Source organism: Streptomyces sp. NPDC056628, assembly GCF_042792555.1.
Classification (GTDB): domain Bacteria; phylum Actinomycetota; class Actinomycetes; order Streptomycetales; family Streptomycetaceae; genus Streptomyces.
The window spans coordinates 229437-286173 of sequence record NZ_JBHTWG010000006.1 but is presented as its reverse complement, the minus strand read 5'-3'; the positions used below and the strand labels follow the sequence as shown (position 1 = coordinate 286173).

General features: G+C 72.1%; 48 protein-coding genes (1 of these 48 running past the window's edge). 20 read left to right on the top strand and 28 right to left on the bottom strand.

Annotation, left to right across the window (positions count from 1 at the left end; all coding sequences use genetic code 11):
* Positions 1-46: 46 nt before the first annotated feature.
* Positions 47-1315, top strand: coding sequence for an amino acid deaminase (locus ACFRAC_RS11895; RefSeq protein ID WP_382923699.1), 1269 nt, complete (start codon positions 47-49; stop codon positions 1313-1315).
* Positions 1316-1328: 13 nt separating this feature from the next.
* The gene (locus ACFRAC_RS11890) at positions 1329-2936 is read left to right on the top strand and encodes an amidohydrolase family protein (RefSeq protein WP_382923697.1); all 1608 of its coding nucleotides are present in this window, start codon (positions 1329-1331) and stop codon (positions 2934-2936) included.
* Positions 2937-2955: 19 nt separating this feature from the next.
* On the opposite strand, the gene ACFRAC_RS11885 is transcribed toward ACFRAC_RS11890, so the two are convergent.
* Positions 2956-3885 (bottom strand): serine protease, encoded by a 930-nt coding sequence (locus ACFRAC_RS11885; protein WP_382923695.1) that lies wholly within the window; start codon positions 3883-3885, stop codon positions 2956-2958.
* A 323-nt stretch (positions 3886-4208) separates the two neighbouring features.
* On the opposite strand from ACFRAC_RS11885, the gene ACFRAC_RS11880 reads away from it, so the two are divergent.
* Both ACFRAC_RS11880 and ACFRAC_RS11875 read left to right on the top strand, forming a co-directional pair.
* Entirely contained in the window at positions 4209-5420 is a 1212-nt protein-coding gene (locus ACFRAC_RS11880) for a pyridoxal phosphate-dependent aminotransferase (protein ID WP_382923692.1), read from the top strand.
* Between the two features lie 99 nt (positions 5421-5519).
* The gene (locus tag ACFRAC_RS11875; protein ID WP_382923690.1) at positions 5520-5936 is read left to right on the top strand and encodes a hypothetical protein; all 417 of its coding nucleotides are present in this window, start codon (positions 5520-5522) and stop codon (positions 5934-5936) included.
* A gap of 225 nt (positions 5937-6161) precedes the next feature.
* On the opposite strand, the gene ACFRAC_RS11870 is transcribed toward ACFRAC_RS11875, so the two are convergent.
* On the bottom strand, positions 6162-7985 hold the full coding sequence (locus ACFRAC_RS11870) for a phosphoenolpyruvate carboxykinase (GTP) (RefSeq protein ID WP_382923688.1): 1824 nt from the start codon (positions 7983-7985) through the stop codon (positions 6162-6164).
* A gap of 324 nt (positions 7986-8309) precedes the next feature.
* On the opposite strand from ACFRAC_RS11870, the gene ACFRAC_RS11865 reads away from it, so the two are divergent.
* Positions 8310-9056, top strand: a complete 747-nt coding sequence (locus ACFRAC_RS11865) for a hemolysin III family protein (protein ID WP_382923686.1) — start codon at positions 8310-8312, stop codon at positions 9054-9056.
* A 302-nt stretch (positions 9057-9358) separates the two neighbouring features.
* The gene (locus ACFRAC_RS11860) at positions 9359-10090 is read left to right on the top strand and encodes a Mut7-C RNAse domain-containing protein (RefSeq protein ID WP_382923684.1); all 732 of its coding nucleotides are present in this window, start codon (positions 9359-9361) and stop codon (positions 10088-10090) included.
* Here the strand turns inward: ACFRAC_RS11860 and ACFRAC_RS11855 are convergent.
* The 5 genes from ACFRAC_RS11855 to ACFRAC_RS11835 form a co-directional block, all read right to left on the bottom strand.
* Entirely contained in the window at positions 10087-12492 is a 2406-nt protein-coding gene (locus ACFRAC_RS11855; protein WP_382923682.1) for a galactose oxidase-like domain-containing protein, read from the bottom strand. The genes ACFRAC_RS11860 and ACFRAC_RS11855 overlap by 4 nt on opposite strands.
* Complete coding sequence (locus tag ACFRAC_RS11850) at positions 12489-13676, bottom strand: glycosyltransferase (RefSeq protein ID WP_382923680.1); 1188 nt, start codon at positions 13674-13676, stop codon at positions 12489-12491. The genes ACFRAC_RS11855 and ACFRAC_RS11850 overlap by 4 nt, the downstream gene beginning before the upstream one ends.
* The gene (locus ACFRAC_RS11845) at positions 13673-15319 is read right to left on the bottom strand and encodes an ArnT family glycosyltransferase (protein ID WP_382923678.1); all 1647 of its coding nucleotides are present in this window, start codon (positions 15317-15319) and stop codon (positions 13673-13675) included. The genes ACFRAC_RS11850 and ACFRAC_RS11845 overlap by 4 nt, the downstream gene beginning before the upstream one ends.
* A complete protein-coding gene (locus ACFRAC_RS11840) occupies positions 15316-16593 on the bottom strand; it encodes a glycosyltransferase (protein ID WP_382923676.1) in 1278 nt (425 codons plus the stop codon). The genes ACFRAC_RS11845 and ACFRAC_RS11840 overlap by 4 nt, the downstream gene beginning before the upstream one ends.
* Positions 16594-16784: 191 nt before the next feature.
* On the bottom strand, positions 16785-18818 hold the full coding sequence (locus tag ACFRAC_RS11835; RefSeq protein WP_382923674.1) for a thioredoxin domain-containing protein: 2034 nt from the start codon (positions 18816-18818) through the stop codon (positions 16785-16787).
* 212 nt (positions 18819-19030) lie between these two features.
* On the opposite strand from ACFRAC_RS11835, the gene ACFRAC_RS11830 reads away from it, so the two are divergent.
* Positions 19031-22231 carry a tetratricopeptide repeat protein gene (locus ACFRAC_RS11830; protein ID WP_382923672.1) on the top strand — a complete coding sequence of 1067 codons (3201 nt, stop codon included), beginning with the start codon at positions 19031-19033 and terminating at the stop codon, positions 22229-22231.
* A 22-nt stretch (positions 22232-22253) separates the two neighbouring features.
* On the opposite strand, the gene ACFRAC_RS11825 is transcribed toward ACFRAC_RS11830, so the two are convergent.
* Both ACFRAC_RS11825 and mca read right to left on the bottom strand, forming a co-directional pair.
* Entirely contained in the window at positions 22254-22517 is a 264-nt protein-coding gene (locus tag ACFRAC_RS11825; RefSeq protein WP_382923670.1) for a hypothetical protein, read from the bottom strand.
* The gene (gene mca, locus ACFRAC_RS11820) at positions 22510-23391 is read right to left on the bottom strand and encodes a mycothiol conjugate amidase Mca (protein WP_382923668.1); all 882 of its coding nucleotides are present in this window, start codon (positions 23389-23391) and stop codon (positions 22510-22512) included. The genes ACFRAC_RS11825 and mca overlap by 8 nt, the downstream gene beginning before the upstream one ends.
* A gap of 148 nt (positions 23392-23539) precedes the next feature.
* Here mca and ACFRAC_RS11815 point away from each other — a divergent pair, with 148 nt between their 5' ends.
* Together ACFRAC_RS11815 and greA are read left to right on the top strand one after the other, a co-directional pair.
* Positions 23540-23938 (top strand): DUF4307 domain-containing protein, encoded by a 399-nt coding sequence (locus ACFRAC_RS11815; RefSeq protein WP_382923666.1) that lies wholly within the window; start codon positions 23540-23542, stop codon positions 23936-23938.
* A gap of 211 nt (positions 23939-24149) precedes the next feature.
* Positions 24150-24650 (top strand): transcription elongation factor GreA, encoded by a 501-nt coding sequence (gene greA, locus ACFRAC_RS11810; RefSeq protein WP_382923664.1) that lies wholly within the window; start codon positions 24150-24152, stop codon positions 24648-24650.
* A gap of 86 nt (positions 24651-24736) precedes the next feature.
* On the opposite strand, the gene ACFRAC_RS11805 is transcribed toward greA, so the two are convergent.
* From ACFRAC_RS11805 to ilvA, 3 genes are all read right to left on the bottom strand, one after another.
* Entirely contained in the window at positions 24737-25537 is an 801-nt protein-coding gene (locus ACFRAC_RS11805) for an ABC transporter permease (RefSeq protein WP_382923662.1), read from the bottom strand.
* Positions 25534-26514, bottom strand: coding sequence for an ATP-binding cassette domain-containing protein (locus tag ACFRAC_RS11800; protein ID WP_382923660.1), 981 nt, complete (start codon positions 26512-26514; stop codon positions 25534-25536). The genes ACFRAC_RS11805 and ACFRAC_RS11800 overlap by 4 nt, the downstream gene beginning before the upstream one ends.
* A 183-nt stretch (positions 26515-26697) precedes the next feature.
* The gene (ilvA, locus tag ACFRAC_RS11795) at positions 26698-27927 is read right to left on the bottom strand and encodes a threonine ammonia-lyase (protein ID WP_382923658.1); all 1230 of its coding nucleotides are present in this window, start codon (positions 27925-27927) and stop codon (positions 26698-26700) included.
* 163 nt (positions 27928-28090) lie between these two features.
* On the opposite strand from ilvA, the gene ACFRAC_RS11790 reads away from it, so the two are divergent.
* From ACFRAC_RS11790 to ACFRAC_RS11780, 3 genes are all read left to right on the top strand, one after another.
* Positions 28091-28600 carry a MarR family transcriptional regulator gene (locus ACFRAC_RS11790; RefSeq protein WP_361345246.1) on the top strand — a complete coding sequence of 170 codons (510 nt, stop codon included), beginning with the start codon at positions 28091-28093 and terminating at the stop codon, positions 28598-28600.
* Between the two features lie 201 nt (positions 28601-28801).
* On the top strand, positions 28802-29296 hold the full coding sequence (locus ACFRAC_RS11785) for a sigma factor-like helix-turn-helix DNA-binding protein (RefSeq protein ID WP_382923748.1): 495 nt from the start codon (positions 28802-28804) through the stop codon (positions 29294-29296).
* Entirely contained in the window at positions 29293-29544 is a 252-nt protein-coding gene (locus tag ACFRAC_RS11780) for a hypothetical protein (RefSeq protein ID WP_382923656.1), read from the top strand. Before ACFRAC_RS11785 ends, ACFRAC_RS11780 begins: the two co-directional genes overlap by 4 nt.
* A gap of 8 nt (positions 29545-29552) precedes the next feature.
* Here the strand turns inward: ACFRAC_RS11780 and ACFRAC_RS11775 are convergent, their stop codons facing one another.
* Entirely contained in the window at positions 29553-30710 is a 1158-nt protein-coding gene (locus ACFRAC_RS11775; protein WP_382923654.1) for a cystathionine gamma-synthase, read from the bottom strand.
* Between the two features lie 153 nt (positions 30711-30863).
* Between ACFRAC_RS11775 and ACFRAC_RS11770 the strand changes: the two genes are divergently transcribed.
* Entirely contained in the window at positions 30864-31982 is a 1119-nt protein-coding gene (locus tag ACFRAC_RS11770; protein ID WP_361345179.1) for a hypothetical protein, read from the top strand.
* Positions 31983-32032: 50 nt separating this feature from the next.
* Here the strand turns inward: ACFRAC_RS11770 and msrA are convergent, their stop codons facing one another.
* The 3 genes from msrA to ACFRAC_RS11755 all read right to left on the bottom strand — a co-directional run bounded on the left by msrA (position 32033) and on the right by ACFRAC_RS11755 (position 34305).
* The gene (gene msrA, locus ACFRAC_RS11765; protein WP_382923652.1) at positions 32033-32545 is read right to left on the bottom strand and encodes a peptide-methionine (S)-S-oxide reductase MsrA; all 513 of its coding nucleotides are present in this window, start codon (positions 32543-32545) and stop codon (positions 32033-32035) included.
* A gap of 183 nt (positions 32546-32728) precedes the next feature.
* Positions 32729-33877 (bottom strand): RNA polymerase sigma factor, encoded by a 1149-nt coding sequence (locus ACFRAC_RS11760; protein WP_382923746.1) that lies wholly within the window; start codon positions 33875-33877, stop codon positions 32729-32731.
* A 20-nt stretch (positions 33878-33897) separates the two neighbouring features.
* Complete coding sequence (locus ACFRAC_RS11755) at positions 33898-34305, bottom strand: YciI family protein (protein ID WP_382923650.1); 408 nt, start codon at positions 34303-34305, stop codon at positions 33898-33900.
* A 157-nt stretch (positions 34306-34462) separates the two neighbouring features.
* Between ACFRAC_RS11755 and ACFRAC_RS11750 the strand changes: the two genes are divergently transcribed.
* On the top strand, positions 34463-35413 hold the full coding sequence (locus tag ACFRAC_RS11750) for a DUF5829 family protein (protein ID WP_382923648.1): 951 nt from the start codon (positions 34463-34465) through the stop codon (positions 35411-35413).
* Positions 35414-35460: 47 nt separating this feature from the next.
* Here ACFRAC_RS11750 and ACFRAC_RS11745 read toward each other — a convergent pair whose 3' ends face one another.
* Positions 35461-36375 (bottom strand): helix-turn-helix domain-containing protein, encoded by a 915-nt coding sequence (locus ACFRAC_RS11745; RefSeq protein ID WP_382923646.1) that lies wholly within the window; start codon positions 36373-36375, stop codon positions 35461-35463.
* A 181-nt stretch (positions 36376-36556) separates the two neighbouring features.
* On the opposite strand from ACFRAC_RS11745, the gene ACFRAC_RS11740 reads away from it, so the two are divergent.
* On the top strand, positions 36557-37597 hold the full coding sequence (locus ACFRAC_RS11740; protein ID WP_382923644.1) for an NAD(P)-dependent alcohol dehydrogenase: 1041 nt from the start codon (positions 36557-36559) through the stop codon (positions 37595-37597).
* Positions 37598-37684: 87 nt separating this feature from the next.
* On the opposite strand, the gene ACFRAC_RS11735 is transcribed toward ACFRAC_RS11740, so the two are convergent.
* From ACFRAC_RS11735 to ACFRAC_RS11715, 5 genes are all read right to left on the bottom strand, one after another.
* Complete coding sequence (locus ACFRAC_RS11735) at positions 37685-40990, bottom strand: S8 family serine peptidase (protein WP_382923642.1); 3306 nt, start codon at positions 40988-40990, stop codon at positions 37685-37687.
* A gap of 195 nt (positions 40991-41185) precedes the next feature.
* Positions 41186-41869 (bottom strand): ABC transporter ATP-binding protein, encoded by a 684-nt coding sequence (locus ACFRAC_RS11730; protein ID WP_382923640.1) that lies wholly within the window; start codon positions 41867-41869, stop codon positions 41186-41188.
* A 46-nt stretch (positions 41870-41915) separates the two neighbouring features.
* Complete coding sequence (locus ACFRAC_RS11725) at positions 41916-43385, bottom strand: ABC transporter permease (protein ID WP_382923638.1); 1470 nt, start codon at positions 43383-43385, stop codon at positions 41916-41918.
* A gap of 134 nt (positions 43386-43519) precedes the next feature.
* The gene (locus ACFRAC_RS11720; RefSeq protein ID WP_382923636.1) at positions 43520-44764 is read right to left on the bottom strand and encodes an Ig-like domain-containing protein; all 1245 of its coding nucleotides are present in this window, start codon (positions 44762-44764) and stop codon (positions 43520-43522) included.
* 220 nt (positions 44765-44984) lie between these two features.
* A complete protein-coding gene (locus tag ACFRAC_RS11715) occupies positions 44985-45347 on the bottom strand; it encodes a hypothetical protein (RefSeq protein WP_382923634.1) in 363 nt (120 codons plus the stop codon).
* A gap of 109 nt (positions 45348-45456) precedes the next feature.
* On the opposite strand from ACFRAC_RS11715, the gene ACFRAC_RS11710 reads away from it, so the two are divergent.
* Together ACFRAC_RS11710 and ACFRAC_RS11705 are read left to right on the top strand one after the other, a co-directional pair.
* On the top strand, positions 45457-45801 hold the full coding sequence (locus ACFRAC_RS11710) for a hypothetical protein (RefSeq protein ID WP_382923632.1): 345 nt from the start codon (positions 45457-45459) through the stop codon (positions 45799-45801).
* A 43-nt stretch (positions 45802-45844) separates the two neighbouring features.
* Complete coding sequence (locus ACFRAC_RS11705; protein WP_382923630.1) at positions 45845-46642, top strand: hypothetical protein; 798 nt, start codon at positions 45845-45847, stop codon at positions 46640-46642.
* A 76-nt stretch (positions 46643-46718) separates the two neighbouring features.
* Here ACFRAC_RS11705 and hutH read toward each other — a convergent pair whose 3' ends face one another.
* From hutH to ACFRAC_RS11690, 3 genes are all read right to left on the bottom strand, one after another.
* Complete coding sequence (gene hutH / locus ACFRAC_RS11700; protein ID WP_382923744.1) at positions 46719-48287, bottom strand: histidine ammonia-lyase; 1569 nt, start codon at positions 48285-48287, stop codon at positions 46719-46721.
* A gap of 81 nt (positions 48288-48368) precedes the next feature.
* Entirely contained in the window at positions 48369-49517 is a 1149-nt protein-coding gene (locus tag ACFRAC_RS11695; protein ID WP_382923628.1) for a diguanylate cyclase domain-containing protein, read from the bottom strand.
* An 81-nt stretch (positions 49518-49598) separates the two neighbouring features.
* Positions 49599-50399 carry an enoyl-CoA hydratase/isomerase family protein gene (locus tag ACFRAC_RS11690; RefSeq protein WP_382923625.1) on the bottom strand — a complete coding sequence of 267 codons (801 nt, stop codon included), beginning with the start codon at positions 50397-50399 and terminating at the stop codon, positions 49599-49601.
* 397 nt (positions 50400-50796) lie between these two features.
* Here ACFRAC_RS11690 and ACFRAC_RS11685 point away from each other — a divergent pair, with 397 nt between their 5' ends.
* Complete coding sequence (locus tag ACFRAC_RS11685; protein WP_382923623.1) at positions 50797-51804, top strand: hypothetical protein; 1008 nt, start codon at positions 50797-50799, stop codon at positions 51802-51804.
* A 19-nt stretch (positions 51805-51823) separates the two neighbouring features.
* Here the strand turns inward: ACFRAC_RS11685 and ACFRAC_RS11680 are convergent, their stop codons facing one another.
* Both ACFRAC_RS11680 and ACFRAC_RS11675 read right to left on the bottom strand, forming a co-directional pair.
* Positions 51824-52948, bottom strand: a complete 1125-nt coding sequence (locus ACFRAC_RS11680; protein WP_382923621.1) for an adenylate/guanylate cyclase domain-containing protein — start codon at positions 52946-52948, stop codon at positions 51824-51826.
* 203 nt (positions 52949-53151) lie between these two features.
* On the bottom strand, positions 53152-54012 hold the full coding sequence (locus ACFRAC_RS11675; RefSeq protein WP_382923619.1) for a biotin--[acetyl-CoA-carboxylase] ligase: 861 nt from the start codon (positions 54010-54012) through the stop codon (positions 53152-53154).
* Between the two features lie 111 nt (positions 54013-54123).
* Here ACFRAC_RS11675 and ACFRAC_RS11670 point away from each other — a divergent pair, with 111 nt between their 5' ends.
* Together ACFRAC_RS11670 and ACFRAC_RS11665 are read left to right on the top strand one after the other, a co-directional pair.
* A complete protein-coding gene (locus ACFRAC_RS11670; RefSeq protein ID WP_382923618.1) occupies positions 54124-55710 on the top strand; it encodes an acyl-CoA carboxylase subunit beta in 1587 nt (528 codons plus the stop codon).
* A gap of 17 nt (positions 55711-55727) precedes the next feature.
* On the top strand, positions 55728-55937 hold the full coding sequence (locus ACFRAC_RS11665; protein ID WP_361345212.1) for an acyl-CoA carboxylase epsilon subunit: 210 nt from the start codon (positions 55728-55730) through the stop codon (positions 55935-55937).
* Here the strand turns inward: ACFRAC_RS11665 and ACFRAC_RS11660 are convergent.
* Positions 55934-56737: the 3' portion of an SGNH/GDSL hydrolase family protein gene (locus tag ACFRAC_RS11660; protein WP_382923615.1), read on the bottom strand. The gene runs 330 nt beyond the window's last position; 804 of the gene's 1134 nt are visible here — the last part of the coding sequence; the start codon falls outside the window, past its right edge — the gene reads right to left on this strand; its stop codon occupies positions 55934-55936. The two genes, ACFRAC_RS11665 and ACFRAC_RS11660, sit on opposite strands and share 4 nt — an antisense overlap.

Sequence of the window (56737 nt, the reverse complement as noted above, 5' to 3'; positions counted from 1 at the left end):
CAATGAGTGTTGCACTCACTGCAACGCCACTGATCAGGGAGGTTCCATGGGGAACGAGGCGCTGGCCCGCCTGTCCGAGGAACGCGTCGACCACCGCTTCAAGGGCCTCCCGCCCGACGCCGACGGCCTGACCGTCGGGGAGCTGGCCGCCCAGCGGCGCAACCTCTTCACGGACGGCTTCACCACCCCGGTGCTCACGCTCTCCGCCGAGCGCCTGGAGCACAACCTCGCCCTGATGGAGACATACGCCGACCGCCACGGTCTGGCGTTCGCCCCGCACGGCAAGACCTCGATGGCGCCGCATCTGTTCCAGCGGCAGATCGAGCGCGGCGCCTGGGGCATCACCCTCGCCGTGCCCCACCAGGTGCGGGTGGCCCGGGCGTTCGGCGTCCGGCGGATCTTCCTCGCCAACGAGCTCGTGGACGCGTCCGCCCTGCGCTGGATCGCCGGTGAGCTGACCGACCCGGACTTCCGCCTCGTCTGCTACGTCGACTCCGTGTCCGGCGTACGGCTCATGGACGCCGCGCTGCGGGCCGCCGCGGCCGGCCGGCCCCTGGACGTCGTGGTGGAGCTGGCGGCCGGCGAGGGCGCGCGCACCGGCGTCCGTACGGACGCGGAGTGCGCGGCCGTCGCGGACGCGGTGGCCGCCACGGACACGCTGCGCCTGGTCGGGGTCGCCGGGTACGAGGGCGAGGTCCCGGGGGCGGACCCGGAGCGGGTGCGCGCCTGGCTGCGCCGGCTGGTGGCGCTGGCGGTCTCCTTCGACAAGGCGGGCCGGTTCGCGGGCCTGGACGAGATCGTCGTCAGCGCGGGCGGCAGCGCCTGGTTCGACGCGGTGGCCGACGTGTTCGCCGAGATCCCCGGACTCTCCGTGCCTGTGCTGAAGCTGCTGCGCTCGGGCGCGTACGTCTCGCACGACGACGGCCACTACCGCGAGCTCACCCCGTTCAACCGGGTCCCCCGGGAAGGCGCCCTGGAGCCCGCCTTCCGGCTGTGGGCGCAGGTCGTCTCCCGCCCCTCCCCCGGCCAGGCCTTCGTCAACGCCGGCAAACGCGACGCGGCGTACGACCTCGATCTGCCGGTCGCCCAGGTGGTCCGCCGGGACGGCGCCGAACGCCCCGCCACCGGCGTCACCGTGACCGCGCTGTCCGACCAGCACGGCTGGCTGGAGACGACCGGGGAGGCGGACCTGGAGGTCGGTGACTGGCTCGGGCTGGGGCTGTCCCACCCGTGCACGGCGTTCGACAAGTGGCAGCTGATCCCGCTCGCCGAGGCGGACGGGACGGTCGTCGACTACATCCGCACGTTCTTCTGAGGAGGGGCCGGTCGTGGAAGAGCTCGTCATCCGGGACGCCGACGTCGTCGACGGCAGCGGCGGTCCGTCCTACCGCGCCGACGTGGTCGTGGACCGCGGCAGGATCGTGTCGATCGTCCGGGAGGCCGCCGCGGCCGGCTGCCAGCGGCCGAAGGCGCGCCGCGAGCTGGACGCGGAGGGGCTGGTCCTCTCCCCCGGCTTCGTCGACATGCACGCCCACAGCGACCTGGCGCTGCTGCGGGACCCCGACCACAGCGCCAAGGCCGCCCAGGGCGTCACCCTGGAGGTGCTCGGCCAGGACGGGCTGTCGTACGCGCCCGTCGACGACCGCACCCTGGGCGAGGTGCGGCGCGCGATCGCCGGCTGGAACGGCTCCGGCGAGGACATCGACTTCGACTGGCGGTCCGTCGGCGAGTACCTGGACCGGCTCGACCGGGGCATCGCGGTGAACGCCGCCTACCTCGTCCCGCAGGGCACGGTCCGGGCGCTCGTCGTCGGCTGGGAGGACCGGGAGGCGACGCCCGCCGAGCTCGACCGGATGCGCGCCCTGGTCGCTGAGGGCCTGGAGCAGGGCGCGGTCGGCCTGTCGTCGGGGCTGACGTACACGCCCGGCATGTACGCGCGGGACGCCGAACTGACCGAGCTGTGCCGGGTCGTCGCCCGGTACGGCGGCTACTACTGCCCGCACCACCGCTCCTACGGGGCCGGGGCGCTGCAGGCGTACGAGGAGATGGTGGCGCTGACCCGGGAGGCGGGCTGCGCGCTGCATCTTGCCCACGCCACCATGAACTTCGGCGTGAACCGGGGCCGCGCCCCGGAGCTGCTGTCCCTGCTGGACAAGGCGCTCGACGAGGGCGCCGACATCAGCCTCGACACCTACCCCTACACCCCCGGCTGCACGACCCTGGTCGCCCTGCTGCCGAGCTGGGCGAGCGAGGGCGGGCCCGAGGCGGTCCTCGCGCGGCTCGCGGACGACGCGACGGCCGAGCGGATCCGGCACCATCTGGAGGTCGTCGGGGCGGACGGCTGCCACGGCGTGCCCGTCGAGTGGGAGACCGTCGAGATCTCGGGGGTGGGCGAGCCCGCGCTGGCGGACCACGTCGGCCGCACGGTCCGGGAGACGGCGGACGCGCGCGGCGAGGAACCCTGGACGACCGCGCGCCGGCTGCTCCTGGAGGACCGCCTCGGCACGACGATCCTGCAGCACGTCGGCCATGAGGAGAACGTCCGGGCGATCATGCGGCACCGCGTGCACACGGGCGGTTCCGACGGCATCCTGCAGGGCAGCAAGCCGCATCCGCGCGCGTACGGCACCTTCCCGCACTATCTCGGCCACTACGTACGGGAGTTGGGGGTGCTGTCGCTCGAGGAGTGCGTGGCCCGTCTGACCTCGCGTCCGGCGGCGCGGCTGCGGCTGCCGGACCGGGGCCTGGTCCGCGAGGGGTACCGGGCGGACCTGGTGCTGTTCGACCCGGAGACGGTGGCGGCGGGCTCCACGTTCGCGGAGCCGCGCACGCCACCGACGGGTATCCCGCATGTGCTCGTGGACGGCCGTTTCGTCATCGAGGACGGCCGCCGCACGGACGTACTGGCGGGACGGGCGGTCCGCAGGACCGGCTAGCCGATCCGCGTCGCGCCGGTCACGGCCTGGGCAGGACGCAGCCGCTCGCGTTCAGGTTCAGCTTGTTGCCGGTGCCGAAGCAGGCGGGGATCTGGTACGTCTGCTGGGCGTAGTTGATGCCCTGGCGGACGGTGACCTTGCCGTTCTCGTCGACCTCGCACGGGTTGTTGACCGTGCAGGACTGGCCGTCCTCGTTGCCGGTGTTGTTGACGGCGACGACCCGCTTGGTGGCCTGGTCGATCACCGGGGAGCCGGAGGTGCCGCCGATGGTGTTGCAGGCGGAGGTGTAGCGGACCGAGTCCTTGAAGGTCCAGTCGCCTTCCTTCAGGCGGTACGCGAAGCCGTCGACGTTGCAGTTGTACAGCCGCTTCCAGTAGCCGGAGGCGACGGTGATGGCGGTGCCGGCGGCCGGGCGGGTGTCGGACACGGTCAGCGCGCTGATCCCGTACGCGCTCTTGATCTGCGCGTACGTGGTGGTGAGCTGGTAGATCGACACGTCCGTGTCGGTCATCGTGCCGTAGGCGATCTTGCTGGCCCGCAGGGTGGCGACCCTGGAGCCGGACGCGTTCAGCAGGCTGAAGGTCCTGCTGGACGCCCGGTCGACGACGACCTGGCCGGGTCCCGGCATGCCGGTCTCCAGACAGTGGCCGTTCGACATGACGAGCGCCGGGTCGCTGTCCTGCGACTTCGGGAAGCGCACGACGGAGCCGGAGCAGTTGCTGAGTGCCACGGTGCCGGCGAAGTCGGCGGCCCGGACGGACGGCTTGAGCGCCTGTTCGAGACCGGCCGTGACGGAGGCGACGGTGTCCCGGACCACCGAGGTGACCGAGCCCGTTCCGGCACCCTTGCCGAAGGACGGCGCGGTGTCCGCGGGAGCCGCGGCCACGGGTGCGGCGCCGGCCCCGGCCATCGCCAGGGCGAGGAGGGTGGCGCCGAGAGGTTTTCTCATGTGGGGGTCCCCTCATACGAGGAGGGTGACCGGAGAATCTCCGGCCACCCGCGCTTTTGTCATGCGCATTCTCACTCAAGAGAGAGGCCCCGACAAGGACTTGACGACCGATGGGTCCGGGTCGTAGAGCTTTCCCTACCACCGGGTAGGGGAGGTTTCGGCGCGGTGGCGCAGGACCTCCACGGGAGGGTGGCCGGATCCCCACAGTCGGCCCGGCGGCGCCTCCCGCCGTTCCCCCGTCCGGCCGTACGCGGGCCGCCCCGCGGTCTCACGTGGCGGAAAACACGGGCCTTCGCCCGGGGCGCGGCCGTAAGCTCCCAGGCATGCAGGTGATCCAGTCGACCAAGCTCGCCAACGTCTGTTACGAGATCCGGGGCCCGGTGCTCGAGGAGGCGATGCGGCTCGAGTCGGCAGGGCATCGGATCCTCAAGCTGAACACCGGCAACCCGGCGGCGTTCGGGTTCGAGTGCCCGCCCGAGATCCTGGAGGACGTCCTCCGCAACGTGTCGTCGGCCCATGGCTACGGCGACGCGAAGGGCCTGCTGGCCGCACGCCGGGCCGTCGTCATGCACAACCAGACCCTCGGCATCGAGACCGACGTCGAGCACGTCTTCATCGGCAACGGCGTCTCCGAGCTCATCGTCATGGCGATGCAGGGGCTCCTCGACGACGGGGACGAGGTGCTCGTCCCGGCGCCGGACTATCCCCTGTGGACCGCCGCCGTGTCCCTGTCCGGCGGCACCGCCGTGCACTACCGGTGCGACGAGCAGTCCGACTGGATGCCCGACCTCGCCGACGTCGAGCGCAAGGTCACCGACCGCACCAAGGCCATCGTCATCATCAACCCCAACAACCCGACGGGGGCCGTGTACGACGAGGCCGTCCTGCGCGGGCTGACGGACATCGCGCGACGGCACAACCTCCTCGTCTGCTCCGACGAGATCTACGACAAGATCCTCTACGACGGCGCCACCCACACCCCGACCGCCGCCGTCGCCCCCGACCTGCTGACCCTCACCTTCAACGGCATGTCCAAGGCGTACCGGGTGGCCGGCTACCGGGTGGGCTGGATGGCGATCTCGGGCCCGCGCGCGCACGCCGACTCCTACATCGAGGGCCTGACCATCCTCGCGAACATGCGGCTGTGCGCGAACATGCCCGGCCAGCACGGGGTCGTCGCCGCCCTCAGCGGCCGGCAGACCATCGACGACCTGGTGCTGCCCGGCGGGCGGCTCAAGGAGCAGATGGACGTCGCCTACGAGCTGCTGACCGCCATCCCGGGCGTCAGCTGCGTCCGCCCGAAGGGCGCGCTCTACCTCTTCCCGCGCCTGGACCCCAAGGTCTTCAAGATCAAGGACGACCGGCGGATGGTCCTGGACCTGCTGCGCCGCGAGAAGATCATGGTCGTGCAGGGCACCGGCTTCAACTGGCCGGAGCCGGACCACTTCCGGGTGGTGACCCTGCCGACGACCACGGACCTGCGGGACGCGATGGGCCGGATCGGCCGCTTCCTCGACGGGTACGGCCAGCCGTGACCGTACGTACATGTACGGTCCACTTTTTGCATTCAGCTCAACTTTAGACGAGATCCAAGCTAGGATGGCTTCCTGTCACCGCACAGGAGGCCATCCCCCATGTACGAACCGATCCGCACCAAGTCGATCCACACCACGATGGCCGGCGGCACCGACTTCCCCCACCGCTCGCGCGAGGAGGAGCTGGACATCCAGCTCGCCGGTCACCTCGCCGCGCTGCTCGCCGTCACGGACGAGCTGCGTGCGACGGCACCCTCGCAGGACCTGGACCTCGCGGCCGAGCGGCTCGCCGAGCAGGTGACCCGGCTCCGGGAAGGACGCCCGCCGGCCCGCTCCGCCGTCGCGGCCGACCCGGCGCGGCTGGTGACCCTGCACCGCAGGGCGCACGCCCTGGCGGGCCGCGCCCTGGTCGTCGCCGCGTCCCGCGCGGACACCGCCGCGGCGATCCTCGCCGCCGAACGCATGGACGCGCACGCCGCGGCCCAGGCGTCGCTGGAACTGACCGGGGCCCGCTGAGACCCCTCACCCCTGGCTTCTCGCAGGCCCTCGCCGTCAGGCGAGGGCCTGCCGCCGCTCTCGTCCCGTCGGGGCGGACGGGAACCGGCGGCGGCAGGCCCGGGGCCCCGCACGCCGTTGTACGGAGCCTCGCCGGTCCGGGAGGCGGTCACCGCGGCCGGCCGTGACGATGTAGCTGGTCAGGGCACGATCGGAGCCGGCCGCGGCGTCTTGGGGGGGCTGTCCTCAGCCCAGGCGCTTCACGAGCGCGTCGTACTCGTCCCACAGCTCCTTGGGCGTGTGGTCGCCGAAGGTGTCGAGGTGCTCGGGGACGAGCGCCGCCTCCTCGCGCCAGACGTCCTTGTCGACGGTGAGCAGGAAGTCCAGGTCGGAGTCGGACAGGTCGAGGCCCGCGGTGTCGAGGGCGCCCTTGGCCGGCAGGACGCCGATCGGCGTCTCGACGCCCTCGGCCCTGCCCTCCAGGCGCTCGACGATCCACTTCAGGACGCGGCTGTTCTCGCCGAAGCCGGGCCAGACGAACTTGCCCTCGTCGTTCTTGCGGAACCAGTTGACGTAGTAGATCCTCGGCAGCTTGGACGGGTCCTTGTCCTTGGCCACGTCGACCCAGTGGGCCATGTAGTCGCCCATGTTGTAGCCGCAGAACGGCAGCATGGCGAACGGGTCGCGGCGCAGCTCGCCGACCTTGCCCTCGGCCGCCGCGGTCTTCTCGGAGGCCACGTTGGCGCCGAGGAAGACGCCGTGGTTCCAGTCGAAGGACTCCGTCACCAGCGGTACGGCGCTGGCGCGGCGCCCGCCGAAGAGGATCGCGGAGATCGGCACGCCCTGGGGGTCCTCCCACTCGGGCGCGATGATCGGGCACTGCGCGGCGGGGGTGGTGAAGCGGGCGTTGGGGTGCGCGGCCGGCGTGCCGGACTCCGGCGTCCAGTCGTTGCCCTTCCAGTCGGTGAGGTGGGCGGGAGTCTCCTCCGTCATGCCCTCCCACCAGACGTCGCCGTCGTCGGTCAGCGCGACGTTGGTGAAGACCGAGTTGCCCCACAGCGTCTTCATCGCGTTGGCGTTGGTGTGCTCACCGGTGCCGGGCGCGACGCCGAAGAAGCCGGCCTCGGGGTTGATCGCGTAGAGGCGGCCGTCCTCGCCGATGCGCATCCAGGCGATGTCGTCGCCGATCGTCTCCACCGTCCAGCCGGAGATGGTGGGCTCCAGCATGGCGAGGTTCGTCTTGCCGCAGGCGCTCGGGAAGGCGGCGGCGACGTACTTCGACTCACCCTGCGGCGGGGTCAGCTTGAGGATAAGCATGTGCTCGGCGAGCCAGCCCTCGTCGCGGGCCATGACCGAGGCGATGCGCAGGGCGTAGCACTTCTTGCCGAGCAGGGCGTTGCCGCCGTAGCCGGAACCGTAGGACCATATCTCGCGGTCCTCGGGGAAGTGCGAGATGTACTTGGTGCTGTTGCAGGGCCAGGGGACGTCCTCCTGGCCGGGCTCCAGCGGGGCGCCGAGGGTGTGCACGGCCTTGACGAAGAAGCCGTCGGAGCCGAGCTCGTCCAGGACCGCCTGTCCCATCCGGGTCATCGTGCGCATGGACACGGCGACGTAGGCGGAGTCGGTGATCTCGACGCCTATCGCGGACAGCGGCGAGCCGAGCGGGCCCATGCAGAAGGGCACGACGTACAGGGTGCGGCCGCGCATGGAGCCGCGGAACAGTCCCTGCTCCCCCTGGAAGATCTCCCGCATCTCCGCCGGGGCCTTCCAGTGGTTCGTCGGGCCCGCGTCCTCCTCCTTCTCGGAGCAGATGAAGGTCCGGTCCTCGACACGGGCCACGTCGGTCGGGTCGGAGGCGGCGTAGTACGAGTTGGGGCGTTTGATCGGATCGAGCTTCTGGAAGGTGCCCTTGGCGACGAGCTCCTCGCACAGGCGCTCGTACTCGGCCTCGGATCCGTCACACCAGACCACGTTGTCCGGCTGCGTCAGTTCGGCGATCTCGTTCACCCAGGTGACGAGTGCCTGGTGCTGGGTGGGAACGACGGGGGGAGCCGTGTTGTCACGCGCCACGGTTGCTCCTAAGTGAGGATTTTGTCCTTGATATGCCCTTGTGTACCCCGTGGGGGCCTCGACCCGGACGCCGCGCTGACTGGATCGCGCCGCGCTCATCCGGTGCCGACCGCACTCATTTGATCATCCGATGCGCCCGCGCATATGTCCAGAGGGCGTCACAAGTGAGCGGGGTGAGGATCGCCACTCATTCGGATGTTTTCGATCCGCCATCGTGGATTCATCCGGGCGCGCACACCCGGGCACCGTGAGACGATGGACACTTCGGGCCCTCATCAGGCCACCGCGCGACATAACTTACGGTTCCGTAGGTACGATTTCCTCATGACTACGCCCGTCCCCGACGCGCCCACGGACACGCCGGCCGCCGGCCGGGACTCCGGTGGGCCCTCCCTGCCGCATCAGATCGCCCACCAGGCCCAGCAGCTCGGCGAGGAGATCAAACCGAGGCTCCGCGGCTGGCTGCACCTGGGCATGTTCCCCGCCGTGCTCATCGCCGGACTGATCCTCACCGCCCTCGCGGACTCCCCACGCGGCCGGCTCGCCTGCGGGATCTACACCCTCACGGCCTGCCTGCTGTTCGGCGTGAGCGCGCTGTACCACCGGGGCAACTGGAGCCCGCGCATGGACGGTGTCCTGCGCCGGCTCGACCACGCCAACATCTTCCTGATCATCGCGGGCACCTACACGCCGCTGACGATGCTGCTCCTGCCCGGCGCCAAGGGGCAGTGGCTGCTCTGGGGCATCTGGAGCGCCGCCGCGGCCGGCATCGTCTTCCGGGTCTTCTGGGTCGGCGCGCCCCGCTGGCTCTACACGCCCTGCTACATCGCGATGGGCTGGGCCGCCGTCTTCTTCCTGCCGGACTTCATGCGCACCGGCGGCGTCGCCGTGCTCGTCCTGGTGATCGTCGGCGGCCTCCTCTACAGCGCCGGCGGCGTGGTCTACGGCATCAAGCGCCCGAACCCGTCACCGCGCTGGTTCGGTTTCCACGAGGTCTTCCACTCCTTGACGCTGGCCGCGTTCATCGCGCACTACATCGGCATCTCCCTCGTGGCCTACCAGCACGCCTGACCGGCGTCCGGGCCCGCAACGGGCCCACGGCCACGGCACGGATCCCCGCGACGGCCCGCCCCGCGGACCTGCGGGAGCGCAAGCGGACGAAGACGCGCCTCGCCGTCCGCGGGGCCGCTCACGCCCTGATCGCCGGACAGGGCGTGGGCGGCCACCACGGTCGAGCAGCCTGCACGGGGCGGACCACCGCTTCCAGGACGGCCTCCCCGGCCTCCTCGACCGCGCTCGGGGACGTCGCCGGGCACGGCGTCCCCGCGGAAAATCCCCGGGGCTCCCACCCCCCGCCGTGACATCCTGACGAGGTGAACGGTCCCGAGATCCACGTCGAGTTCGCGCCCGAGCTGCACCTGTTCGTCGCCGGTGCCCGGCGGCGCGGCGCCACCGTGCTCACCACCGACGGCGCCTCCACCCTCGGTCATGTCGTGGAGTCCCTGGGCGTCCCGCTCACCGAGGTCGGCACCCTCCTCGTGGACGGCCGCCCCGTCCCCGTCGGGCACGTGCCCCAGGCCGGCGAGTCCGTGACCGTGCGCCCCGTCGAGCGCCCCCAGCGGGTGCCCGGCGCCCCCCTGCGCTTCCTGCTCGACGTCCACCTCGGCACCCTCGCCCGCCGGCTGCGCCTGCTCGGCGTGGACACCGCGTACGAGTCGACCGACATCGGCGACCCGGCGCTCGCCGCCCGCTCCGCCACCGAGAGACGGATCATGCTCAGCCGCGACCGGGGCCTGCTGCGCCGCCGCGAGCTGTGGGCCGGCGGCTACGTCTACAGCACCCGCCCCGAGGAGCAGCTACGGGACGTCCTCGACCGCTTCCGCCCGGAACTGCGTCCCTGGACCCGCTGCACCGCCTGCAACGGCCTGCTGAAGGACGCCACCAAGGACGAGGTCGCCGACCAGCTGGAGGGCGGCACCCGGCGGACGTACGACGTCTTCGCGCAGTGCACGGAGTGCGGGCGCGCCTACTGGAAGGGCGCGCACCACGAGCAGCTCGAAGCCATCGTGGAGCGCGCCCTCGCCGAGTACGCGAGCAGGCGTTAACGCCTGCTCCTCACATCACCCTTTCCGCAGGCCACGCCGTCCCGGTTCGGGTCGAGGCGGAGCGGGTCGTCCTTGCCGTTGACCTTCAGCCGGCCGTAGTCGTTGTCCTTCAGCCAGTCGCAGCGGGCCTTCGTCGTCGCCTTCACGGCCGGCGGGAAGTCCGTCGGCACACAGACGTTGACGGAGCCGTAGTGCCGGTCGCAGCCGGAGACGGCCGGGCCGACCTTCTGCGCCGTGCGCTTCTTGCCCGGGCCCGTGACCTTGCCCCCGAGGTCGTCGGCGAAGGCGTGGACGTGTGCCGAGGCGTCCTTGGCGCTCAGCGCCCGCGGGCCGTCCAGGTGCACCCACTTCGCCACCGACGGCACCCCGTTGGCGTCCACCGCGAAGAGCATGTACCAGCCGGGCGGCGCCAGATCGGGGTTGCTCGTCACGTTCAGGTCGACGTTGTTCCCGTCCACCGACAGCGGCAGGTCGACGAACCGCTGGTTGGGGTCGGAGGAGTGGGTGACGGCCGCCGGGCGGATCAGCTCGGCCTTGGCGATGGGCCGGTCGACGGTGATCCGCTGGGTGTCGCCGTACGTCCACTCGGTGTCGATCACCGAGGTGATCGTGGGGCGGGCGCCCTTGAGCAGATAGGGCGGGGTGTAGATCGACACGTCGTGGTTCCAGGAGCCGTTGCCCGGGTTGTCGCCGGTCGCCATGACCCGGCCGTCGGGCAGCAGGAACGCCGAGGAGTGGTAGCCGCGCTCCTCCGGGTCGGCCGCCACCGGGTCGAAGGTGCCGGTCGCCGGGTCGTAGATCGACGACTCGTACACCGGGTCGGCCCGGTTGTGCAGGGCGCCACCGGTCTCCAGCACCTTGCCGTCGGGCAGCAGCACCGCGGAGACGTACATCTTGCCCTGGGCGCCGGTCTCGGCGACCTTGCCGGCGCCGAGGTCGACCGTCCCCTGCGGGAGCGGCGGCCCGGCCACGTACGACGGGTTCGGCTGCTTGAGGTCGATGACGTCGGTGAGACGGTTGGCGTCCGGGTTGGAGTCGATGTTGCCGCCGCCGATGGTGAGGACCTTCTGGTCCTGCGCGGGCGGCAGCAGCACGCTCGCCGACTGGTCGCGCTCGTCCTTCTTCCGCAGGCCCGGGACCTGGGTGACGGTGTTGGCGCCGTAGTCGTAGATCGCCGCGCCCGTGCCCGGGATGTTGTTGCCGAAGACATGGCTGCCGGAGTAGAAGAGCCGCCCGTCCTGCATGAGGATCATCGACGGGTACAGACCCCAGTACGACCAGGTCTGGTTGACCTTCCAGAGCTCCAGCCACTTCTGCTCGGCGTCCGACCACAGCTCGGCCGTCACCGAACCGGTCGAGTCCTCCCGCAGCCCGCCGAAGGAGATGACGTCGCCGTTGCCGAGGATCGTCGCCGACGGGTACCAGTGCCCGTCGTTCATGTCGTTGGTCCTGCTGTAGGTCTCCGTGACCGGGTCGAAGATGTACGAGTCCTTGTAGCCCTGGTAGCCGACCCTGCCGTCGGCCGACGGATAGCCCTTGTTGCCGCTCATCACGAGCACCCGGCCGTCCTTCAGCTGGACGTGCCCGGCGCAGAACATGTCCTTGGGCGTGGGGATCTGCTTGTACGTGCCGTTCCGCGGGTCGTAGACCGCGCTGGTGAACGTGCCCGCCTTGAACAGCTCCTCGCTGTTGCCGGACCCGGCGATCAGCAGCACCTTGCCGTTGTTGAGGACGACGGAGTGCATGGAGCGGACCGGGTTCCGCGTGGGCAGCACGTCCCAGCGGCCGTTCGCGCACTCCTCGGCGGTGCCCGTGCACACCGGGTCGGGCACGGGCTCGGCGACCTGGTCCATCGTGTAGTCGTCGGTGGTGGCCGAGCCGGTGCCGTAGACGGAGACGCCCCACGCGATCCGGTCGGTGCCGGCCGGCACCTCGGGGGTGCGGACCGTCGCCTCGGTCCAGCCCGCCGCCATCTCCAGCGTCTTCAGGTCCGTCCAGTACTGCCAGCCGGCGGTCGCGTCGTGCCGGAACAGGGTGACCGAGGTGTCCGGCGTCGTCGACTTGTACCAGAGCCCCAGGTCGTACTGCCTGCCCGCCGAGACGACCGGCGCGCACGCGGCGGACTCGGTGATCAGCGCCTTGCGGTCGCCCTCGGTCCGGCGGGTCAGCGTCACCTTCATCGCCTTCGAACCGGAGTGCGCGTCGGCCACCGTCTCGAAGGAGAAGTCGTTGTCCCCCCACCCGGACTTCTTCCAGCAGTACGGCATGCCGTCGCCGCCCGCGGTCTCGAAGCCGGGATTCTTCACGAGGTTGGCGGCGGACGCGGGCTGGGGCGCGGTGAGCAGCAGCCCTCCGGTGAGGCCCATCACGGCCACCAGGGCCGTTCTCGTCCTGGATCTCATGCAGTACTCCTTGCTGTGCGGCTGCGGCTCCTGCGGGGCAGATAGACCAGCGCCTCGGTACCGACGAAGCGCAGGACGAAGGTGATGACGAGGGCCAGCGCCGTCGCGGGCAGCACGGCGAGCCCGAACTGGCCGACGAGCAGCGCGATCAGCGGGATGCGCAGCACCAGGTCGGCGTTGGCGAGCAGCGCGAACCGGATCGTGCGGTCGGCCCAGTGCCGGTGGACGCGCCGCTCACGGAACAGCAGCTTCTCGATCAGCAGGAAGTTCCAGGCCACCCCGAACTGGTTGGCGATGATCTCGGCCGGCAGATAGTGCAGGCCCGCCTCGGTCATCGCCCACAGCGCGGCCAGGTTCGGCACGAAGCCGGTCAGCCCGATCAGCCCGAACACCACCATCCGGGCCAGCGGTCCGGCCGTGCGCAGCCCGGCGAGGTGCCGCAGGAAGCGGCGTCCTTCCGCGGCGGTGGACTTGGACTCCCCCGCGAACCGCTCCTGGAAGACGAACGGCACCTCGGTGACCGCCCGGGGGCGGCTGCGGACCGCCAGCTCCAGCAGGATCTTGTAGCCGAGCGGCTTGAGGGCCTCGGCGGCGATGTCGCTGCGCCGGATCGCGAAGAAGCCGCTCATCGGGTCGCTGATGCCGTGCAGCCGGCGCGGGAACAGGGCCTTGGTCAGCCAGGTCGCGCCCCGGGACACGGCGATCCGGTAGCTGCCGGCGAGCCCGGCCCGGCTGCCGCCCTTGATGTACCGGGAGGCGACCACCAGCCCGGCGTTCGCGCGCTCGCCGGTGGCCACCAGCTCCGGGACCAGGGACGGCGGGTGCTGGCAGTCGCCGTCCATGACGACGATCCAGTCCGAGCCGGCCGCCTTCATGCCCTCCACGACCGCGCCGCCGAGCCCGCCGACCGGCTCGTCCCGATGCAGGACGGTGACGGGGAACGGGCAGTCCTTGGCGGCCTCCTCGATGACCCGCGGGGTGTCGTCGGTGGAGTCGTCCACGAAGACGACCTCGCAGGGCAGCCGGGACGGCACCGACTCGGTGATCTGATGCAGCAACTGCCGTACGTTCGCCGACTCGTTGAACGTCGGGACGACGATGGTGACGGCTCCCGGCTCGGGAACCTCGGTGGCCTCGACGGCCGGATCGCCCAGCCGGCCGGGGACGGTGTACTCGTGGGTCATCGAACGCCTCCGGCGGAAGTCTGGATCTGGCGGATCTCGATACGGTCCTCGCCGCTGCCGAACACGGCGACCGGCTCGGAGTGCTCGATGGCCGCCCTGACGTTGGGCAGGTCGACGGCGTCACGCCGGACCGTCGGGGACGCCACGACGTAGTCGAGGTCCTTCCAGCCGCGCGGCATCGTCTTGGTGACGGCCGGGTCGAGGTCGGCCTTGTAGAACCAGATGACGCCCCGTCCCGGTTCGTACCCGGCGTGCACCAGGTCGAGCCAGAGCGCGTCGTCGACCAGGACGCGGGTGTCCGCCGGGTCCTCCACCTCGCCGGCGAGCCACTTCGAGGCGGCCTGGTAGGGGGCGTTGGCGTCGGCCGTGACGGCCGTGCGGTCACCGTCGTACCAGCGCGGCACGACATAGGCGCCGGCCGCGATCGTCAGCACCGCCGCCAGGGCGTACCGGCCCCCGGTGACCGCGCGGGGCTCGCCCTCCGAGCGCCGCCGCCGCAGCACGGCGTGCGCCACGGAGGCCGTCCCGCCGGCCAGCACCAGGGCGAGGAACGGCAGCGCCTGGATGACGTACATGGCCGGCAGGTAGCCGCTCGGGCGCAGGGCGACCAGGGCGAGGATCATCACGGCGGCCGACGGCCCGGCCAGCGCGCGGGCGGTGACCGACCAGCGCCAGGTCACGAGCAGCAGCAGAGCACCGGCGAGACCGCCGACGATGAGGACACGGTCGTAGTAGAGCCACGACTGCAGCACTCCCCAGGAACCCGAGCCCTCGTCCAGGATGAAGCCCGAACCGGGCCGGGTCATCTGGTAGGTGACGCCGTCCCACAGCGAGACGTGCCCGCTGCCCGGCAGCAACTCGCCCTTCAGCAGCGCGAACAGCGGATAGGACAGGCCGATCAGAGCGCACGCCGTGATCGCCCCGGTGACGGCGAACTTGCGGGTGTCGCGGTGGCTGTGCCGCCACATGGTGACCAGCACCGCCGGCAGCACGAAGAGCATCGTCTCCTTGGTCAGCACGGCCGTGGCGGCCGCGATGCCCGCGCCGAAGTGGTGCCACAGATGACGGCTCGGCGAGGCCGCCAGCGCGAACGCCAGCAGCGTCCACATCACCGCGAGGTTGTCGAGGAAGATCTCCCGCTGGAGCACCACCGACAGCGGCGACAGGCCGAACAGCACCATGCCGAGCCCGGCCGCCCAGCGCGGCAGGGACAGCCGCCGCCCGAGGACGTAGACCAGCACCGCGCTGATCGCGCTGACCACGAGCATCGCGGCCCGCATGGTGCCCACGGTCATCGACTCGGGGCTCAGCGCGGCCGGGATCCAGGTCAGCACGGCGATCTGTATCCAGCCGAGCGGGGGATGGTCGTACCAGTAGGTGTAGTGGGCCAGGCCGCGGCCCTCCTGGACCGCCCAGGCCTGGGCGAGATAGGTGCCCTCGTCGTCGCTGAGGGTCGGGTAGTCGGCGATGTTCCAGCCCTGGACGACGAGGATCGCCACCAGGAGGACACCGCACAGGAGCAGGTCGGAGCGGGACGAACGCAGCCGCGACGGCGCTGTTCGACCGGTCGGACGTGCCGTGGACGCAGGCCGGCGCTGCGCGGGGACCTTCGGAGTGGTCACCGCGGGAAGGGTGGAGGTCACGCAGGGACGTCCTCTCGGAGGTCACGGGTCACGTCGGGGGCGTCCAGATGCGCGCCGACATGGCTGGTCAGCTCCCAGTCGTTGCGGCCGCGCTGCTCACGCCACACGGCGCGCACGGCGGCCCCGGCGAGGAGCACCTGGTAGAAGGGGCCGCCCACGACGAGCTTCAGATAGTGGACGAAGCGCACCCGCAGCCCGTACTGCCGCCCGAAGTCGTGCAGTCCGACGATCTCGAACACGAACGTGACGAGCGCGGTGACGGCCGGCAGGAAGGTGATGAACGCGATGCTCACCGGCACGTCGAGGAACACCGCGATCGCGATGTTCAGCGGAATGACGAGCCCGGTGAACGCCTGCATGAACGGCGTCATCAGCGTGTAGCGGGCGAGCAGCCGCTGCCCGAACGTGGGCAGCTGCTTCCAGTCCTTCTTCCGGTAGACCTGCAGGAAGCCCTGGTTCCAGCGGGTGCGCTGCTTCAGCAGCGACATCAGACTGCCGGGCGTCTCCTCCCGGGTCACCATGTCGGAGTCGTAGGCGACGACGACCTTCTTGCCGACACTGGAGAGCCGGACCCCCAGGTCGCAGTCCTCGGCCAGGCAGTCCGGGTCCCAGCCGCCGGCCACCCGCAGCACGTCGGTGCGGACGAAGACCGTGTTGCCGCCGAGCGGGATGAACCCCTTCTGCGCGTGCAGATGCAGCCGCGAGCGGAACCAGAAGAAGTACTCCAGGCAGTTGCGCAGGCTGTACCAGCTGGAGTGGAAGTTGATCAGCTGGACGCCGCCCTGGACGACGTCCGCCCCGGTCGTGCGGAACGCGTGGTCCACGTGGGCCAGCAGCTCCGGATGGACCTGGTCCTCGGCGTCGAAGACCCCGACGACGTCACCGCGGCAGTGCGGCAGCGCGGTGTTCATCGCCTTCGGCTTGTTCTTCTTCTCATGCGTGTCGACGACGACACGGACCCGCGGATCGCGGGCCGCGGCCCGCTCGGCCACCTCGGTGGTCTCCGGGTCGTCGTGCCCGACGATGACGATGATCTCGAAATCGGTGTGAGTGGACTCCAGCAGCCGCTGGATCGTGTGGTCCAGCACGGCCTGTTCGTGCCGGGCCGGCAGCAGCAGGGAGAACGACACGTGGTCGTCCCCGTCCGGTCTGCTGAACCGGGTGGAGGCGAGCACTTCGGGCGTACGCCACGCGTGCATCTGCCACCACAGGGTGAAAGCCGCCATCCAGAACAAGGCCAGCGAGACGACGGCTATGAAGACAGACGTCAGCAACAGATCCCCCCAGATCCCCAATGCCCCCTGTCGCGACGGTGAGTCACACCGGTCGCGGCACTGTGCAGACATTAGGGGGGATCTGTGAAGCCCGCAGGCCGTTTCGATGAAGAGCGCGTTTCATCACAACGGAACGCGAGAGTGAACAATTCGAACACGACTCACGTAACCGCCGCGATACGACCCCTGTTTCAGCTGCTCAGCGTCTCCCGCAACCGGTCCGGATCCGTGATCGGGGCGTCGCAGGTGAAGTTACGGCAGACATACGCGGCCGGCACCCCCTGCTGCAGCGGACGCCCGGCGAGCAACGGGAACTCGTCACTCTCCGCAGCCCCCACGGCGACCACCGCGCCCGGCGCCGTCCCCAGAAGCGCCGCCCGGTGCAACGCCTTTGTCGCCTCGTCCGACAGCGCGGGACCGACGACCGCGACCTCACGCGGCCCGTCGAGCAGCGCCTCCGCCACCGCGAGCCCCCACCCGACGAACCGCGGCACCCGCGGACCGAGCGCCTTCACCACGCCCAGCGCCCGCTCGGCGGCCCGGCGATGGGGCTCGGACCCGGTGTGCGCGGCATAGCCGAGCAGCGCCCCGGCCGCCGCGCTCCACCCGGACGGCACCGCGTTGTCGGTCGGGTCCTGCGGCCGCCGGATCAGCCGCTCGGCGTCCGCGGCCGTGTCGTACAGCGCGCCCGACTCCTCGTCCACGAACCGGGTCAGCACGTGGTCCAGCAGGAACCCGGCGAAGTCCAGCCAGACACCCTCCCCCGTGACGGACGCCAGCGCCAGGAAGCCCTCGGCGACATCGCCGTAGTCCTCCAGCACCCCCGCGTTGGCCCCGGCCCTGCCGTCCTTGCTGGTCCGGGTCAGCCGCGCCTGCTCGTCCAGATGCACCCGCACCAGCAGGTCGGCGGCACCGAGCGCGGCGTCCACCAGATCCGGGCGGTCGAAGCAGGCGCCGGTCTCGGCCAGCGCGGCGATCGCCAGGCCGTTCCACGCGGCGACGACCTTGTCGTCCCGGCCCGGTGCGGGCCGCCCGGCCCGCCGCTCCAGCAGGCGGGCGCGCACCGACGCGACCCGCCCGGCGTCGAACACCTCGTCCCGCTGCGGGAGTTGCAGCACCGAGGCGCCCTCCTCGAACGTGCCCTCCTCGGTCACCCCGAAGTACCGCGCGGCCGGCTCGGCGTCGTCGTCCCCGAGCGCCTCGCGCAGCTGCTCCGGCGTCCACACGTAGTACGCGCCCTCGACGTGCCGGCCGCTCCCGTCGTCGCTGTCGGCGTCGAGCGCGGAGGCGAACCCGCCCTGCTCCGTGCGCAGTTCGCGGACCATGAAGTCCGCGGTCTCCAACGCCACCCGCCGCGCGAGATCCGACCCGGTGGCCCGCCACAGGTGCGCGTAGACCCGGCACAGCAGGGCGTTGTCATACAGCATCTTCTCGAAGTGCGGGGTCACCCAGTCCCGGTCCACCGAGTACCGCGCGAAACCGCCGCCGAGCTGGTCGTAGATACCGCCCCGGGCCATCCGCTCGCAGGTGTCCCGCGCCATCTGCAAGGCGCCCTCGGCGCCCGTGCGCGCGTGGTGGCGCAGCAGGAACTCGATCACCATGGACGGCGGGAACTTGGGCGCGCCCCCGAACCCCCCGCGCTGCGGGTCGTACTCCCGGGTGAGGCCGAGCAGCGCCTGCGCCAGTTCCTGCTCGCCGGGGGCCTCGGTGCCACCGTAGGAGATCTCCCGTCCGGCCAGGTCCCGCACGATCTTCCCGGCGACCTCGGCGACCTCGTCCCGCCGGTCGGCCCAGGCGCTGCGGACCCCTTCCAGCACCTGCTGGAAGGACGGCATCCCGTGCCGGGGCGCGGGCGGGAAGTACGTGCCGAAGTAGAAGGGCTCGGCATCGGGTGTGAGGAACACCGTCATGGGCCAGCCGCCCTGGCCGGTGGCCGCCTGCACGGCCTCCATGTAGACGGCGTCCACGTCGGGACGCTCCTCGCGGTCCACCTTGACGCTGACGAAGTGGGTGTTGAGGAAGTCGGCCGTCGCCTCGTCCTCGAAGGACTCGTGCGCCATGACGTGGCACCAGTGGCAGCTGCTGTACCCGACGCTCAGCAGGACCGGCCGGCCGCTTCTGCGGGCCTCCTCGAAGGCCTCTTCCGACCACGGCCACCAGTCCACCGGGTTGTCGGCGTGCTGGAGCAGGTAGGGGGACGTCTCGTGGGCCAGTCGGTTCGGCATGTCCCCATCCTGCCCCACCTCCCCCGGCCGGTTCCGGGACGGTCCGCGCCTCCGCCTGTCGGCGGCCGGGCTCGGGTGTTCGTCCGGGTGTCGTACGGATGCTCGGGCGATCACCGGTCCTGGAGGGGGTCGTGATCGTCGCCCTCTCGCGCTCGCGTCCATGCCGAAGGACACTCGTAGGCGCTGGAGTTGCCGCCGGAGGGGGACATGCCATGCGGGACAGCCACCGGGCAGAGGCGGAGCGGCTGCTGGGCCGGGCCGTGGAGGAGGAGGTCCGGCGTTCGGGCGGGCGGGTGGACGGGCAGGTGCTGTCGGAGCGGGCCCGCGCGTCGCTGGACGCGCTGGCGCGGACGGCGGCCGAGGAGTACGAGGCGTACACACGGGCGCTGGACGAGGCGGAGGCCGGGCGGCTCACGTTCGGCGGGCGGTTCGCGCGGGAGGGCGGGCGGACGCCGCTGATGGTGGCCGGGGTCGCGGCCCTGGCGGCCACGGTCTCCGACCTCGCGCTGGGCACCGGGCCGGGCACCGCGTTCGGTGTGGGCGTGACGGTGGGGGTGGTCGGCGCGGCGGCGGCGGTGGTGAAGGTGGCGGGCGCCCATCTGCCCGCGGCGCACCACCGGGCCGGGGCGGCGGGCCAGCCGGGCGGTCCCGAGCAGTTGCGGTTGCAGTGGCTGACGGCGCTGGAGGTGCGGGGCATCCGTCCGTTCCTGGACCAGCAGCGGGTGCTGGGCGCGGCGACCGGGCTGGTGGCGGCGGCGCCGCGGCTGAAGGGGGCGGACAAGAGCGCGGCGGCGCGGGGCCGCGGTGTGCTGGCGCAGTCGTTCGGGCAGCTGCCGGATCCCGCGGAGCCGTTCGCGGGCCGGCGGCGGGAGCTGGCCCGGGTCCGGCAGTGGGTGCAGGCGGGGCGGGCGAGCACGGAGACCCGGCCGACGGTGGTCGTGCTGCACGGGCCGCCGGGCAGTGGCCGTACGGCGCTGGCGGTCAGGGCGGCGCACGATCTGAAGGACCAGTTCCGGGGCGCGTGCGTGGTGGATCTGCGCGGGGACAGCCCGGAGGAGCCGCCGCTGACGACCAGGGAGGCGCTGCTGCATCTGCTGAACCGGCTGGGCGCTCCGCGCGAGCAGTTGCTGTTCCGGGAGCGCGCGTCGGCCGGTCAGCAGGTCACGCGGCTGAGCGAGCTGTACCACCACCATCTGGCGGGGGTGCCGGTCACGGTGATCCTGGACGACGCGCGCGACGCCGAGCAGGTCGCCGCGCTGGTGCCGGAGCGGTCCGACAGTCTGGTGCTGGTGACGGCCCGGGAGCCGCTGGACCTGCCGGCGGGGTCGGCGGCGCGGGTGCACCGGCTGCCGGTGGGGCCGCTGGACGCGGCGGGGTCGGAGGAACTGCTGACGGCGGTCGCGCGGGACGCCTCGGGGCCGTACGACGCGCGGGCGGCGGACCGCATCCGTGAGCTGTGCGGCGGGCTGCCGCTGGCCCTGCGGATCGCGGGGTCGTCCCTGGGTCCGAGATCGCCGCGCGCGCTGGCGACCGACCTGGGGGCGTACGGGCCGGTGGAGCCGGGTGAGCGGGTGCTGTGGCTGCGCTACACCGACCAGGGCGAGACGGGCCGGCGGCTGCTGCGCAGGCTGGCGCTGGCGGGCCGTGCGTCGCTGGGGGCGGCCGCCGCGGCGGCGCTGCTGGCCACGGACCGGGCGGAGGCGGGCCGGCTGCTGGCGGGTCTGGCGGACGCCGGTCTGATCGACCATGTGCGCGGCGACCGCTACCGGCTGCACGACGTGGTGCGGGCGTTCGCCCACGCCCGTCTCCTCGACGAGGAGGAGCCGGCGGAGCGTACGGCGGCGCAGGAGCGGCTGATCACGAGCTACGCCGAGCTGGCGGACTCGGTGCTGCGGCTGGTGGACGGCAATGTGTCGACCCGCTCGGACCGGTTCAGTCCGCACGGCTTCGCGTCGCCGGACGAGGCGCTGCGCTGGCTGGACGACGAGTCGAGCTTCATCACGGCGGCGCTGCGGCACGCGGAGGGGGTGGACCAGGGGCCGGTGCTCAGTCTCCTGGGCGCGCTGTGCGACTACTGCCTGCTGCGCGGCGACCTGTACCGCCTGGGCGAGATCAGTGAGCTGGCGCAGGCCGTGGACCAGGGGCTGCTGGTGCGGTCGGTGCGGTGGCGCACGGGGATCGCGGCCCGGCAGCTGGGTGAGCTGGACAAGGCGCGGGCGACGCTGGCGTCGGTGGTGGATCTGTACCGGGAGGCGCATCACGACGCGGGGGCGGCGCGTGCGCTGTGTTCGCTGGGGATCACGCTGCACCACCAGGGCAATCTGACGGAGGCGGCGGCGCGGTTGCGGGAGGCGCTGGATCTGCAGGCGGAGCCGGCACTGGCGACGGACCGGGCGTGGACGATGCACGCGCTGGCGGCCGTGGAGCGGGACCGGGGCCGGGTCGTGGAGTCCCGGGAGCTGCTGACGGAGTCGCTGGCGCTGCACCGCGCCGGTGAGTCCCTGCACGGGGAGGCGTGGGCGCACTTCCAGCTGGGCCAGCTGGAGCTGCGGAGGGGGGACACGCCGGCGGCGGAGGCGGATCTGCGGGCGGCTCTGGAGCTGTACGGGCGGACGCGGGACGCGCGGGGCGAGGCGTGGGCGCTGACGCAGCTGGCCCGGGCGCGGCTGGTGGCCGGTGATCCGGAGCCGGCGGTGGAGGGGCTGCGGCGGGCGGCGGCCCGGCACCGGGACAACGAGGACGCGCGGGGTGAGGCGTGGTCGGTGTACTACCTGGGGCAGGCTCTGGAGGAGAGCGGGGCCCTGGATCCGGCGGTGCGGGAGCTGGAGCGGTCGCGGACGATGTTCTCCCGGATGCGGGACGTGTACGGCCTGGCGTGTGCCCGGCACCATTCGGCGCGGGTGACGCGTGACCAGCGGGCGGTGCAGACGGGGTCGCTGCGCAACTCCGGCTTCGCGCGGCAGCTCCTGGTGGACGCGCGCGCCGACTTCCAGCGCATCGGTGTCGCGCACGGGGAGGCGTGGACGTGCCTGGAGCTGGCGGTGGTGGACGGCGGGAACGCCCGCACGCGGCAGGCGCTGGCGCTGTGCGACGAGGCGGTGACGCTGTTCGCGTCCTATGGGGATCTGCGCGGTGGGGACTGGGCGCGTTTTCTGCGCTGCACGCTGCTGCCGTACGCGGCTCCGGGCGGGGTGGAGGTGGGTACGGCGGTGGCGCTGGAGGAGCTGGCGCAGCTGGCACGGTCGGGGCATCCGCTGCGGGACGGCAGGCTGGCGGAGTGTCTGGAGGCGTACCGGCTGCTGCTGGAGCGGGGCGTGGAGCTGGAGGCGGGGTGGCAGGCATGGCGGCTCGGCATGGTGCCGAACCGCCATGCGCGAGAGGTCATGGGTGTCGCGTCGGCGGCCCCGCGCTGACGGGGCCGTCGGCGCGACGCCGTCAGTCCTGCTTGCGCCCGTCCGCGCCCGTCGTCGTCCCGGTGGCGTCGGCGGTGGCGTCGGCCTTCGGGTCGGGGGCCTCCGTGAACTCGACCCGGCTCATGTGCCGGTTCATCGACTTCATCAGCGCCCACACCGCCAGGGCCATCACGGCGAAGACGATGAAGCCGAGGACGCCGGGGGTGACCTTGTCCTCGTCCACCTCCTTGGCGAGGGTGGCGAGGTGGGTCATTGCCAGGCTTGCGCTTGCGGTCATGTCAGGCATTGTCCCGGATGCCCGCGAAGAGGTCGTCCTCGGGGAGGGAGGTGGCGACGAGGGACTTCGCCAGCTCGTACTCCTCGGTCGGCCAGACCTCCTTCTGGAGGTCGAGCGGGACGCGGAACCAGCCGCCGTCGGGGTCGATCTGGGTGGCGTGGGCGATCAGCGCCTTGTCGCGGATCTCGAAGAACTCCGCGCACGGGACGTGCGTGGTGAGCGTGCGCTCGACCCGCTCGAACTCGTCCCAGCGCTTGAGCCAGTCCCCGTACGGCGACTCCAGGCCGCGGTCGAGCATGGCGCGGTGCAGGGCCTCGGTGCGGGGGCGGTTGAAGCCCTGGTTGTAGTAGAGCTTCTGCGGCTGGTACGCCGGGCCGAACTCGCCTTCCGGGTACTTCTCGGTGTCCGCCGCGCCCTCGAAGGCCACCATCGAGATCTTGTGGGTCATGATGTGGTCGGGGTGCGGGTAGCCGCCGTTCTCGTCGTAGGTGGTGATCACCTGCGGGCGGAACGAGCGGATCTGCTTCACCAGCTCGCCGGCCGCCTTGTCGACGTCCTCCAGGGCGAAGCAGCCCTCGGGGAGCGGGGGCAGCGGGTCGCCCTCGGGCAGGCCGGAGTCGACGAAGCCGAGCCACTCCTGCTTCACGCCGAGGATCTGGCGGGCCTCGTCCATCTCCTTCTTGCGTACCTCGTGGATGTGCTCCTCGACGTACTTGTCGCCCTGGAGCTTCGGATTGAGGATGGAGCCGCGCTCCCCGCCCGTGCAGGTCACGACCAGCACGTCCACCCCCTCGGACACGTACTTCGCCATGGTCGCCGCACCCTTGCTCGACTCGTCGTCGGGGTGCGCGTGGACGGCCATCAGTCGCAGCTGGTCAGTCAAGACTCAATCCTCGTAGTCGGCGCCCCGGCGTGCCCCGGTGCGATCGGCGGCTTCTATAGTGACCGAATCGGGGGGCGGATAATTCCGGGGTACGGCCCGGGGGCCCTGTTTCGGGACATCCGTTCCGCTCCGGCCGGGAGGACGATCAATGAGTACGGTGGGCACGCGACCGCCCGAGGGCCGTTACGGCCGTTCCTCGGACGCGCGCGCGGACCGCACGCTCAAGGTCGTCGGCGGGGTGCTCGGGGTGCTGCTGCTGGCGCTGGTCGGGTACTTCGGCTACCACTACGTCGGGCAGAACGAGATCAGCGCCGAGGTGATCGAGTTCGACGTCCGCAAGGACGCGGTGGATGTGCATCTGGAGGTCCGCAAGGACGCCGGGGTCTCCGGCTACTGCACCCTGCGGTCGCAGGCGCGGAGCGGCGCCGAGGTGGGCCGGGCGGACTTCCGGTTCGACGGGGACGACACCCGGATCGACAAGGTCGTCACACTGCGTACGACGGCCCGGGGGACGACGGCCGAGCTGCTCGGCTGCCACGCCGACTGACGGCGCCGGCGCACCGGGGCGAAGACGCTCGACACTGACCAAATTCGTCCGGAATACATAGTCTTTGACCTGCGGCGATGTAAATCTGGTGGCTTATGTCCTCCCCCTTCGGGCATCCAATTGTTAGGCTCGTGGTTTCGCCCTTCCGTGAAGGAACAGTCTTCTTGGGTAGGGCGATGCTTTGTATTCCCAGTACCGACGAGGAGCACCTGTGACCCAGACCAGCGAGAACGTCACCTGGCTGACCCAGGAGGCGTACAACCAGCTCAAGGCCGAGCTGGAGTACCTGTCTGGTCCTGCGCGCACGGAGATCGCAGCCAAGATCGCGGCGGCGCGCGAGGAGGGGGACCTGCGGGAGAACGGCGGGTACCACGCGGCCAAGGAGGAGCAGGGCAAGCAGGAGCTCCGCGTGCGCCAGCTGACCCAGCTCCTGGAGAACGCCAAGGTCGGAGAGGCTCCGGCGTCGGCGGACGGCGCGGTGGCCCCCGGGATGGTCGTGACGATCGCCTTCGACGGCGACGAGGACGACACGATGACCTTCCTGCTGGCCTCCCGTGAGTACGCGAGCTCGGAGATCGAGACGTACTCGCCGCAGTCCCCGCTGGGCTCCGGCGTGATCGGCCACAAGGTCGGTGAGGACGCGGAGTACGAGCTGCCCAACGGCAAGAAGGCCTCCGTGCGGATCCTGAAGGCCGAGCCCTACAGCGGCTGACCCGGCCCCTTCGCCTTTTCCCGAGAGCCCCCGGCGCCGCACGGCACCGGGGGCTTCGTCGCGTCCGGGGCGGTGCCCCGCGTCCGTCACGCCGTCGCGGAGCGGTACTTGCGGACGGCCAGGGTGCGGAAGACCGCGATGATCAGGACCGACCAGATCAGCGATGCCCACACCGGGTGCTGCATGGGCCATGCGTCGGGTGCCTCGAAGCCCGGGGGAAGGTTGCCGAACAGCTCCCGGCAGGCCTGCACGGTGGCGCTGAACGGGTTCCATTCCGCGATGTGCCGCAGGAAGGTGGGCATCTGGTTGGCGTCCACGAAGGCGTTCGAGATGAACGTCAGCGGGAACAGCCAGATCAGACCGCCCGAGGTCGCCGCCTCTGGGGTGCGCACGGACAGGCCGATGAGCGCGCCGATCCAGGAGAACGCGTACCCGAGGAGCAGGAGCAGTGCGAAGCCGGCGAGGACCTTCCCCGCGTTCTCGTGCGTGCGCCAGCCGACGATCACGGCGACGACCGCGAGGACGACGAGGGTGAGCGCGGTCTGCACCAGGTCGGCGAGGGTGCGGCCGGTCAGGACCGCGCCGCGGGCCATGGGCAGGGAGCGGAAGCGGTCGATCAGGCCCTTGTGCATGTCGTCCGCGATACCGGCTCCCGCGCCCGCGGTGGCGAAGGTGACGGTCTGGGCGAAGATGCCGGCCATCAGGAACTCGCGATAGGCCTGGGTGGAGCTGGACGAGCCGACCTGGATCGAGCCGCCGAACACATAGGTGAACAGCACCACGAACATGATCGGCTGGATGAGCCCGAAGATGAGCATCTCGGGGATCCGGGCCATGCGGATCAGGTTTCTGCGGGCGATGACCGCGGAATCGTTGATGGCGCTCACTTGGCCGTCTCCTCCTTGCCGTTCTCCTCGCTCTTGGCCTCGGCGACATGTCCGGTCAGGGACAGGAAGACGTCGTCGAGAGTGGGGCGGCGCAGGCCGATGTCGTCGATCTCGATGCCCCGGGCGTCGAGTTCGCGGATGACCTCGGCGAGGAGCTTGGCGCCGCCGGTCACCGGCACGGTGAGCTTGCGCATGTGGTCCTCGACGGTGGTCTCGCCCTTGCCGAAGCCACGCAGTACCTCGGACGCGGGCTGTATGGCCTCGCGCTCGTGCACGACGACCTCGACGCGCTCGCCGCCGGTGCGGGCCTTGAGCGCGTCGGAGGTGCCCTTGGCGATCACCCGGCCGTGGTCGACGACGGCGATCTCGTGCGCGAGGTGGTCGGCCTCCTCCAGGTACTGGGTCGTCAGCAGCAGCGTCGTGCCGGCGGAGACCAGGCGCTTGATGACCTCCCAGAGCAGCTGGCGGTTGCGCGGGTCGAGGCCGGTCGTCGGCTCGTCCATGAACATCACGGGTGGGGAGACCACCAGGGCCGCCGCGAGGTCGAGCCGGCGGCGCATGCCGCCCGAGTAGGTCTTGGCGGGCCGGTCGGCGGCGTCGGCGAGGTCGAACTGCTCCAGCAGCTCGGTCGCGCGGGCCTTCGCCGGCTTCGCCTTCATCTGGTAGAGCTGGCCGACCATCTGGAGGTTCTCCCGGCCGGTCAGGTATTCGTCGACCGCCGCGAACTGGCCGGACAGGCCGATGGAGCGGCGTACGTCGTCGGGCTGGCGCAGGACGTCGAGCCCCGCGACGACCGCCTTGCCGCTGTCGGGGCGCAGCAGGGTCGTCAGGCAGCGGACAGTCGTCGTCTTGCCCGCGCCGTTCGGCCCGAGCAGACCGAGGACCGTGCCCTCGGGTACGTCGAGGTCGACGCCGTCCAGAGCCCTTACGTCACCGAAGGTCTTCACCAGGCCTTCGGCGTAGATGGCGCCTGGCATATGGATCTCCACGTCGTCGGGGAAAGTTCGGAAAGCTTAAGGTTTGCACTTTTCATGCCGCTCGATGGCGGATTCACGGGACACACCATAACGCGATGTATCGCGTCTCTCAATGGGTTTCCCGAACGAGTGACCCGAGGGTCCGAGGAGCGTTCGGCCGGTGCCCGGGCCGCGACGGCCGGCTCAGCCGATGACGGTGTAGCCCGCCGCGCGCAGCGCCTCGCCGACCTCGGCGCAGTGCTCGCGCCCCTTGGTCTCCAGGTGCAGCTCGACCTCCGCCTCCGTGAGCCCGAGCCGTGGATCGGTCCGGACGTGGCTCACGTCGAGGACGTTAGCGTCCACCACTGACAACGCCCCGAGAAGCGAGGCGAGCGCGCCCGGCCGGTCCGTCAGCCGCAGGCGTACGGCCAGGTAGCGGCCCTGCGCGGCCATGCCGTGCCGCAGGACGCGCTGGAGCAGCACCGGGTCGACGTTGCCGCCGGAGAGCACGGCGACGACGGGGCCCTCGAAGGCGCCCGGGTCGCTCAGCAGCGCGGCGACCGGGCTCGCCCCGGCCGGCTCCACGACCAGCTTGGCCCGCTCCAGGCACAGCAGCAGGGCGGCGGCCAGCTCGTCCTCGGTGACCGTGCGGACCTCGTCCACCAGGTCGCCGATGATCCGGAACGGCACGTCGCCGGGCCGGCCCACCTTGATGCCGTCCGCCATCGTCGCCGGGTGCTCGACCGGCATCGGACGCCCCGCCGCCAGCGAGGGCGGGTAGGCCGCCGCGCCCGCCGCCTGCACGCCCACGATCCGCACGTCCGGGCGGAGCGTCTTCAGCGCCGTCGCGATCCCGGCCGCGAGCCCTCCCCCGCCGATGCCGACGACGACGGTGCGCACCTCCGGGCACTGCTCCAGGATCTCCAGCCCGACCGTGCCCTGACCGGCGATGACGTCCGGGTGGTCGAAGGGGTGGATGAACACCGCGCCGGTCTCGGCCGCGTACTCCTGGGCGGCGGCCAGCGTCTCGTCGACCACCTGGCCGTGCAGGCGCACCTCGGCGCCGTAGTCACGGGTGGCGCTGATCTTGGGCATCGGGGCGCCCTGGGGCATGAACACCGTGGACCGCACCCCGAGCAGCGAGGACGCGAGGGCGACGCCCTGCGCGTGGTTGCCGGCGCTGGCGGCCACGACGCCCGCGGCCCGCTCCTCGGGGAGCAGCCCGGCGATCCGCACGTAGGCACCGCGCAGCTTGAACGAGCCGGTCCGCTGGAGGTTCTCGCACTTGAGGTGCACCGGGGCGCCGACCAGCTGCGACAGGTACCTGCTGCCCTCCATCGCCGTCACCCGGGCCACGCCGCCCAGCATCTTCTGGGCGCCGCGCACGTCGTCGAGGGTGACCGGGGGCAGCGCGTCGGACGTGCGGTGGTTCATGTTCCAAGTCTCGCAGTTCACAGCCGCTACTTTGCGGTGTGACCAAGCGGCGAGACGGGATTGCGCAGCGCCGGTACACCCCGCGTCCCGGCCGCGTACCCTGTCCCCCAACCCAGCACCCCCTTCATGAAGTGAGCCTCCGGCCATGCCCACAACACCTGACATGTCGACGGACATGACGACCGTCGCTGACAGCGGTCTCCTCGACACGCTGCAGCACGAGGTGGCGGTGTTCGCCCGCCGTGCCGAACAGACCCGCCTCGGTGGGGTCGGCCACGTGCGCAACTCCATGGACCGCGCCGCGTACCTGCTGCTCAACCGTCTGCACAAGGAAGGCCCCATGGGCGTCAAGGCGCTCGCGGCGAGCATGGGGATCGACTCGTCGACGGTCACCCGGCAGGTCGCCCCGCTGGTCGACACGGGTCTCGTCAAGCGCACCTCTCATCCGGAGGACGGGCGCGCGGTCGTGCTCCAGCTCTCCCCGCGCGGGCAGTCCCGGCTGGAGGAAGTGCGGGCGTCGCGCCGTCAGTTGATGGCCGAACTGACGGAGGACTGGGCGCCGGAGGAGCGCGAGGCGTTCTGCTCGCTGCTCACCCGCTTCAACGTCGCGCTGTCGGCGCGGATGGCCCCCCAGTCGGTGGGCACGGCCGCGGAGACGCCCGGCGCCTCCTGAGCCGGAGCCCGGGAGGGGGGCCCTCACGCGCGGGCGGGCACCCGCGTGTGCCGGGAGGACGGCTCCCGGCTCTTGACCCCCGGGCCACCGCTGGCTTCCCATGAGACCGGGCCCTCCTGACGCACGGCAGACGTGCCGTGCGGCCGGCGGGGGCGGTCCTCGGCACGCGGTCCGGCGGGAGGGGCGGTGGGACGACGGCACATGCTCGGCGACGCCCGCCGCCGTGAGTTCGAGGCGTTCGTCGCGGGCGCGGCGGGACGCCTGCTGCACACCGCGACCCTGCTCACCGGCGAGTCGCGGGACGACAATCCGCGCGCGTGTCGCCTGCTGACGCTTTCGCTCGCGCACACATACGCGTGCTGGGACCGGCTGCGCGGCGAGGACCCCTACGGCGTCGCGCGGCAGGAGCTGGCCACCCGGTTCGCGCGCTCGGTCTGGCACCGGTACGGCGGTCCGGGCGCGCTGGGCCGCAGCCGCCCGCACCCGGACAGCCCGCTCGCCCGGCTCTCCCCGAGGGAACGTCTGGTGCTGGTGCTGCGGCTGTACGAGGGGGTCGGCGAGGAGCAGACGGCGGCGCTGCTGGGGCTGCCCAGGGAGCGCGTCGAGGTGATCTGCTCGCGGGCGACCGCCACGTTGCTGCACCGGCCGCGCGAGGCCGCTCCCCCCGTGCTCGGGGCGAAGGCGGTGGCGCGGTGAACCGGGTTCGGCGGGAGGCCGCCGCACGGCAGGTCATGGAGGCCGCGCCGCCCCCGCGGGTGCCGCCGGAGCTGTACCCGGAGGTCGTGCGGCGCGGCGAGCGCCTGCTGTGGCGCCACCGGGCCGCCGTCCGGCTGATGTGGCTGCTGCTGTGCGCCGCGGCGGTGGCGTTCACCGTGTGGGCGCTCACCGCCCAGCCGTGGGTGGAGCCGCCGTCGGAGACGACTCCACCGCTCACCGGCTGGTGAGATGCCGCCTACCGCTCGAGCGCCTGCTTGAGGTCCTCGGCCAGGTCGTCGACGTTCTCGATGCCCACCGAGAGGCGGACCAGGTCGGCCGGGACCTCCAGGGCCGAGCCGGCCACGGAGGCGTGGGTCATCCGGCCGGGGTGCTCGATCAGGGACTCGACGCCGCCGAGGGACTCGCCCAGCGTGAAGACCTGGGCACGGTTGCAGACCTCGACGGCCGCCTGCTCGCCGCCCTCGACGCGGAAGGAGATCATGCCGCCGAAGGCCCGCATCTGCTTGGCGGCGACCTCGTGGCCGGGGTGCTCGGGCAGCCCCGGGTACAGGACGCTCGTCACGCGCGGGTGCCGGGTGAGCATGTCGGCGATCTTCGTGGCGTTCTCGCTGTGCCGGTCCATGCGCACCGACAGCGTCTTGGCGCCGCGCAGCACCAGCCACGAGTCGAAGGGGCCGGCGACCGCGCCCATCGCGTTCTGGTGGAACGCGAGCTCCTCACCCAGCTCGGCGTCGGCGGCGATCAGCGCGCCGCCGACGACGTCGGAGTGGCCGCCCATGTACTTGGTCAGGGAGTGCACCACGACGTCCGCGCCGAGGGACAGCGGCTGCTGGAGGTACGGCGTCGCGAAGGTGTTGTCGACGACGAGCCGGGCGCCCGCGTCCCGCGCCACGTGGGCGACGGCGGCGATGTCGGTGATGCCGAGCAGCGGGTTGGAGGGGGTCTCCACCCAGATCACCTTGGTCTTCGGGGTGATCGCGGCCCGTACGGCGGCCGGGTCGGAGGTGTCGGCCACCGACCACTCCACGCCCCAGCGGGCGACGACCTTCGCGAAGAGGCGGAACGTGCCGCCGTAGGCGTCGTTCGGGATGACCACGTGGTCGCCGGGGCTGAGCAGCGTACGCAACAGGCAGTCCTCGGCCGCCAGTCCGGACGCGAACGCGAGGCCGCGGCGGCCGCCCTCCAGGGCGGCGAGGTTCTCCTCAAGGGCCGTGCGGGTCGGGTTGGCGCTGCGGCTGTACTCGTAGCCGCCGCGCAGGCCGCCCACGCCGTCCTGCTTGTAGGTCGAGACCTGGTAGATCGGCGGGACGACCGCGCCGGTCAGGGGATCGGCGGTGTTGCCCGCGTGGATCGCGAGGGTCTCGAAGTGCTGACTGATGTGCCTGTCGCTCATGGGGACCGAGGGTAGTGCGCCCGGGCCCGGGATGCGGTGCGGGCGGAACGCGGCGGGCGCGCGGCCGCTCGTACGCCATGTCCGCCGGACCGTTTTTCCACAGGTCGCCGACCTCGTTGGCCAAGTGTCGGCGGCGTCTGGAACGCTTAAGGCATGGAGATTCTCTGGGTCCTGATCGCCGCCGCCATGATCGGCTTCGTCCTGGTGCCGTTCATGCGGCGCAGGAGGGGCATGATCGAGCAGGTCTCGCCGGGCCACCCGGACGCCGCGGACCCGGCGAACTACGGCTTCGTCCGCCAGGAGGAGCTGGACATCCGGATGCCGGGTCCCGACCAGGACCTGCTGGACGTCCTCGACCTGGTGCAGCGCACCCAGGACTACCGGGCGGCCGCGCAGCTGCTGGCCGGTACCGAGGCCGAGGGGGAGCGCCGCTGGCAGCGGGTGCAGGCCTTCGCGGGCGCGGCGGCGCTGGAGCTCCAGCGGCGGCCGGGCGGGGGCGGCGAGGCGCCGGGCGGGCAGTGGCTGCGGGTGTGGCGCACCGAGCAGCCGAAGGACGCGGGCGGCGCGGCCGTGCAGGCGGAGTTCCTGGTGCAGCAGGCGTGGCGTACGGCGACGCCGGGAACGGACGAGTTCCGGATCATCATGGAGGAGGCGAAGGCCGCCTGCGGCCAGGCCGCGCTCCTCGCCCCGGGTGACCCGGTCCCGTACATCGTCGAGCTGTCGGTCGCGCGCGGGCTGGCGTACTCACGGGCCGAGTTCGAGCAGTTGTGGCTGAAGATCCTGGACCGCGCCCCGGCCCACATGGGCGCGCATCTGGCCGCCCTGCACTACTGGTGCGAGAAGTGGCACGGCTCGCGGCAGCTGGCGTACGAGTTCGCGGAGGCGGCGGCCGCCCGCGCGCCCCGGGGCTCGCTGCTCGCCGCGATGCCGCTCTTCGCCGTCTTCGAGCACCTGCCCGAGGTGACCCTAGTCGCCGGCTTCTACCAGAGCGAGGTCGTCACCAAGGCGATCCACGGCGCGCTGTACGCGGTGGGCGCGGCCCGGCCCGACGACCCGATGCTGGCGCATGTCCGCCATCTGCTGGTGTTCTTCCTGGTCCGCGGGGAGCGCTGGGCGGAGGCCATGGACCAGCTGGTGCACGTCGACGGGCATGTCGGTGCCCTGCCGTGGACGCTGTCGGCCGACCCGGCTGCGGAGTTCGCGGTGTACCGGGCGCTGGCGGTGGCGGGCTACGAGGCGAACGGCGGCAGCCCGGCGACGCTGCCCCACTGACACAAGGCGGCCCCGCCGCGTCATGCGCGGCGGGGCCGTGAGGCTCGCGGTCAGCTCGCCTTGCGGGCGGGCAGGCGCCAGCCCGGGCGGGGGAAGTGGCAGGTGTAGCCGTCGGGGTAGCGCTCCAGGTAGTCCTGGTGCTCCGGCTCGGCCTCCCAGAAGGGGCCGACCGGCTCCACCTCGGTGACGGCCTTGCCCGGCCACAGGCCCGAGGCGTCCACGTCGGCGATCGTGTCCTCGGCGATCCGCTTCTGCTCGTCGTCCACGTAGTAGATCGCCGAGCGGTAGCTGAGGCCGATGTCGTTGCCCTGGCGGTTCTTCGTGCTCGGGTCGTGGATCTGGAAGAAGAACTCCAGGATCGTCCGGTAGTCGGTCCGCTCGGGGTCGAAGAGGATCTCGATGGCCTCCGCGTGCGTGCCGTGGTTGCGGTAGGTCGCGTTCGGCACGTCACCCCCGGTGTATCCGACCCGGGTCGCCGTCACGCCGGGGAGCCGGCGGATCAGGTCCTGCATCCCCCAGAAACATCCGCCCGCCAGCACGGCCCTCTGCGTCTGCGCAGCCATTGCGGCCCTCCATCCTTGTCGCTTCACACACTCGGGCTTCTCGACTGGCATGTCCACCGGCATCGATGCCCACCAGCGACAACACGCCGGGGGCCGCCGCGATTCCGGGGGCGGTCCCTGATCCGGCGCCGGGCCCGCGTCCGCCGGCACGGCCAGGGGCACCTCGGCCGGCGCCGGCTGGGGCTAGGGGGTGTCTTCCCCGGTGTTGAGCCGGGCCGCCTGACGGGTCAGGTGGTCGCGTTCCGCCAGGTTCGGGGCCTTGAAGGCGGCCTCCGCGTACAGGCGTGCCGCCGTCGGGAGGTCTCCGGCGCGTTCGTGGAGGTGGGCGGCCACGGCGGTGTGGCGGGGCAGGGCGGGGTCGAGTTCCAAGAGGGCGGCCAGTCCGGCCCGCGGGCCGTCGGCCTCGCCCACCGCGACCGCGCGGTTGAGGCGGGCGACGGGGCTGCCGGTGAGACGGACCAGTTCGTCGTACCACTCGACGATCTGCACCCAGTCGGTCTCCGCGGCGGTGGGGGCGTCGGCGTGCAGCGCGGCGACGGCGGCCTGGGCCTGGAACTCGCCGAGCCGGTCGCGGGCGAGGGCCGCCTGCAGGATGCCGATGCCCTCGGCGATCGACCGGGTGTCCCAGCGGGAGCGGTCCTGCTCGGCGAGCGGCACCAGGCTGCCGTCGGGAGCAGTCCGGGCGTCGCGCCGGGCGTGGTGCAGCAGCATCAGCGCGAGCAGCCCGGAGACCTCGGGGTGGTCGACGGCCGCCGCGAGCTGCCGGGTGAGCCGGATGGCCTCGGCGGCGAGGTCGACGTCGCCGGAGTAGCCCTCATTGAAGACGAGGTAGAGGACGCGCAGCACGGTCGCGACGTCGCCGGGCCGGTCGAGCCGGAAGCCGGACACCGTGCGCTTGGCCCGGCTGATGCGCTGCGCCATGGTCGACTCGGGGACCAGGTAGGCCTGGGCGATCTGGCGGGTGGTGAGCCCTCCGACGGCGCGCAGGGTGAGCGCGACCGCGGAGGACGGGGTCAGCGACGGGTGGGCGCACAGGAAGTACAGCCAGAGCGTGTCGTCCGCGGACGGCACGGGCCCGGGGGCCGGTTCCCCGTCGGCGCGGTCCTGGCGCCGGCGGCGCGCGGTGTCGGCGCGGGCAGCGTCCAGGAACCTGCGCCAGGCCACGGTGATCAGCCAGCCCTTGGGGTCCTCCGGCGGGTCGGCGGGCCAGACCCGGACGGCCTCGACCAGCGCGTCCTGCACGGCGTCCTCGGCCGCCGCGAAGTCGGCTCCGCGGCGGACGAGGACGGCGAGGACGCGCGGGGTGAGGCTTCTGAGCAGGGCCTCGTCCAGCGACGGGGGCATCGGCGCGGTCACTCCGTGATGGTGGGCGCCGCGTGCAGGAAGGGACGGAGCTCCAGCCACTCGTGGATCGGCTTCCCACCAGCGCCGGGGGCGGCGGACAGCTCACCGGCCAGTTCGACGGCGCGGTCGTGGCTGTCGACGTCGATGACCATCCAGCCGGCGATGAGGTCCTTGGTCTCCGCGAACGGCCCGTCGGTGACCGGCGGGCGCCCCTCCCCGTCGTAGCGGACCCAGGTGCCCTCGGGGGCGAGCGCTTGCCCGTCGACGAACTCGCCGGTCTTCTCCAGCCGCGCGGCGAAGTCCTGCATGTACTGGATGTGCGCGGAGACCTCGTCGGGGGTCCAGCGGTCCATCGGCACGTTGTTCACCGCGTCGGGGGCGCCGCGGTAGTGCTTGAGAAGCAGGTACTTGGCCATGACGGTCTCCTCGGTACGGACACGAACCATTGTGGTCGCGTTCACACCGGGGACGGAGCCGGTCACGGGTTCTCGACATCCTGGCGGAGATTTTCGCGGGGAATTTTTTATTCGAAAATGTCTGCGATTTCGAGCAGGTCGTGCCTACGCTCTCCTCATGCCTCTTCACCGAGCGTTACATACGATCCTGGTGCTCGTCGTGGCCCTCGCCGGCGCGCTGGGCGCCGGCTCGGGCACCGCGCTGGCCGGGGACGGCCGGGCCCCCGCCGACCAGCGCCCCCGGCACGACGGGCAGCTGCTCTCCTACAACCATGCCTACGGCGTGCTCGACCGGGAGACCGCCGACGCCATCGAACACTCCGCGTATCTGCGGGAGTTCGCGAACTTCCAGGTCCGCACCACCACCGGCGCCGGCGGGCAGGTCTGGACGGGCCGGTACCTGATGGGCCGCGAGACCTATCTCGAACTGTTCGGCGTGGGCGACCTGCCCGGCCAGGACGGCGAACTGGGCGCGGGCGGCCTCGGCATCTCCGCGGAGCGGTCCGGCGACCTGATCCGCGCGGCCGGGCGGCTGCCGGGTCTGGGCGTCCCGGACCCCATCGCGTTCCAGCAGACCCGGGACTTCGGCGACGGCGTCCCGGTGCCGTGGTTCGACGCGATCCTCACCACCGCGCAGTACGACGGCTTCGGCGCCTGGGGGATGGAGTACCGCCCGGAGTACTTCGCCGACCCGCGCGGCAGCACCGAACCGGCCGCGTACCCCGGTGACGTGGGCCGGGAGCGCTATCTGCCCGACGCCTACCGCGACCACCTGATGCGGGACGTCACCTCGATCCGGCTGGCGGTCACCCGGCGCGACCTCGACAGCACGGTGCCGCTGCTGCGGGCCGGCGGCTTCAGCGTCCATCCGGTGCCGGGCGGCGGGATCGTCGCGCGGGGCGGCGGCACCACGATCCGGTTCGACGCGGTGCCGCGCGAGGAGGCCGGCCTGCGGGACGTGACGTTCGCGCTGAACGACGCCGTGGCGTCCCGGCACGTGGAGCGCGTCGGCCGCTCGGTCCTCACCGTGGGCCCCGGCGCCCGCGCCGTGTGGACGTTCGGCCACTGAACGGGGCACGGCCCGGCGGGGCGGTGGTCACCGGCCCGCCGGCCCCCTCACAGAGCCGTCCCCCGGCCCGCCCTGGTCGCGTCCGCGCCCCAGCTCGCCAGCAGCCGCAGCCCCTCCGCGGACGGGGAGCCGGGCTCCGCGTAGTACGTGGTCAGATACTGTTCGGTGCCGTCGGACAGCTGGAACGAGTCGAAGTTCAGGCTCAGCTCACCGACGAGCGGGTGCCGCAGGCGTTTGACGCCGTGGGTCTTCTCCTTGACGTCGTGGACGGCCCACAGCCGCCGGAACTCGGCGCTCTTGACGGACAGTTCACCGACCAGCGCGGACAGCCTCGGGTCGTCCGGGTGGCAGCCGGCGTCCATGCGCAGATAGCCCACCATGTCGGACGCCTTCTCGTCCCACTCCACGAACAGCTCGCGGTAGTCGGGCCGCAGGAACACCATCCGGGCCCAGTTCCGCTCCTGCGCCGGCAGCTCCCCCCAGTCGCCGAAGACGGCCGCGGTCATGCGGTTCCAGGCGAGGATGTCCGAGCGGCGGCCCGTGATGTACGCGGGGATGCCGTCGATCGACTCCAGCAGATGCCGCAACGCCGGCCGCACCTGCTCGGTCCGGGCGGACGGCTTCCTCTTGTGCTGCTTCGGCTTGGCCAGGTGCATGAGGTGCGCGTGCTCGGCGTCGCTGAGCCGCAGCGCCCGCGCGATCGCGTCGAGGACCTCGGCGGAGACGTTGCGTCCGTTGCCCTGTTCCAGGCGCGTGTAGTACGCCACGGACACCCCGGCCAGCTGCGCCAGCTCCTCGCGCCGCAGCCCCGGCACCCGGCGGTGCCGCCCGAAGTCCGGCAGCCCCACGTCCTGCGGCTTCAGCCGGGCCCGCCGGGTGCGCAGGAACTCGCTGAGCTCGGCGCGCGGGTCCAGCCCCGCCCCGGCGGAGGGCCCTGTCTCGGATACGGGCTGCTCGTCCATGCCTCAAGTATTCCTGGTCGTACGCACGGGAGCCTGACCCCGCCGGTGGTAGGACCGGCGGACGTACGTACAGCCGGGGGCTGGGTGGCCGCGGCGGGTCCGGGCAGGCTGGACGCCGTGCCCGGACACAGCACCACCAGGAGGTACCGGGCGCGCCGACCCCCGCGAGGAGATCCCCGGCATGACCACCGTCGCCGCGTACGCGGCACCCGCCGCCAAGGCTCCGCTGGAGCGCACCACCATCGAGCGCCGCGAGGTCGGCGCGCACGACGTCCTGATCGACATCAGGTTCGCCGGCATCTGCCACTCCGACATCCACCAGGCCCGGGAGGGCTGGGGCGAGGCGATCTTCCCGATGGTGCCCGGCCACGAGATCGCGGGCATCGTCTCCGAGGTCGGCCCCGAGGTGACGAAGTTCAAGGTCGGCGACCGGGTGGGTGTCGGCTGCATGGTCGACTCCTGCCGTACGTGCGAGAACTGCGCGGCGGGCCTGGAGCAGTACTGCCTCGAGGGCAACACCGGCACCTACAACGCGATCGGCAGGGACGGCGAGCCCACCTACGGCGGCTACTCGGAGAAGGTCGTCGTCGACGAGAACTTCGTCCTCCGCATCCCAGACGGCCTGTCCCTGGACGTCGCCGCGCCCCTGCTGTGCGCCGGCATCACCACGTACTCCCCGCTGCGCCACTGGAACGCCGGCCCCGGCAAGAAGGTCGCGATCCTCGGCATGGGCGGCCTCGGCCACATGGGCGTGAAGATCGCGCACGCGCTCGGCGCCGAGGTGACGGTCCTGTCGCAGTCCCTGCGCAAGAAGGACGACGGTCTGCGGCTGGGCGCGGACCACTACTACGCCACCAGCGACGACGCCACCTTCAAGGAGCTGCGCGGCACCTTCGACCTCATCCTGTCCACGGTGTCGGCGCCGCTGGACCTGGACCGGTTCCTGTCCCTGCTGCGGACGGACGGCGCCTTCGTGAACGTGGGCGCCCCCGAGGAGCCCGTCGCGCTGAACCTGTTCTCGGTGATAGGCGGCCGCAAGACGCTCGCGGGCTCCGGCATCGGCGGCATCCGCGAGACCCAGGAGATGCTGGACTTCTGCGCGGAGCACGGCATCGGCGCGGAGATCGAGCTGATCGGCGCCGCCGAGATCAACGAGGCGTACGAGCGGGTGCTCGGCAGCGATGTGCGGTACCGGTTCGTGATCGACACGGCGACGATCTGAGCCGGACCTGACCGGGGGCCCCGCGGCGCGTGCGCCACGGGGCCCCCGGCGTTCCGGTCGCCGCACACAGGGCCGCGGCTGCGGGTGCTACTTGCCGTAGTAGGCGTTGTAGATCGAGATCGTCGCCTTGTTGCCCTTCTTGTCGGCGACCTTGCCGTGGAAGGAGATCCCCTTGCCCTTCGCGGGGTTCGTCACGGTGATCTTCCCGTTCCGCACGTCGAGCTTCTTCCAGGTCTGGCCGTAGTCGTACGACACGTAGACGTGCAGCGACTTCAGGTTGCGGCCGGCCGCGGCGCCGACGACGGTGACCGGGAAGGTGACCTTCTTGCCGGCGTCCGCCCGGCTGTCCAGCCCGGTCCTGGCGCCGAACCGCACGGTGGAGGCCGGAAGGGCCACCGGGTCACCGGACGGCTTCTTGGAACGGAAGGTCCAGCTCGCGTCGATCCGGGTGGAGGCGGCGGCGACCTTGACGCTCCGCTTCACCGAGGTCGTCAGCCGGTACTCGGCGTCCGCCGCGGGCACCTTGAACGCCTCCCCGAGCAGCGGATCGTCGTTGGTGCCGATCCGGGTGCCGTTGCGGTAGAGGTTCGTGGTGACCGCGGTGACGTCGGACGACCCGGCGTGCTTGTTGGCGTCGGCGAACAGCGGCAGGAAGCCGTAGATCTCGTTCCCGTCGCGGAACAGGCCGTAGTCCTTGTTGATGTGCGGGCCGAAGACGGCCGTGTTGAACGTCTTCGTGTAGCTCTTGCCCGCCTTGAAGGTCTGCGGGTCGCCCAGCGTGTAGAAGGCGTCCACGATCCGCAGGCCGTCGGCGTTCCGCCCGGAGTACTGCTCCATGTCGAACGTCCACTGGATCTTGTCGGACGTCGACAGGTACAGCGTCCGGGTGCCGGGCAGCTTCTGCTCCACCGGCGTGGCGAAGACGACGTCGTCGGGGAGGAAGCCGACGGGCAGCAGGGCACCGGTCTTGCCGGGGGCGGCGGCGCCGAGGCCGTTGGTCACCTTGGCGAACTCGCCCGCCGTGAAGTGGCGGACCTTGTCGCCCTGGATCTTCTTGACCTTGGCCCCGGTGGCGACGTCGTACTCGGTGGCCGCGCCCTTGGTGTACTGGGCGTTCCAGGTCTGGGTCAGACCGTCGGCGACCTCCGGGCCCAGGTGGGCCATGCGCAGGTCGGCGAAGGAGCCGAGGCCGACGCCGAAGCCGATGCCCGCCGTGTCGTAGAAGTAGCCGGACGAGGCGAACACCGGCTTGGCCCCCGGGTCCGGCACGGTGATGTCGGCCGACTTCGTGGTGCGCGCGTCGATGGTCAGGGTGGTGTTCCGGGTGACGTTCAGCTTGGGCTGGACCACCCAGTCGAGGCCGCCCTCCAGGGTCACCCAGTCCTTGGCGATCCAGGCGTCCATCAGGTACGCGCCCTTGGGCACCCGCAGCCTGACCGTGCCGGAGGGGGTCGTCGGCACCTGGTAGGCGCGCTCGCTCGCCAGGCCGGAGAAGCCGATCAGGGCCGTGTTGTACTCGGGCGCGGGCTTGCCGTCGCGGCCGATGTGCTTGACGGTGACGTCGTAGGACTCCACCTCGCGCTGGACCGCGGCGGCCGTACGGACGCTCTGCCCGCCGCCCGTCGCCGTCACGTACGCGGAGTAGGCGCCGTCCAGGGTGCCGCCCAGCCGGGTGTCGACGGTGAAGTCCACCGTGGCCCTGCCGCCCGCCGGGACCGTCACCTCGGTCGCGCCCAGTTCGAAGAAGCCCGCCGGGGCGGCGTGGCCCTTGGGGTCGGTGGCCTTCACGGCGAGCTGGAGCGTGACGTCCTTGGTGCCGAGGTTGCGGTACGTCAGCTTCCGGGCGTCCGGCTTGTCGTCGGTGTGCGGCCACTGCTGGGTGCCGAAGCTCACCGACACCGGCTCGGCGATGACGTCCTGCTTGATGGCCTTGTCGACCTGGATGCGGCCCGCACCCTGCTGGAACGGCGTGTACGCGCCGCCCTTGGCGGAGGCGGTGAGGGCGCCCTTCAGCTCGGTGTACGTCCAGTCCGGGTGCTGCTGCTTGAGGATCGCCGCCGCGCCCGCCACGTGCGGGGTCGCCATCGAGGTGCCCTCGATGGTCACATAGCCGGGCGGGTTCTCCCCCACCTCCTGCGCGATCGCGCTGCCCTTGGCGGAGGCGGCCGTGATGTCCACGCCGGGCGCGGTCACGTCCGGCTTGACCGCCCCGTCGCCGGCCCGGGGGCCGGTGCTGGACCAGGGGGCGAGGGCGTCCTTGTCGTCGACGGCGCCGACGGTGAGCGCGGCGTCCGCGCTGCCGGGAGAACCGATCGACTCCGGGCCCGCGTTGCCCGCGGCGATGGTGAACAGGACGCCCTTCTCGGCGGACAGCTTGTCGACCGCCGCCTCCAGGGGATCGACCTCGGGGGTGTCGGTGCCGCCCAGGCTCATGTTGACGATCTGCGCGCCCTGGTCGGCGGCCCACTCCATGCCCGCGAGGATGCTGGAGTCGTCGCCGTAGCCCTCGTCGTCGAGGACCTTGCCGTTGAGGATGCGGGCGCCGGGCGCGACGCCCTTGTACTTCCCGCCGGACTTGGCTCCGGTGCCCGCCGCGATGGACGCGACGTGGGTGCCGTGCCCGACCTTGTCGGTGGTGTCCGGGGCCGGGCTGAAGTTCTTGGCGGCGACCACCTGGTCCTTGAGGTCCGGGTGGGTCGCGTCGACCCCGGTGTCCAGGACGGCGATCTTGACGCCCTTGCCGTCGTAGCCGGCCGCCCACGCCTTGGGGGCGCCGATCTGCGCGACGGACTTGTCGAGGCTGGCCCTGCGGACACCGTCGAGCCAGACGTGCGCGATGCCGGAGGCGGTCCGGTCGCCGTCGGTGAGCGCGTCCCACAGCCCGGGGGCGCCCTGGTCGGTGGTCTGCACGGCGTCCGCGTTGAGGGACTTCAGGGTGCGGCGCAGGGTGCCCGCGTCGCGGACGTCCGCCTTGGCGCCGGCGGCGGCCCCCCGGTAGCCGACGATGACCTTCGGGCCCTTGGCGCCGGAGGCGCCGGTGCGCGACCTCGTCAGCTCGGTGACGTCGAACAGGCGCCGGTCGAGCGTTCCGTCGGCGACCAGCCTGACGGCGTCGGCCGGTACCACGAGGGTGTGCCCGTCGATCCTGCGTATCTGGACGGGTATGTGGGTGCGTCCCTTCGCCCGCTCCAGGCCGACGACCCGGCCCTTGGCGTCGACCGAGACCCGGTCGCCCGTGATCAGGGTGACGCGGTGCGGGGACGGGGCGGAGGCGGCACCCGACGGGCGCCGCTCCGGCTGGGCGGACGCGGGGCCGGTCGTTCCCGCGGTGAGGGCGAGGGCGGCCGCCGAGGCGACGGCGGCCGCGCATGCTCGTCTGACGTGTCTGCGCAAGTTTCCCCCTTGCAGAAGATCCGGGTGAGTTACCCGTTCACCCGTCCGGGGGTGGTCCCGTACGCATGCGCGTCGCCCCCCGGATCACGCAGTATGCCGAGGGGCGATCTCACGACTCAAGGGAGCGGGGGGAGTTGGCCGGCGCACCGGGCGACTGTTACGGGACCGGCCCAACTCCGTTACGCAGTCGCTGGGTTAGGCCTTGGCGTTCTCCTTGACAGTGATGCGTCCCTTGCGGATGGTCGCCAGCCGCGGGGCCTTCCGCGCGATCGCCGAGTCGTGGGTGACCAGGATGAACGTCAGCCCCAGCTCCTGCCAGAGGCGTTCGAGCACCTCCATGATCTCGTCGCGCGTCGACTCGTCGAGATTCCCGGTGGGTTCGTCGGCGAGCAGCACCTTGGGCCGCTTCACGAGGGCGCGGGCGACGGCCACGCGCTGCTGCTGCCCGCCGGACATCTCGGACGGCAGATGGCCCAGCCGCTCGCCGAGACCCACGGAGTGCAGCGCCTCGGCGGCCCGCTCGCGCCGCTCGCGGGCCTTCAGGCCGAGCGGGACGAGCGCGGTCTCGACGTTCTCCTGGGCGGTGAGGGTGGGGATGAGGTTGAAGGACTGGAAGACGAATCCGATGGTCTCGCTGCGCACCCGGGTCAGCCGGGCCTCGGGGAGCCCCGCCAGGTCGGTGCCGTCGAGGACGACCTCGCCGGAGGTCGGCCGGTCGAGGCCGCCGAGCATCTGCAGCAGCGTGGACTTGCCGCCGCCGGTGGGGCCCTGGATGACGAGCCGGTCGCCGTCCGGGATGGTGAGGTCGATCCCGTCGAGGGCGAGGACGGTGTCCTTGCCGCGGGTGTAGCGCTTGGTGACGTTTCTGAGTTCGTACATGGTGGCTCCTGGGTCGGGTCGGGGTGGTGCGCGTCGTTCCCGGCCGCTAGGCGACGCGGCGCAGGGCGTCCGCGGGGCGCAGCCGCGAGGCCCGCCAGCCGCCGAACGCGCCCGCGATCAGGCCGCCCGCCACCGCGAGGCCGACCGCCAGGCCCACCGTGGTGAGGCTGACCGGGGCGGTCAGGGCGACCTCGAGCGTCCGGGACGCGCTCTCCCGCCCGGGACCGCCGACGAAGCCGCCTCCGCCGCCGGGTCCGCCGATGCCGCCGCCCCCGGGGCCGCCGCCGAGTTCCGCCTTGAGCGTCGGGCTGACCGCGGTCACCGCGTAGGCGCCGGCCAGGCCGACCGCGATGCCCAGGACGCCGCCGAGCAGCCCGTTGACGACCGCCTCGCCGACCACCTGCCGGGTCACCCGGCCCGACTTCCAGCCGAGCGCCTTGAGCGTGCCGAACTCCCGCACCCGGCGCGAGACCGCCGAGGAGGTCAGCAGCCCGGCCACCAGGAAGGCGGTCACGAGCACCGCGACGGACAGCCAGGTGCCGACGCGGGTGGCGAGCGAGGACGCCGTGGACAGGGAGCCGGACACCGTGTCCGCGAGGTCGGCGGAGGTCGTCACCGTCGTACCGGAGACGTTCTTCCGGATGGCCGACTTGACGGCGTCGATGCGCTGGGAGTCGGTGGCCTGCACATAGACGGTGGTGACCTTGTCCTTGGCGTCCGCGAGGGTCTGCGCCCGCTTCAGCGGCATGTACAGGTTGGCGGCCGCGTCCCCGCTGTCGGGCGTGGCGATGCCGATGACCGTGAACTTGGTGCCCTTGACCGTGACGGTCGAGCCGGCCTCGAGCTTCTTCTCCTTCGCGTAGGAGGTGTCGGCGATCACGACCTTGGCGTCGGTCTCCGTCGCCTTGAAGGTACGGCCGCTGGTGATCTTCGAGGAGGTCAGCGGTCCGAGGCCGGTCCGGGTGACGTCGGCGCCGTAGACGGAGTAGCTGTTGACGTCGAAGTCGGCGCCGCCGCCGCGCACTTCGCCCTGCGGCTGCCCGGTGCCGCCCTGCCCGGGGGGCCCGCCCCGCTGCCCGTCGTTCGGGTCCTGCTGGAACTGGCCGCGGGTGAACTCGCCGCTCACCTTGAGGACTTGCAGGCTCAGTCCGCCGACCGCGTCGGCGACACCGTCCTGCCTGCCGACCTCGGTGACGGTGGAGGCGGGCAGCGTCTGGAAGCCCTGGACCATGACGCGGTCGCTGGACTGCTCCCCGCCGGAGTCGTCGTCCCGGGCGTCGAACCGGAAGCGCGGGCGCTCCGAGGTGCTCGACGCGGGCTCGGCGGCCTTGGTGACGGTCATGTCCGTGCCCAGGCCGTACAGGGACTGCAGGACCTTGTCCTGGGCCTTGCTCATGCCGGAGGACACCGAGGTGACCAGGATGACCAGCGCGATGCCCAGCGCGAGCCCGGAAGCGACGACGAGGGCCGCCTTTCTGCGGCGGCGCAGCTCGCGCCTCAGGTAGGTGAAGAACATGCGCCGCAAGCTAGGGGCCGCGCCTGATGAAGCGATAAGGCCGCGATAAGAGACGGATGAGAAGGCCGGCGCGGCCCGGAAACGCCGATGCCGCCCCGGGGGGCGGCATCGGGTCGTGCGGGGATCGGTGTGGCTCAGACGGCCGAGCCGGCCTTCCACTGGGCCCAGTCGAGGTTCCAGCCGTTGAGGCCGTTGTCCGGGGCGATGGTCTTGTCGCCGGTGTTCTGGACGACGACGACGTCACCGACGATGGAGTTGTTGAAGAACCAGTAGCCCGCGGTGCCCTTGTCGTTGGCGCCCTTGGTGTCGGACAGGCCGACACAGCCGTGGCTGGTGTTCACGCTGCCGAAGATGGACTTGGCGCCCCAGTAGTTGCCGTGGATGAAGGTGCCGGAGGTGGACAGGCGGATGGCGTGCGGCACGTCCTTGATGTCGTACTCGCCCTTGCCGTCGTCGTCCGTGAAGCCCACGGTCGCGCCGTTCATGCGCGTCTCCTTGAACTTCTCCGACATCACCATGACGCCTTCGTACGTCTTGTTCTCCGGGGAGCCGGCCGAGATCGCGATGGTCCTGACGACCTTGCCGTCCTGTGTGACGCGCATCTGCTTGGTCTTCGCGTCGACGTAGGAGACCTGGTTGCGGCCGATCGTGAAGGTGACCGTCTTCTGCTGGACGCCGTAGACGCCGGCGGCGCCCTCGACGCCGTCCAGGGCCATCTTCAGGGTGACCGTGGAGCCTTCCTTCCAGTAGTCCTGGGGACGGCAGTCCATGCGCCTGTCGTTGAACCAGTGGCAGACGACTTCCTGGCCGCTGGTGGAGTTGACGGAGACGGCCTTCTGCACGGCGGCCTTGTTGGTGATCGCCTTGTCGAAGTTGATCGAGACGGGCATCCCGACGCCGACGGTGGAGCCGTCCTCCGGCGTGAAGTAGCCGAGGAAGCTGTTGTCCGGGGAGACGGTGGTGAAGGAGCCGTTCTCGTGGGCTTCGAGGCCCTTGGCGTCCTCCGCGGTCACCGTGATCTTGTAGGTGGTCGAGCGCTGCAGCGGGCCGCTGGGCTTCCAGCTCTTCTTGTCGGCGGATATCCGGCCCTCGACGGCGGCGCCGTCGGCGGTCGTCATCTTCACGTCCGTGAGCGAGCCCTTGCTCACGGTGACGGCGGCGGAGTTGTTGATGGAGGCGTTGTCGGTGCCGTCCTTCGGCGTGATCTTGATCTGCGCCTCGGAGGTCTTCTTGGCGGCGGCCTCGTCGACCTTGGCCTGCGAGGTGTCGCCGCCGCCGGAGGCGTCGGCGTCACCGCCCGAGCAGGCCGAGAGCACCAGGACACCGCCGAGCAGAGCGGACGCGGCCGCCAGGCCCTTGCGCCGCTTGCTGTTCGTCATCACACGCTTCTCCATCGTTCCCGAATCCCCAAAACGCCCGAGAGCCCCGTCAAGGATCTTCAACGCCACGACCGGTCCGTCCCGTTCCACATCCCTGTCATGTGTGGGGCACACCACCTCGGCCGTGGCCGGTGGTGCTGATCGCGGTGCACGCGCCCCATGAGACGACACAACCCCGGACGGCGGTTGCCGCCCGGGGTCACGATTTCCCCAAGACGCCTCAGCCGGCCCGCGTGGGCTCTTCGTCGTCGAAGTCCTCCTCGTCATCATCCTCGCCGAGGTCCCACTCGGGCGAATCCGGGTCGTAGTCGATGGCCTCGGTCGACCAGGAGGCCTGGGCGAGTTCGATCCCCGGCACCTCACTGACCAGGTCGAACGGATCCACGAGATAGGCCAGCGCCTCCGCAGTGTCTTCCGTCACAACGGTCTCGGCGTGTGCCCGCTCGTCGTCGGGCAGGCCACCCTCGGCCGCCTCGCCCTCGATGCGCCCCAGCGCGGCGGCCCGCACGGCCGCCTCGTCGGCCACTTCCAGGACGAGCTCCAGACGAAGCCGTACAAAGCGTGTGTTTTCCGGTGTACTCATACCTGGAGCGTACGGCTCATTTCCCCCGTGACTTTCCCGTGACCCGCGACTTTCACTACCATCGGCCCACACGGCCAATTCGCCAGTAGCGCAAGGGGATCGATATTCCGTGTCCGCCGCTCACCGATCGTCGTCCACCGCACGCCGATCGCTGCTGACCGCCACCGCCGCGGGAGCCCTGCTGGGCGCCCTGTGGTTCGTGCCCTCCGCCAACGCCACGGGCGGGGAACCGGCGAGAACGGAACCCACGGCGGCCCCCTCCGTTCGGGTCACCCAGCAGGCGCGCGCCGCCTCCACCGGCGCGGACGGCACCGCCGAGACCGCACAGGACACCCGGCTCGCCGATACCGGAAGCTTCGACACCACCCCGTACATCGTGGGCGGGACCGCCTTCCTCGCGCTCGGCGCGGGTTTCGTCGCCTACTCGGTGCGCCGCGAACATCTGGGATTCTGAAACATCTTGACGATTCTTTGACTCGCCGTTCATAGTCCCGATCATGAAGAGATCATCGGGCGTGCGTGTAGCCGCCACGGTTGCCGTGAGCGCGCTGTCGCTCGCCCTTCTCACGGGTTGCGGTGGGGGGTCTGACGACGCGTCGAACGGGTCGGACGGGCAGACCGCGAAGGACACGACGGCCGCGAAGGCGCTCAGCGCCGCGGAGGTCAAGAAGTCGATCATCGCCCAGGGCGATGTCGAGGGTTACAAGGTGGACGCCTCCGGCAAGAAACTGCCGAAGTCCAAGGACGAGGTGAAGGCCGCGGACGCCAAGTGCGCGCCGATCGCCTACGCCATGGCCGGTCTGGCGCCCGGTGACGCGGCGGCGAGCGCCTCCGTCCTCGCCACGCAGGAGAAGAAGCCCAGCGCCGACGCCTCCAAGGCCCTGGAGGACATGACGGAGGGTGAGATCGAGGATTCGCTGACCTCCGCGATGAGCCTCGAGATGACGGCCGTGAGCCTGTCGTCGTACGACGGTGACGGCGCCGAGCAGACCTTCAAGTCCGTGTCGGACGCGGTGGACGGCTGCGCCGGCGGCTTCTCCGCGGCCACGCAGGGCGCCGAGCAGAAGGTCATCGAGGTCACCTCGGAGAAGGCGTCCGGCGCCGGCGACGAGTCGGTGGCGTTCACGGTGGTGAGCGACGAGGAGGGCGAGAAGTCCACCACGCACGCCCAGGTGGTGCGGCACGGTTCGACGATCGTCACGTACCACACGATCAACATCGGCCTGATGATGACGGGCAAGGCGTACACCGTCCCCGCCGCCCTCGTCGAGGCGCAGACCGCCAAGCTGAAGTAGCCCGGTCCGGCACACGACGAGGGGCCCTGCCGCACGCGGCAGGGCCCCTCTCGCCGTCACGGGGACGGCCGCCGGTTCACAGGAGCGGGCCGGTGACCTTCTCCACGGCCGCGACCAGCTGCCCGGTGCGCACGAAGGCGTCCGCCGCGGCGAGGTCGGGGGCCAGGAACCGGTCGGGCCCGGCACCCTGGACGCCCGCCGCCCGGACGGCGCCGATGACCTCTCGGGAGGCCGGCGCCGGGGTGAGCCCGTCGCGCAGCTCTATCGCGCGCGTGGCCGCGTACAGCTCGACGGCGAGGACACGCGCGAGGTTGCCGACCGCGGTGCGCAGCTTGCGGGCCGCCGACCAGCCCATCGAGACGTGGTCCTCCTGCATGGCGGACGACGGGATCGAGTCCGCCGAGGCGGGCACGGCCAGCCGCTTCATCTCGCTGACCAGGGCGGCCTGCGTGTACTGGGCGATCATCAGACCCGAGTCGACACCGGCGTCGTCGGCCAGGAACGGCGGCAGCCCGTGGCTGCGGTTCTTGTCCAGCAGCCGGTCGGTGCGGCGCTCGGCGATGGACGCGAGGTCGGCGGCGGCGATGGCGAGGAAGTCGAGCACATAGGCGACGGGCGCCCCGTGGAAGTTGCCGTTGGACTCCACGCGCCCTCCCCCGGAGCCGGAAGCCTGGGAGGTGCCCCCGGGCAGCACCACCGGATTGTCGATGGCCGCGGCGAGTTCGCGCTCGGCGACCAGCCGGGCGTGCGCCATCGTGTCCCGCCCGGCGCCGGCGACCTGCGGGGCGCAGCGCACGGAGTAGGCGTCCTGGACGCGGGGCGCGTCGTCCTGGTGGTGCCCGGTGAGCTCCGAACCCTTCAGCACGGCGGCCATGTTGGCGGCGGACGCGCCCTGCCCGGGGTGCGGGCGGATGGCGTGCAGCTCGGGCGCCAGCACCCGGTCGGTGCCGAGGAGCGCCTCCAGCGACAGGGCGGCGGTGACGTCGGCGGACTTGTAGAGCGTGTCGAGGTCGGCGAGGGCCATGATCAGCATGCCGAGCATGCCGTCCGTGCCGTTGAGGAGGGCGAGGCCCTCCTTCTCGCGCAGTTCGACGGGCTGGATGCCGTGCGCGGCGAGGAGGTCGCCGGCGGGCCGCACGACACCGTCGGGGCCCTCGGCGTCGCCCTCGCCCATCAGCGTGAGGGCGCAGTGCGACAGCGGGGCGAGGTCACCGGAGCAGCCGAGGGAGCCGTACTCGTGGACGACGGGCGTGATCCCGGCGTTGAGGACGTCGGCCATGGTCTGCGCGACCTCCGGCCGTACGCCCGTGTGGCCCGAGCAGACGGTCTTCAGGCGCAGGAACATCAGCGCCCGGACGACCTCCCGCTCCACCCGGGGGCCCATGCCCGCGGCGTGCGAGCGGACGATGTTGCGCTGCAGCTGGGCCCGCAGCTCCGGGCTGATGTGCCGGGTCGCGAGGGCGCCGAAACCGGTGGAGACGCCGTAGACGGGCTCGGGCTTGGCCGCCAGCGCGTCCACGATCTCGCGCGCGGCGGCGAGGGCCGCGAGCGCCTGCGACGACAGCTCGACGCGGGCTCCGCCGCGTGCCACGGCGAGGACGTCGGACGCGGTGACCCCGGACGTCCCCACCACCACAGTGTGCATATCCATATTCAGGAGCGTACGCAGTGAAGATGAAGATGTCACTAGTGGGTGGCCGCTCCACCCCTTACCGGGCGGCACCGGTCACGGCAGCCGCCCGCGGAACCGCCGCCGCTCCAGGGGGCCCTCCCCGGAGGGCTCGGTGTCGGCGAGCCGCAGCACCGGATCGTCCGGCCCCTCGCGCCCCGCGACCACGGGCCGCTCGGCCCGCAGCGCCTTGGCGCGGTACTGGGCGGCGTCCGCGAGCCGGAACAGCCGCCGCGCGCTGCGCACCGGTCCGATCGGGTCCTCGGTGGACGCGACCCCGCACGCCACTCCCTCGCCCAGCTCCAGCTCGGCCGCCCTGCGGCACAGCTCGTCGGCGGCCTTGACCACGTCGTCCGCCGGGGAGCCGACGGCCAGCAGGCAGAACTCGTCCCCGCCGAGGCGGGCGGCGAGCGCGCCCGGGAGCATGGCCCCGCACAGCGACAGCACCGACCCGAACCGCTCAAGCAGCCGGTCGCCGGCGGCGTGGCCCTGGGTGTCGTTGACCCGCTTGAGCCCGTTCAGGTCGCACACGACGAGGGAGACGACGACCGCGTCCGCGCGATGCCGCTCGACGGCCTCCTCCAGCCGCACATCGACGGCGCGGCGGTTGGCCAGCCCGGTGAGGGAGTCGGTGAACGCCAGCCGCCGGGCCTCCTCCAGCCGCTCGCTCTGCGCGAGCCCGGCGGCCACCACGGAGGCCAGCACGGTCGCGAAGTCGGCGTCGCCCCGGTCGAACACGGGGACCCCCGCCGGGCGCGCCACGTAGAGCTCTCCCCAGGCCCGCCCGTGCAACACGATCGGCGCGACCACACAGCAGCCCCGGCCGCGGCGCCGCAGCGCGGCGACCCGCTGGTGGCAGTACCCGGGCTGGCCCGCGGCGGGCCCCTCGGCCGTCTCCACCCAGGCGTCGGGCTCGCCGCCGGCGGCCCACCGCTCGTGCAGGAACTCGGTGATCTCCGGGAACTGGTGGACGGGATACGTCTCCTCGGCGGGGAACTCCTCCTCGCCCTGGGTGCGGTCCCCGACGTTCACGAGGACCCGCAGCCGCCCGAGCTCCCGCTCCCACACCGACAGCGCGGCGAAACTCCCCGCCAGCGCCCGGCACGCCCCGAGTGCCGCCGCCCGCCAGGACTCACGCGCGGTGTGCGCCGCCGCCATCCCCTGGGCCAACGCGACCACGGCCGCGAGACGTCTGTCCTCACCCATCACCCCAGGCTAGGGAGCTTTGCCCTTCTTTGGGACATTGGTGTGGCGAACGGGGCGCTCACCGGGACACCGCCGCGCCGGTCACTCCCCCGGCCACCGGGGCTTGCGCTTCTCGTTGAAGGCGGCCACGCCCTCCGCGCGGTCCCCCGAGAAGGCCACCGACCGCCAGGCCGCGTCCTCGACCTCCAGGCCGGCCCGCAGATCCAGCCCGAAGCCCAGGCGCAGGGCCTTCTTCGCGGCCCGCAGCCCCACCGGCGAGTTGGCGGCCATCCGGGCGCCCAGCGCCAGCGCCTCCTCGCGGTCGCGCCCCTCCTCGACGAGCACGTCGACCAGGCCCAGCTCACGGGCCTCGGGTGCCTCGACCCGGCGCGCGGTGAAGATCAGCTCGGCCGCGCGGGCGGCCCCGACCCGGCGCGGCAGCAGCTGTGTGCCGCCGCCCCCGGGGATCACGCCGACCGACACCTCGGGCAGGCCCACCACGGCCGTGGGGTCGGCCACGATCACGTCGCAGGACAGCGCCAGCTCGAAGCCGCCGCCGAGCGCGAAGCCGTGCACGGCCGCGACGGTCGGCACGGGCAGCTCCAGTACGCCCGTGTACGCGCCGCGCGCCACCGGGCGCTGCCGCACCAGGTCGGCGTCGCTGAAGGAGTTGCGCTCCTTCAGGTCCGCCCCGACGCAGAACGCCCGTTCGTGCGTGGACGTGAGCACCACCACCCGTACGTCCCGGTCGGCGCCCAGCGCGGCGCAGGCACCCGCGATCGACCGGGCCATCTCCGTCGAGACGGCGTTCATGGCCTTGGGCCGGTCGAGGGCGAGCTCCGCGACATGCCCGTCCCCATGCCGCCGCACCAGGACGAACTCCCCGAACCGCTCCTCACTCATGACACCCTCCGGTTAACGCGGGTTAACAACACTCGCCCCGATCATCGCAGCCCGGCCCCTCCGGGGAAAGGCCCACCACGCGCGGGGCCCGCCCCAGCCCCGACACCCGTTCGAGTGACATCCCGCCCAAGTCCCGCTCCACCCCCCACAGCACCGCATAACGTGCCCGACACCACGGCGCCCAGGGGGCACAGGCGCGTTGGGAGGGGTCGCGATGGGCAACACGGCGGACAGACCGAAGGAACGGGCACCGGGCCGGATACCGGGGGCACCCGAAGCGGGCGCGGGCAAGGCGCAGCAGCCGAGGCCGCGACCGCGGCCGGCCCAGGGCACGACGTACGGGACAGGGTCGCCGCAGAGGACCCCGGGCACCAGCCCGGCCGGCACTCCGAAACCGGTGCCGCCGGCGGACAAGGCGCGGCCCGCGCGGAAGGCCCCGCCCTCCGCCGGGACGGACACCGAGCCGCCGCGGCCGGCAGGGGACAAGGGCACTGCGACCGGGTCCCCCCGGCCCTCGGAAGAAGCCGCTGCCGCCGCTGCCGTCAAACCCGGCCAGGACCCGCGGCCGGCCCACGCCACGGCCGCGAAGCCGGCCCCGGACCCGGCCAAGCACCCGGGGCCGCCCACAGCCAGGACTCCGCGGCCGCCGGGGAACACGGGTGCCACACCCGGGTCGTCCCCGCCCTCGGAGGCAGCCGCTGCCGCCACCGGGAAGCCCGGCCAGGTCCCACCGCCGGTCAGGACACCGGGTCCGCCCGCAGCCGCCCGTGCGCAGGACCCGAGCGTCACCGAAGACACCCCCGACGCATCCGAGACGGCCGCGCACGCCCGGCTCTTCGGTGCCCGGGGCCGGCACCGGCGGCGGCCGCACCGCAAGGCCCTGCTCGCGGCCGGAGGCCTGGCCCTGGCCGCCGGGGCGCTGGGTCTCGTACGGCTGGCGCCCGAGACCGGCATTCCAGGGCTGGGCCCGGCGGACCCCGGGGACACGCCGGACCTCGCCATCGACGCCGGCACCGGTCCGGACCGCTCCACGAGGGCCGCCGCCACGCTCGCCCCGTCGGCCCGTGCGCATCCGAGCCCGTCGGCCACCTCGGCCCTGGGCGGCCCCGGCACCACGCCCTCCGCCGGCTCGATCCTCGTGCCGACCGCGACGGCGAGCGAGGCACAGTCCCCCGCACCCGGCGCGACAGGTGACGCCTCGACGCCGGTACGCCCTCCTCAGGCGCCGCCGGCCGCCACGGAACCGTCCCGGCCCGCGCCCACGACGCCGCAGCACCCCCCGGCGCCCGGCCCCACCGCGTCCCCGACACCGGCTCCGCAACCGTCGGAGCCCGACGACCGCGGCGTCTGTGTGCCGGTCATCGGGCTCTGTATCGATCTGTTCGATTCCCGCGGCCAGGGCTAGACGGCCGCGGACCCGGGGATCACTCCTCCCCGGCGGGCGTCCTCCGGGTCAGCAGCCACGGTTCGACGACCCCGAGGCCACGCACGGGACGCTGCCACATCGGCTGGAGCGCGAACCGGTACGCCGGTGGCTCCTCGCCCTCCTTCTCGGCGGTGGCGGCCGCCTCCGCCGCCTCAGCCTCCGAGGCGGGGGCCTCGCCGCTCCGGATCAGCTCCTCCGCGAACGCGCTGTCCACGAGGACCGCGTCGCGGGGGGCTATGGAGGTCAGCCGGGAGGCGAGGTTCACGGTCGTGCCGAAGACATCGCCCATCCGGGTGGTCACCGTGCCGAAGGCGATGCCGACCCGCAGTTCCGGCATGGTCTCGTCGTGGGCCATCGTCTCGATGAGCCGCAGCGCGATCTCCGCGGCGACGCCCGCGTCGTCGGCGGCGTACAGCACCTCGTCGCCGAGCGTCTTGATCAGGCGTCCGCCGTTCGCGGCCACCAGGTCGGCCGCCGTGGTCTCGAAGGCCTCGACGAGCTCGCCGAGCTCCTCCTCCTCCATACGGCGGGTCAGCCGGGTGAAGCCGACGAGGTCGGCGAAGCCCACGGCCAGCCGTCGGTCGACCATCTCCTCGTCGTCGGCGGCCTGCACGACCCGGCCGGTCGCGGCGGCCAGCTGGCGCCGCCAGACGTAGACGAGGAACTCCTCCAGCTCGGGCAGCAGCAGCTCGACCAGCGGATACGTGACCTCGGTGCGGGTCATGCCGGGTTCCGGGGGCTCGGTGAGGCCCTCCAGGAAGGAGTCGATCTGCCACTCCGCGAGCCGGGCCGTGGTCTGTCCGGTGGACCGGGCCACCTGCACGGCCATGGCCTCGCTGAGCAGCCCCGCCTCGACCAGACCGGCCAGGCGCCGCAGCGCCAGCACGTCGGCCTCGGTCAGCGCCTTGGCCTGCCCGATGTCCGCGAAGCCCATGGCCCGCCAGAAGCGGGAGGCCAGCTCCATGGAGACCCCGGCACTGCGGGCCGCCTGAAACGGTGTGTAGCGCCGCTCGGCGCCGAGGATGAGCTGTTCCAGGCGCAGGGCGAGGGGGTCCTCGCCCGGTTCGGCGGCGTGGGGGTCCACGCGGCCGTCCCCGCCGGAGCCCGTGTCGTCGACGGTCACGCCTGCTGCCCTTCCGATCTGCCGCGGTCGAGTAAGCGACCGGCCTTCACTTTACGGCAGGTGTGCGCCAGCTCACTCCGCCGGGGAAAGCCGATCCTGCCGTACCGCCGCTGGTGGGGTACCCGGGCGGCCGCGATCCGATCCGGCGCACGCCGTCCCGGCCGGGCTTCCGCTCGGCCCCCCGCGCGTCCGTACGCCCGCCGTCACGCCCGGCGCAGGTGCACGATATCTCCGGCGCCCACCGGCTCCTGCACGCCCTCCCCGGTCGCGATCACGAGCCGCCCGTCGCCGTCGAGCGCGACGGCCTCCCCGGTGATCGCCCGGTCGCCCGGCAGCTCCGCCCTTACCTGCTTCCCCAACGTTGCACACCCGGCCGCGTACGTCTCCTGGAGTCCGCTGACCACCGGGTCGCCCGTCGCGGCCCGCCACCGTCCGTACCACTCCTCCAGGGACCGCAGCACGGCCCGCAGCAGGGGGTCCCGGTCGGTGCTGACGGCGCCCGCGAGCGCCAGTGAGCCCGCCTGGGGCACCGGGAGCTCGTCCGCGCGCAGCGTCACGTTGATGCCGACGCCGATGACCACGCCGTCGTCACCGGCCCGCTCGGCCAGGATGCCGCCGGCCTTGCGCTCCTCGCCGCCGATGGTCAGCAGCAGGTCGTTCGGCCACTTGAGTGCCGTGTCCACGCCCGCGGAACGCGACAGCCCGGTCGCCACGGCGACGCCCGTGAGCAGCGGCAGCCACCCCCAGCGGGTCACCGGCACCTCGGCCGGGTTCAGCAGTACGGAGAAGAACAGCCCGGAGCGGGCCGGCGCCGTCCAGTCGCGGTCGAGGCGGCCCTTGCCGGCCGTCTGCTCCTCGGCGATCAGGACCGTGCCCTCGCCGGCCTCGCCCTTGGTGGCCAGCTCCACCAGGTCGGTGTTGGTGGAGCCGGTGCGCGCCACGACCCGCACGTCGCGCCAGAGTCCGCCCTCCCGGACGAGTCCCCGGCGCAGGGCGGCGGCGTTGAGCGGCGGACGGTCCAGGTCCGACCAGCGGCTGTCGTCTGATGCATCTCGCGGCGTCATGCAAGCCACCCTAGGTGTGTGAAACGCCGCACTGCTGATCCGCGGACCCCCCACTACTCTACGGATGAGTAACCGTCCCCCCTTTTGAGCAGGCAGGGAGCCGCGATCCCGATGTCCGAGCCGGAAGAGCAGATCGACATCCACACCACCGCGGGCAAGCTCGCGGATCTCCAGCGCCGCATCGGAGAAGCGACGCACGCCGGCTCCGCACGCGCCGTCGAGAAGCAGCACGCCAAGGGCAAACTGACGGCCCGTGAGCGCATCGAACTCCTCCTCGACGAAGGGTCCTTCGTCGAGCTCGATGAGTTCGCCCGGCACCGCTCCACCAACTTCGGGCTGGAGGAGAACCGCCCGTACGGCGACGGCGTGGTGACCGGCTACGGCACGGTCGACGGCCGTCCGGTGGCCGTGTTCTCGCAGGACTTCACCGTCTTCGGCGGCGCGCTCGGCGAGGTCTACGGCCAGAAGATCGTCAAGGTCATGGACTTCGCGCTGAAGACCGGCTGCCCGGTCATCGGCATCAACGACTCCGGCGGCGCCCGTATCCAGGAGGGTGTGGCCTCGCTGGGCGCGTACGGCGAGATCTTCCGCCGCAACACGCACGCCTCCGGTGTCATCCCGCAGATCAGCCTGGTCGTCGGCCCGTGCGCGGGCGGCGCGGTCTACTCCCCGGCGATCACCGACTTCACGGTGATGGTCGACCAGACCTCGCACATGTTCATCACCGGCCCGGACGTCATCAAGACCGTCACCGGCGAGGACGTCGGCTTCGAGGAGCTGGGCGGCGCCCGCACCCACAACTCGGCGTCCGGCGTCGCCCATCACATGGCGGGCGACGAGAAGGACGCCATCGAGTACGTCAAGCAACTGCTGTCGTACCTGCCGTCCAACAACCTGTCCGAGCCTCCGGCGTTCCCGGAGGAGGCGGACCTGGCGGTCACGGACGAGGACCGCGAGCTGGACACGATCGTGCCGGACAGCGCGAACCAGCCGTACGACATGCACGCGGTGATCGAGCACGTCCTGGACGACGGCGAGTTCTTCGAGACGCAGGCGCTGTTCGCCCCGAACATCGTCACCGGCTTCGGCCGGGTCGAGGGCCGTCCCGTGGGCGTCGTCGCCAACCAGCCGATGCAGTTCGCCGGCTGCCTGGACATCGCCGCCTCGGAGAAGGCCGCGCGGTTCGTGCGCACCTGCGACGCCTTCAACGTGCCGGTGCTGACCTTCGTCGACGTCCCCGGCTTCCTGCCGGGCGTGGACCAGGAGCACGACGGCATCATCCGCCGCGGCGCCAAGCTGATCTACGCGTACGCCGAGGCGACCGTCCCGCTGATCACGGTCATCACCCGCAAGGCGTTCGGCGGCGCCTACGACGTCATGGGCTCCAAGCACCTGGGCGCCGACCTCAACCTGGCCTGGCCGACCGCGCAGATCGCCGTGATGGGCGCGCAGGGCGCGGTCAACATCCTGCACCGCCGCACGATCGCCGAGTCGGACGACCCGGAGGCGGCCCGCGCGAGGCTGATGCAGGAGTACGAGGACGCCCTGCTCAACCCGTACGTCGCGGCCGAACGCGGGTACGTCGACGCGGTGATCATGCCGTCCGACACCCGTCTGCACATCGTGCGCGGCCTGCGTCAGCTCCGGACGAAGCGGGAATCCCTGCCTCCGAAGAAGCACGGCAACATCCCCCTCTAGTCCCACTGGGAGCCGTCATGAACATCAAGGTGCTCCGGGGCAACCCGACACCGGAGGAGCTGGCCGCCGCACTGGCGGTGGTCCGCGCCCGCGCCGCGGCGGCGTCAGCCGTGCCGCCCGGCGCACCCGAGCCGCGGGACGGGTGGTCGGACCCGTCCCGCATCGCCGCACACCGGCTGCCGCAGCCGGGCCCGTCGACGTGGGCCCGGACGTACTGGCCCGGTTAGCAGACGGCCGCCGCGACGGCTTCGGCCATCACCTCGTACCCGGCGTCGTTCGGGTGCAGGTGGTCGCCGAAGTCGTAGGCGGGCCGCAGCCGGTCGGGGTCGGCCCCGTCGGCCAGCGCCCGGTTCAGGTCCACGACCGCGTCGTACTCGCCCGAGCCGCTGATCCACGCGTTCAGCTCACGGCTGACCTCGGCCGCGTGCCGGCCCCAGTGGTCGGAACCCGCGAACGGCAGCAGGGTGCAGCCGGCCACCCGCAGTCCGGCGGCCCGGGCCTGCCGCAGCACCTCCCGGTGCCCGGCGATCAGCTCGGCCGTCTCCACCACGGGCGCCGGCTTGTAGGTGGGCTGTTCGTCGGTCTCGCTGAAGCCGATGTCGTTGAGCCCGAGCAGCACGACCAGGGTGTCCACGCCCGGCCGCTCCAGCACGTCCCGGCGCAGCCGGGCCACGCCCCGCTCGCCGTACCAGGCGGAGTCGTGCAGCAGCAGGTTCCCGCCGATGCCCGCGTTGAGGACGGGCCGTCCGGTGCGGGCGGCGAGCGCGTCGGACCAGCGCCGGTCGGCGCCCGGTGTGGAGCCGAACCCGTCGGTGATCGAGTCACCGAAGAGCGCGACGGCGTCCGTGCGCCCGGCGTCGGTCTCCACCGCCGTCAGGACGTACCAGGACGCGCTGACCTCGTCGAAGCCCGCCCCCGCGGGGTCCGCCGTCAGGTCGCCCGGGCCTCGGTGGGCGTCCGCGAAGGCCTGGGCGTGGAACGTGGCGGGGCCGGTGGCGGCGTCGAAGTACAGGGTGACGGTCAGCGA

Excerpts from the sequence above, each read along its gene's own strand:
- ACFRAC_RS11895 (WP_382923699.1), top strand. The coding sequence starts at position 47 with ATGGGGAACGAGGCGCTGGCCCGCCTGTCCGAGGAACGCGTCGACCAC.
- ACFRAC_RS11885 (WP_382923695.1), bottom strand. The coding sequence starts at position 3,885 with ATGAGAAAACCTCTCGGCGCCACCCTCCTCGCCCTGGCGATGGCCGGG.
- ACFRAC_RS11880 (WP_382923692.1), top strand. The coding sequence starts at position 4,209 with ATGCAGGTGATCCAGTCGACCAAGCTCGCCAACGTCTGTTACGAGATC.
- ACFRAC_RS11875 (WP_382923690.1), top strand. The coding sequence starts at position 5,520 with ATGTACGAACCGATCCGCACCAAGTCGATCCACACCACGATGGCCGGC.
- ACFRAC_RS11865 (WP_382923686.1), top strand. The coding sequence starts at position 8,310 with ATGACTACGCCCGTCCCCGACGCGCCCACGGACACGCCGGCCGCCGGC.
- ACFRAC_RS11855 (WP_382923682.1), bottom strand. The coding sequence starts at position 12,492 with ATGAGATCCAGGACGAGAACGGCCCTGGTGGCCGTGATGGGCCTCACC.
- ACFRAC_RS11850 (WP_382923680.1), bottom strand. The coding sequence starts at position 13,676 with ATGACCCACGAGTACACCGTCCCCGGCCGGCTGGGCGATCCGGCCGTC.
- ACFRAC_RS11835 (WP_382923674.1), bottom strand. The coding sequence starts at position 18,818 with ATGCCGAACCGACTGGCCCACGAGACGTCCCCCTACCTGCTCCAGCAC.
- ACFRAC_RS11830 (WP_382923672.1), top strand. The coding sequence starts at position 19,031 with ATGCGGGACAGCCACCGGGCAGAGGCGGAGCGGCTGCTGGGCCGGGCC.
- ACFRAC_RS11825 (WP_382923670.1), bottom strand. The coding sequence starts at position 22,517 with ATGCCTGACATGACCGCAAGCGCAAGCCTGGCAATGACCCACCTCGCC.
- ACFRAC_RS11815 (WP_382923666.1), top strand. The coding sequence starts at position 23,540 with ATGAGTACGGTGGGCACGCGACCGCCCGAGGGCCGTTACGGCCGTTCC.
- ACFRAC_RS11800 (WP_382923660.1), bottom strand. The coding sequence starts at position 26,514 with ATGCCAGGCGCCATCTACGCCGAAGGCCTGGTGAAGACCTTCGGTGAC.
- ilvA (WP_382923658.1), bottom strand. The coding sequence starts at position 27,927 with ATGAACCACCGCACGTCCGACGCGCTGCCCCCGGTCACCCTCGACGAC.
- ACFRAC_RS11790 (WP_361345246.1), top strand. The coding sequence starts at position 28,091 with ATGTCGACGGACATGACGACCGTCGCTGACAGCGGTCTCCTCGACACG.
- ACFRAC_RS11785 (WP_382923748.1), top strand. The coding sequence starts at position 28,802 with ATGCTCGGCGACGCCCGCCGCCGTGAGTTCGAGGCGTTCGTCGCGGGC.
- ACFRAC_RS11775 (WP_382923654.1), bottom strand. The coding sequence starts at position 30,710 with ATGAGCGACAGGCACATCAGTCAGCACTTCGAGACCCTCGCGATCCAC.
- ACFRAC_RS11770 (WP_361345179.1), top strand. The coding sequence starts at position 30,864 with ATGGAGATTCTCTGGGTCCTGATCGCCGCCGCCATGATCGGCTTCGTC.
- msrA (WP_382923652.1), bottom strand. The coding sequence starts at position 32,545 with ATGGCTGCGCAGACGCAGAGGGCCGTGCTGGCGGGCGGATGTTTCTGG.
- ACFRAC_RS11755 (WP_382923650.1), bottom strand. The coding sequence starts at position 34,305 with ATGGCCAAGTACCTGCTTCTCAAGCACTACCGCGGCGCCCCCGACGCG.
- ACFRAC_RS11750 (WP_382923648.1), top strand. The coding sequence starts at position 34,463 with ATGCCTCTTCACCGAGCGTTACATACGATCCTGGTGCTCGTCGTGGCC.
- ACFRAC_RS11745 (WP_382923646.1), bottom strand. The coding sequence starts at position 36,375 with ATGGACGAGCAGCCCGTATCCGAGACAGGGCCCTCCGCCGGGGCGGGG.
- ACFRAC_RS11740 (WP_382923644.1), top strand. The coding sequence starts at position 36,557 with ATGACCACCGTCGCCGCGTACGCGGCACCCGCCGCCAAGGCTCCGCTG.
- ACFRAC_RS11730 (WP_382923640.1), bottom strand. The coding sequence starts at position 41,869 with ATGTACGAACTCAGAAACGTCACCAAGCGCTACACCCGCGGCAAGGAC.
- ACFRAC_RS11725 (WP_382923638.1), bottom strand. The coding sequence starts at position 43,385 with ATGTTCTTCACCTACCTGAGGCGCGAGCTGCGCCGCCGCAGAAAGGCG.
- ACFRAC_RS11720 (WP_382923636.1), bottom strand. The coding sequence starts at position 44,764 with ATGACGAACAGCAAGCGGCGCAAGGGCCTGGCGGCCGCGTCCGCTCTG.
- ACFRAC_RS11715 (WP_382923634.1), bottom strand. The coding sequence starts at position 45,347 with ATGAGTACACCGGAAAACACACGCTTTGTACGGCTTCGTCTGGAGCTC.
- ACFRAC_RS11705 (WP_382923630.1), top strand. The coding sequence starts at position 45,845 with ATGAAGAGATCATCGGGCGTGCGTGTAGCCGCCACGGTTGCCGTGAGC.
- hutH (WP_382923744.1), bottom strand. The coding sequence starts at position 48,287 with ATGCACACTGTGGTGGTGGGGACGTCCGGGGTCACCGCGTCCGACGTC.
- ACFRAC_RS11695 (WP_382923628.1), bottom strand. The coding sequence starts at position 49,517 with ATGGGTGAGGACAGACGTCTCGCGGCCGTGGTCGCGTTGGCCCAGGGG.
- ACFRAC_RS11690 (WP_382923625.1), bottom strand. The coding sequence starts at position 50,399 with ATGAGTGAGGAGCGGTTCGGGGAGTTCGTCCTGGTGCGGCGGCATGGG.
- ACFRAC_RS11675 (WP_382923619.1), bottom strand. The coding sequence starts at position 54,012 with ATGACGCCGCGAGATGCATCAGACGACAGCCGCTGGTCGGACCTGGAC.
- ACFRAC_RS11670 (WP_382923618.1), top strand. The coding sequence starts at position 54,124 with ATGTCCGAGCCGGAAGAGCAGATCGACATCCACACCACCGCGGGCAAG.
- ACFRAC_RS11665 (WP_361345212.1), top strand. The coding sequence starts at position 55,728 with ATGAACATCAAGGTGCTCCGGGGCAACCCGACACCGGAGGAGCTGGCC.